Raw genomic sequence first — 56923 nt, 5'->3', positions numbered from 1 at the left:
GATTGCACGCCAAACAACAGGCCGGTTTGCCCGTTGACTTGTCGGATGCCGCTGAACACGGCGTAGCCGATTTGCAGCTCAACTCTCAAACGTTGGTAGAACGGGCCCTGGAGCATATGCCCGAGCAGTCGCCAGTTGGCCTCATCGACGAGAGATTGGCTCGGCACTGGACAAAAAAGCAGCAGCGCAGCGTCGCTGGATGCGGTGTTCACCGGGTGCCAGATCCGCTCCCCGTCAAGAACTTCAGGTGTGCATTGAATGTTGGCCGGCTGCCCTGGCAAGCGGGCGGCGGCGATTTTGATCGCCGCTTCACAGGCCGCAGGCAAACCCGCACCCAGCCCCTGCCAGTGAGCGGTGGACCACGACGCTGGTGTCTCCGAGGAGTCGGCTGAAACACCGACGCAGCAAGCCGGCAACGCCTTGAGAAGTTCGCGAATGGCGATCATTGGCGTGGGCGTCGGTGATGACAGATGTGCATCCGAGCTGCTCAGGCTGCGCGCCAACGCTTCGAGCACGGCCGGCATCGGTTCGTGAAGGCCGTGCATGTTCACCCGCCAATCGTTGCCAATGGTTTCGCAAGACAACTCGACACCCGCTTGACGGGCTTGCTCGCGCAACGGCTGCAACAGGCTTTCCAATCCGGCGGGTACGGCAGCGTCAAACCGCCAATGCAGGTACAGCGCGCCTTCGTCGGTGTCACCTGCCAGTGCGTTGCTGAAGGTCAGCGCCGATAACTCCCTCCGGCCCCGTAAGCGATCCTGGGCAAAGGTACGCAAGCCCCGATGGGCGCTGGTTTGGCCGCGGATCAAACCGGCGCGTTCTTCCTTGGCCGGCGCACGAAGAAAGGGGTTACCCGGTGGGAGTTGCCAACCGTGTTCAGACGCGGGCAGATGCAGCGATGCCAGCATGGCCTTGAGGGCTGCAATGCCTTGGTCCGACAGGTCTTCGCTGTCGTCGCGAGCCAATGTCAGGGCGCCTTGAACCTGCTGTTGACGCGCATTGAGCAAGGCAAGCTCTTCACGTAATGGATTCCAGTCGCTGTGTGCGAAAAAGCTCAGCCAGTCATACAACAAGGCTTCGATCTGCGTCGCCGGTTGGCGGTCGCTATCGAGGGTAACGTCGATATCCAGTACCGCCTGGTCCGCGTAGTGGTACAGCACAGACGCATGCAGCGCGCTGGCCAGTTGGCTAGCTTTCAGTTTGGCCAACAACCCGCCTGCCGCCGAAGCGTTGAGCCAGGTGCAGAGAAACTCCAGTGCTTGGCGGGGGGCGTTACAGGTGATGACCTGATGCAGGTGCTGGCTGGCGGTGTGTTGATAGCTGCGTGCCTGGCCGTGCATCAGGGGTGGTGGTGCGGTTTGCGGGTGCAGGGGGCCGGCAATCAGTTCGTCACCGAACTGCTGGGCAAGGGTTTGCAAATCTGCCAGCGATTGCGGACCGGCGAGGCTCAAGGTCATCTGCCCGCTTTGATAGAAGTGCCTATGGAATTCGCGCAAGGCTTGCTGAAAATCGTCGCTTTCCACCGTCAGGCTGTCGCGGTTGCCGGCATGGAATCCTCGCAGCGGGTGATCGACCGCTAAACCTTGCAACAACGCAACTTGGTGTTGTGCCCTGGCGTCCTCGGACCAGGCCACGAACTCCGCGTGCAGCACTTCGCGTTCACGTCGTTGATCGTCGAGCGTCAGGCGTGGATGAGTCACCATGTCTGCCAACCGCGCCAGCCCGTCAGCGAAGGCCGACACCGGCAGCTCAAAGAAATACTCGGTGGTTCGCTCGCGGGTACTGGCATTGACCTGCCCACCGAGGCGCTGCACGTAGGCCATCAATCCTTCCCCGGCCGGAAAACGCTCGGTACCGAGAAACAGCAAATGCTCAAGAAAGTGTGCCAGCCCCGGCCAGGCCAATGGCACATCGTGACTGCCGGCAGCCACGCGCAGAACGGCGGCGCAGCGCTTCAAGCGCGGCGCATGGCGCAGGGATACTCGCAGGCCATTGGCCAGGGTCAGATGAACGGGGTGAGGGTGAACCGGCGCAGGCATGGGCACTTCCGAGGCGTGAGAAGTGCCTATGCTAGCAAACCCGTGGGGTCAGGGCTTGTGCAGCGCGCCGTAGAGTTCGGGGCGTCGGTCTTGCAGGTAGTGGTTGGCGGCGCGTGCGCTGAGGATTGACTGGCGATCCAGGGTGCCGACGATCAAGGCTTCGTCCAGGCCGGCCTGGGCGATACGTTGGCCATCCGGTGCGGCAATGCTGCTTTGTCCACAGTAATGAATCTCGCCTTCGTGCCCGCAGTAATTGGCATAGGCCACAAAGCACTGGTTTTCAAACGCCCGCGAACGCACGGTGACGTCGGCGACAAAATCGAACGGCACCATGTTGGCGGTGGGCACCAGAATCAGTTCGGCGCCGGCCAGGGCCAGACGCCGGGTATTCTCCGGAAACTCCAGGTCGTAGCAAATCAGAAACCCCAGCTTCCAGCCGTTGAGTTCTACCACCGGAAAATCATCGTCGCCTGCGCTGAACATGGCGTGATCCAGATCGCCAAACAGGTGGGTCTTGCGATAGTTACACAGGCGCTGCCCCTCGGCGTCGATCAACTGGACGGCGTTGTAGATCTGCCCATCGTCAGCCCGCTCCGGATAGCCGTAGAGAATGGCCAGCCCGGCGTTTTGCGCGATCTCGGCAATGGCTTGGGCAGACTCCCCATCCCGCGCCTCGGCCAACGCGCCAACAGCTTCGGCGCCGATGTTATAGCCCGAGAGAAACATCTCTGGCAGCACCAGCACATCGGCGTCGGATGCCTCTTGCGCCAGTTGGCGCAGGCGCTGGATATTACCGGCCACATCCAGCGGCAGCGGCGGGCATTGGTACAGGGCGACACGCATGTTCAGCTCCTTACTCGGCCAGGGCGATTGGCCCAATTTCATCGAACACATCGCCGGGGCCCGGGTTCTCTGGGTGGGTGCTGCCACCGAAGTGAGTCATGATGCCCCACACCGCGTTGAGCGAGGTTTGTACGGCGCCTTCGACCCACGCGGGCGTCCACGATACGTCGTCACCGGCGATGAAAATCCCGCGTTGTTCGGCGGGCATGTCTTTCTGCATGAAGTGCGCGTACATCCGCTGGTTGTAGCGATAGTGGCCGGGCAGTGCACCTTTGAAAGCCCCGAGGAAGTGCGGGTCGGCTTCCCAGGAAACCGTGATCGGGTCGCCGATGATGCGTGCCTTGATATCGACGTTGGGGTAGATCTTGTTCAACGCGTCCAGGGCCAGCTTCACCCGCTTGTCGATAGGCTGGGGAAGCATTTTCAGGGCGTCGCTCATCCACGAGTAGGAAAGGCAAATCACCCCCGGCTTGTCGTCGCCATTATCGAACAGATAGGTGCCGCGGGTCAGGCGGTCGGTGAGGGTCATGCTCATCAGGTCGCGGCCGGTTTGCGGGTCTTTGTCTTTCCAGAATGGGCGGTCAACCATCACGAAGGTTTTCGACGACTGCATGTAGCGCGTGCGGTCCAGGGCCATCCACATTTTTTGCGAGAACAAGGTTTCGTCGCATTCAATCTGGGTGGTCAGCAGCCAGCTTTGGCAGGTGGTCAGCACCGCGGCGTACTCGCGGGTATCACCGTAGTTGTCAGTGACGGCGAAACGGCCATCGGCCGCATGAGCAATGCGTTTGACCCCTGCCCGTGGTGCGCCTCTATGCAGCAAGCTGAGGCTGGTGCCGGCCGGCCAATGGGCGCAGCGCTCCGGCACATGACGCCAGATGCCCATGGGCACTTGCGCTACGCCGCCAACGACCAGGTGTTGATGGTCGTCGCAGTTGGTCATCACCACGCGGAAGATTTCCAGCATGGAGTTGGGGAAGTCCGAGTCCCAGCCGCCGGTGCCGAAGCCGACCTGGCCAAACACCTCGCGATGATGGAACGACAACTTGGCAAAGGCCTTGGAGGTTGCGACGAAGTCGTAGAAGGTACGGTCATCCCACAGCGGCACGAGCTTGTTCCACAGTTCTTTGAGCCGCGGTACATCACGGTCGCGGATCGCCTGCTGGATATCGCCGAACTGCGAGCCGGCTTCCAGTGCATCGGCCCAGGCATCGGCCACTTCCTGAAACAGCGCAGGCAAGTCGGAGAGTTTTTGTGCGTAGTGGGTCTGGCCTTCCAGATCAATCACAGTGCTGCCGGACGCCGGGGTCAGCGGGTTGGGAAAGGGTTTGGTTTCCAGCCCCAACTTGTCTACGTAATGGTAGAACGCCGTCGACGACACCGGGAAGCGCATCCCGCCCAGCTCGGCGATGATGCCTTCGGCGCCTTCGAAGGCCTGGGAGCGCAAGCGGCCACCCATCTTCGAGGCTTCATACACCACTGGCTTGAGCCCCAGCTTCATCAGCTCGTAGGCCGCGACCAAACCAGCGATACCGGCGCCCACGATCGCCACTTCGGCCCCATGGTTGGCGGCGGGAATACTGCCCAGCCCGGCGGGGTGCTCGATCCAGTCATCAAAGGCAAAGGGGAAATCCGGGCCGAAAATGGTGATGGGTTTCTTGCCGTCTGCTGGGTGACGATTGGTCTTGCTGATAGTGCTGGACGGAATGCTCATGGCTGACCTTACTGACGGCTCGGCGGGATATGGCCCGTTGAGTATAGGAAAAGATGGCAGCCAGTTTAGGGAGCGTAGCGCTCGTTAATAAGACGCAATGTGTCGTCGGATTGCGCTGATTTTTGTCAATATGACGAAGTGGTTGATCAGATTGGCTGTCCGCGATCCAATTTGTTGCTGAGGATGATCGAGGTGGTGGTTTTCTCCACACCGTCGACACTGCCGATCTGATCGAGCAGTTGGTCCAGTTGCTCCGGCGAATCGGTGCGCAGCCATGCCACGTAATCGAACTCGCCGCTGACCGCACACAACTGCTGCACCTGCGCCATGGCACTCAGCCTGCGCAGCACCTCTTTGCCTGAGCGTGGTTGCACGGTAATCCCCACATAAGCCTGCAAACCCCCATCCGCGACGCGCTGGCCCAAGCGTACGCCGTAACCGGTGATCACCTGGGTTTTCTCCAGGCGTGCCAGGCGTGACGTGACTGTGGTGCGCGCAATCCCCAGTTGCCGGGCAAGCATGGCCACGCTTTCGCGGGCATTGAGCTGCAGGGCGGCGATCAGTTGGCGGTCGATTTCGTCTAGGGCGGGCAAGGGGGGACTCCGGTGCGGGGGGTAATCGGGATTTATGTTACAGGCATGTGTGGCCGAGATGGCAGGCACGGAAGTTTTGAGCGTGGGCCGTTAGGGAGCTTAACGCTCCAGTGCATAAAAACTGACAGAAGTTTGCTGGTGAGACGGTCTACCTCGTTGTCATCATATTTTGTCTGGGGCCCGTTCAAGGTTGGACGGTCTTTTCATTGGTATGTTTTGTGTGTGTAAAAAGCGCGCTGCCCATTGGCAGTGTGTAATATACACACTGCAAGGTGGGGCGATGAGAAGTAGAGAGGTAATTGATCTGCTGGTTGCGGATGGATGGTTTGAGGTGGCGACAAAGGGCAGTCATCACCAGTTCAAACATCCTATAAAGCGGGGGCGAGTGACCGTCCCTCATCCCAAGTCAGAGATTGCCAAAGGCACTTTGCATAGTATTTTTAAATCAGCAGGGCTTAAGTGATGAGCCAGGCTGACGGTGAAGGAGCCCAGTGGGCTTGTTCAGAGGAGGAATGATGAAATTTCCAGTGGTAGTACATAAAGATGCTGATTCGGATTACAGCGTAACAGTCCCTGATGTACCCGGTTGCTTCTCGGCGGGCTCTTCGTTTTCCGAAGCGTTGGATAATGTACGGGAGGCGCTGGCGCTGCACCTCGAGGGGCTGGTTGCCGACGAGGAAACCCTTCCGCAGGCGCAAGAGGTTGATGCTCATCTCGAAAATCCGGACTACGCCGGTGGTGTCTGGGCGATTGTTGATTTTGATCTCGCGCCTTACTTGGGTAAGTCGGTACGGTTCAATGCTTCTTTACCCGAGCAGCTTCTACACCGGATTGACGAACGCGTGCAAAAAGATCATCGCTACGCTTCCCGATCAGGTTTTTTGGCGACGGCGGCGCTGCGTGAATTGTCCGCTTGAGTGAAATGCCAGATGCACAAAAGCCGCGCAATGCGCGGCTTTCAAGTTGGTGGGCCCAGCAGGACTCGAACCTGCGACCAAGGGATTATGAGTCCCCTGCTCTAACCAACTGAGCTATAGGCCCTCAGTAGGTCGCGGATTATAACGATGGTTTGTTCACTGTGCCATCCGAAAAATCCTCCAGCTTCGTACGAAGGAAGCTCGCGGCAAAAAGCTCCGGCGGCAGGGGCAGGCTGACGATGTAGCCTTGCATCTGTTCACAGCCTTCGGCGGCGAGGAATGTTTGCTGTGCGGGGGTCTCTACGCCTTCGGCAATGATGGTGAATTGCATGCTGTGGCCCAGCGCGATGATGGCGCGCACGATGGCGACGTCGTGGGGATCGTCGGGCAGGCCTCGAACGAAGGATTGGTCGATCTTGAGGAAGTCCAGGGGCAGGCGCTTGAGGTAGCTGAGGGACGAGTAGCCAGTGCCGAAATCATCGATCGCCAGCTGGACGCCCAAGCGTTTGAGTTGATGCAGAACCCCCAGGGCTTCTTCGGCCTGGCTCATGATGAAGTTCTCGGTGATCTCCAATTGCAGGCAGCCAGGTTCAAGGCGGTAATCGCGCAGCAGTTGTTCGATGCGTGACAACAGGTTGGGGTGACGCAGCTGCGCGCCTGCGAGGTTGACCGACAGTGGCCCGAAATCGTCGAAAGCCTCTTGCCAGGCGTGCAACTGCCGACAGGCTTGTTCCAGCACCCAGTCGCCAATCTGCAGGATCGTGCCGTTCTCTTCGGCCAGGGCGATGAAGTGTTCGGGCGGGACGTCGCCCAAGGTCGGGTGATGCCAGCGGATCAGGGCTTCGGCGCCGATCAACTCCTGGGTCAACAGGCTGCGCTTGGGTTGGTAATAGAGGCTCAGTTCTTCACGTTCGATGGCACGGCGCAGCTCGTGCTCCAGCGCTACGCGTTCATTGGCTTGGGCCGTCAAGTCGCGGGTATAGCTTTCGACACGGTTGCGGCCCTTGGCCTTGGAGCGATACATCGCAGCATCGGCGTTCTTGACCAGAGTGGCGACGTCGGTGCCATCCTGTGGGTAAAGGCTGGTGCCAATACTGGCGCTGATAAAAAACTCATGGTCACCGGCCTGGAATGGGGGTGTAAAGCAGTCGAGCAGTTTGTTCGCCAGATACTGGGCATCGCCGGCCTGCTGCAAGCCGGGCAGCAAGATGATGAATTCATCCCCGCCCAGGCGGGCAACGGTGTCGACGTCGCGCAGTTGCTGCTTGAGGCGTACGGCGATGTCTTTGAGCAGCAGGTCGCCGACCGGGTGGCCGAGGCTGTCGTTGATGTGTTTGAAACGGTCCAGGTCAAGAAACAACACCGCGCCTTGCCTGCCGCTTTCCTGCTGGCCGTTAAGGGCGGCCTGCAGTCGATTTTCAAACAGGGTGCGGTTGGGCAGACCGGTCAGCGGATCGTGGTGGGCCTGATAGTCCAGGCGTGCCTGGGCCAGCTTGAGGCTGGAGATGTCGGCAAACACGGCAACGAAGTGCGTGATCAATTGGTCGCGGTTACGCACGGCGCTGATGGTCAGCCAGCTTGGGTACACCTCGCCGTTCTTGCGGCGGTTGGAAATCTCTCCCTGCCAGTGTCCATGGGCCGTCAATTGGTGCCACATCGCCGCATAGAATGCGCTGTCATGCAGGCCCGAGGCGAGCAGGCTCGGGGTATGGCCGAGTGCTTCGATTTCGCTGTAGCCGGTGATCTCACTGAAGGCGCGATTGACGGCACTGATGTTCTGTCGTGTGTCGGTGATCAAAACGCCTTCAGCGGTGCTCTCGAATACCGTGGCGGCCTGTTGCAGTTTTTCCTGCATCTGCTGGCGTTCGGTGATGTCCCGAGCGATGGTCAGCATGCAGTCTTCGTCACCGATGGGCAGCGGGCGACTGGAGACTTCGCAGAGGCGAAGCTGGCCGTCGGCGCGACGGATATGGCAGATGAAATCACGCACGAAGCCGTCGCGCTGCATCAATTCCAGCATGTGCTTGCGTTCGTTGAGGTCGACCCAGATGCCCAGGTCCAGGGTTGATTGGTCGAGGGAAGAGGCGCTGGTGAATCCGGTCAGATGGCTGAAACCTTCGTTCACCTCAATCAATAGGCCATCCCTTTGGCGACTCAGCAGCAAGCCGTCGGGGGACGCATGGAACGCCTTGGCGAACTTCTCTTCGGAGGTTTGCAGTTGCTGTTGGGTTTCCTTGAGCTGGGTGATATCGCGCACTACCACCACCAGAGCTTCGGTGGTGTCGAGTTGGAAAGGCTCAGCTGAGATCAGCCCCGTAAACGCTTGGCCGTTGCTGCGCAGAAAGGACATTTCCAGGTTGCGGATACTGGTGGTCTGTACCCGCTGCAACAAATCCGGCCCGACGCCCTGAATGTCCCATATATTCAGATCTGAGGCGGCTTTGCCCACGACCTCGTCGGCGGTCAGGCCAATCTGGTCCTCGAATGCCTTGTTGACCTCCAGCAGGCAGCCATCGGATAGCCTGGCGATCACCAGAATGTCGGGGCATTGTTGGAACACCGACGCAAACTTCTGCTCGGACAGTTGCAGGGCTTCCTCCGTGCGCTTGGCTTCGCTGATATCGATCATCAGGCCGCGCAGCACTGGCTCATGGCCGTGTTCGATCAGGCTGACAATATCGCGCACCCACAGGCAACGGCCGTCCGCCGTGATGACCCGGTAATCGACGCTGTGATCACGATTGGCACGGGTTTCCCGGTAGCAATACGCTTCGGTGCGCGTGAGGTCGGCGGGGTGAATGATGTTGCGCCAGAAACCCGGAATCAGCCAGTGGGCGCGCGGATAGCCGAGCAAGTCTTCGGCATGGGGCGACACATAGCTGTAGGTGAAATCGCTGATGCTCGCTTCCCAGGCGATGGCGGACAAGCTCTCTACCAGGCCGCGATAGTGGTATTCGCTGCTGCGCAGTTCTTGTTCAAGGGCGACCCTGCGGGAGATTTCCGAACTGAGCCGGCGATTGATCCGAATGACCACCGCCAGCACGGTACTGAGCAACAATACAGCGGGCAGGCCGTACGTCAGCAGGTCGACCCAGAAGGTGCGGTGATCGGTGAAGCTGCCGACCCAATGTTGCTGGATCGCATCGGTTTCGGCTGAGCTAAGGTCGGCGAGGACTTTGTCCAGGATGCCCACCAGCATTTTCTGTTCCTGCGGGACGCCCATTGCCAATTGGTAGCGATAGGGCGTTTCGCCACTGACGTACAAGCCATCGAGCTTGAGTTGGCGCAGGCTCCAGACGCTGGATGCCAAGTCGCCGACGACTGCATCCACTTCATCGGTGGCCAGGGCTTGCAGCGTCGAACTGACGTTGGGCATCGCCACCAGATTCAGGTCCGGGTGGTGAGTGCGCAGCAATTCATGGGGCGCATAGTTTTCCACCACGGCAATTTTCAGCCCGTACAAACCCTTTAGGTTGCGTGGTTTCGCGCCGCCTTCATGGGCAAGGATGACAATGGGAAAGTCGAGGTAGGGGCGTGTAAAGGCCAGGTAGCTTTGGCGCTCCGGAGTGGACATGATGCCGGGTAGCAAGTCGAGCTGGTTGCTCCGGGCTTGTTCAAGTACAGCGGTCCAGTTTGCCGGTTCGATCAGCTTGATCCTGACACCCAGTCGGTCCTGGATCAGGCGCACATAGTCGGCAGCCAGGCCCTGGTAACGACCATTCTCATCACGGTATTCAAAGGGGGGCCAGGACGCGTCCACCCCAAGGCGAAGCTCCTGATGGTCCGCCAACCAGCTACGCTCATCCTCCGTGAGAGTCAACGCGCCAGCCGTTGCGGTCCAGGTCAGCAGCGACAGTAGCAACACGGTCGGCAATCTGGGCATAACGGTCTCGTTATGGCACGGGGAATAGTTCGAGTGTAGACGGGCATTTCAGGGGAGGGGTGTTGCGGGGAATTTTATCTGTGCAAAACAAAACCCCCGGCCTGGGCCGGGGGTTCTGGTATCACTCGTCGAGGAAGGAGCGCAGATGCTCGCTTCGCGTCGGGTGGCGCAACTTGCGCAGTGCCTTGGCTTCGATCTGACGGATCCGCTCGCGGGTCACGTCAAATTGCTTACCGACTTCCTCAAGGGTGTGGTCGGTATTCATGTCGATGCCGAAACGCATGCGCAGTACCTTGGCTTCACGGGCGGTGAGGCCGGACAGTACGTCACGAGTCGCTTCTTTCAGGCTCTCAACGGTGGCGACATCGATTGGCGACTGCATGGTCGAGTCTTCGATGAAGTCACCCAGATGGGAGTCTTCGTCATCACCAATCGGCGTTTCCATGGAGATCGGCTCTTTAGCGATCTTCAATACCTTGCGGATTTTATCCTCAGGCATTTCCATGCGTTCGCCCAGCTCTTCCGGGGTCGGTTCGCGACCCATTTCCTGCAACATCTGCCGGGAAATACGGTTGAGCTTGTTGATGGTCTCGATCATGTGCACCGGAATACGGATGGTGCGGGCCTGGTCGGCGATCGAGCGAGTGATCGCCTGACGAATCCACCAGGTTGCATAAGTCGAGAACTTGTAGCCGCGACGGTATTCGAACTTGTCTACCGCTTTCATCAAGCCGATGTTGCCTTCCTGGATCAGATCCAGGAACTGCAGGCCACGGTTGGTGTACTTCTTGGCGATCGAGATCACCAGACGCAAGTTCGCTTCAACCATCTCTTTTTTCGCGCGGCGGGCCTTGGCCTCACCGATCGACATGCGACGGTTGATGTCCTTGATTTCAGCAATCGTCAGACCGGTTTCGGTCTCAAGCGCAGTCAGCTTCTGCTGGCAGCGGATGATATCGGGCTGCAGGCGGCCGATGGCTTCGGCGTATTTCGCCTTGCCCTTGGCCAGTGCGTCGGTCCAGCTTTCGTCAACTTCGTTGCCCGGGAACTGGCGCAGGAAGTCGGTACGCGGCATACGGGCATCACGCACGCACAGCTGCATGATCGCACGCTCTTGTGCACGCAGACGCTCAAGGGCGCTACGAACGCGCTCGACCAAACCTTCGAATTGCTTGGGCACCAGCTTGATCGGCATGAACAGCTCAGCCAGCGCCACCAGCTCGGCAATTGCCTGCTTGTTGGAGCGACCATGCTTCTTCAGGGCCTTGCGGGTGATTTCCATTTGATCGGAAACCGCACCGAAACGCTGGGCCGCGACGATTGGGTCCGGGCCGCTTTCGACTTCATCTTCGTCGTCGCTGCTGGCTTCGGCGTCGTCGTCTTCGGCGTCGTCATCCGCTTTCGCGGCTTTGGCGTCGACAGGCGGCGGTACTTCGGCGGCAGGCGGCGCAATGCCGTCGTCCGGGTCGATGTAACCGCTCAGGACGTCGGACAGGCGGCCACCTTCGGTGGTGACGCGGGTGTACTCGGAGAGAATGTGGTCAACCGTGCCTGGGAAGTGCGCAATTGCGCCCATCACTTCACGGATGCCCTCTTCGATACGCTTGGCGATTTCGATTTCGCCTTCGCGTGTCAGCAGCTCGACAGTACCCATTTCACGCATATACATGCGCACCGGGTCCGTCGTGCGGCCGATATCGGTCTCTACTGCAGCCAGCGCGGCAGCAGCTTCCTCAGCGGCGGCCTCGTCGGTATCAGCGTCGGCCAGCATAAGGGAATCCTTATCTGGCGCGACTTCGAATACGTTGATCCCCATGTCGTTAATCATGCGGATGATGTCTTCCACCTGCTCTGGATCTGAAATATCCTCAGGCAGGTGGTCGTTGACCTCCGCGTAAGTCAGGTAACCCTGCTCACGACCAAGTGTGATCAACTCTTTGATACGAGACTGCTGTTGCGCTTTTCCGGACATAACACCCTATCCACTGAAGGTCTTGGCGGGCAAAAAACAAGCCGAGGATTATACCCGAGCTATGACCTCACACGCCAGCTGAGGTCGGGTTTGATGCGTAAACATTCTGTTTTAAGAGGTCGCGCATCTGTTTTGCTATCTGAATCTGCTCTTCAGCCGACAATCCCGGCTGCCTTGCTCTCTTAATGAGCTCATCGAGGGTCTGAGTGTGTTGACCCGCAGATAACCTATTAATGGTGTCTAAAAACTGTTGTTCAAGGTTGTCGCCGTCAATTAGCCACTCCTTTTCCGCCAATGCTTTCAATAAACGGCCTTGTTCCGTGCCGTGCCAGCGAGCCATCAGCTGGATTGAGTTTAGCTTGGGATTTTTCTGCACCGCCTCGATCAGGGCAATCAGCACCTGGGCGTAGGTGTTGCTTTCGTTGGCAAAGTGGTCGGCGCTTTCAACCTTGCCGGCCAGTTGTGGGTGATGAATCAGCGTACGCAGCGCAATAAGCGTCGGGGCTTCCACTGCTACGGGTGTGCGTGGAGCGTAGGCTTCATCGCGATCACCGCGCTTGCCATTTTTGCTCCAGGGTTTCTTGTCCCATTTCTTGCCGCCGGCCCCGGGCTTTTTCGGCGTCCACTCCTGTTGGGGGGCAAAGGCCTCCTGAGGCTGGTGAAAGTCGGCATAGTCCGGCATGGCGTCGTAATCCATGCCTGGATCGTAGGCTGGCGGCGCATCTTGCGGTGCGCTATGCACCAGCTGGCTCACGGCTTCGCCACTCAAACCGGTAATTTCCAGCAGGCGCTGGCGCATCAGCGTGCGCAAATTGGCGCCTGGCACCTTGTCGATCAATGGCGCAGCGAGGGTGGCCATATGAGCCTTGCCTTCGAGCGAGCGCGGGTCGGCTTCTTCGGTCAATTGCTGGAAAAAATAATCCGCCAGCGGCTGCGCATGTTGATTGATGCGCGCACGGAACGCGTCGGTACCCTCCGAACGGACCAGGGTATCCGGGTCTTCGCCTTCGGGCAGGAACAGGAAGCGTGCGCGGCGCCCGTCCTGCAGGCTTGACAGTGTGGCCTCAAGCGCACGCCAGGCGGCGTTACGGCCGGCCTGGTCGCCGTCAAAGCAGAACAGCACGCTGGGCACAACGCGGAACAGGCGCTTCAAATGCTCTTCGCTGGTGGCGGTGCCCAGGGTTGCCACGGCGTTGCGCAGACCTTGCTGGGCCAGGGCGATCACGTCCATATAGCCTTCAACCACGATGATTTCGTCGAGGTTGCGGTTGTTCTTGCGCGCTTCGAACAGGCCGTAGAGTTCCTGGCCCTTGTGGAACACCGGGGTTTCCGGGGAGTTCAGGTACTTGGGCTTGTCGTCCCCGAGTACGCGGCCACCGAAAGCGATGATGCGGCCACGGCTGTCGCGGATCGGAAACATCACGCGGTCGCGGAAACGGTCATAACGCTTGCCGGTCTCGGCGTTTTCTATCAGCAGGCCGGCATCGATCATGGCCTTTTGCTGCAGGGTGTCGCTGCTCAGGTGTTTGTACAGGTTGTCCCAGCCGGGCGGGGCGAAGCCGAGGCCGAAGTCGCGGGCGATTTCACCGGTGAGGCCGCGGCCCTTGAGGTAGTCAACGGCGGCCTTGCGCTGCGGATGGCTTTTAAGCGCCTGGCGATAGAAGTCGGCGGCCGCGGTCAGCAGCGGATACAGCGGCGAATCGGTGGGTTGCCGGGGTTTGTGCGGGCGGCCACTTTCTTCCCGGGGGATTTCCATGCCCGCGGCTTTTGCCAGATCCTCGACGGCCTGGGGAAAGTCCAGGTTGTCGTGGTCCATCAGGAAGCCGAGGGCGTTACCGCCAGCGCCGCAACCGAAGCAATAATAGAATTGCTTGTCGGGACTGACACTGAATGACGGCGTTTTTTCTTTATGGAACGGGCAGCAGGCGGTGTAGTTTTTGCCGGCTTTTTTCAGCTGTACGCGTGAGCTGACAACATCGACGATGTCGGTGCGGTTCAGAAGGTCGTCAATAAAGCTCTGGGGAATCAGCCCGGCCATGGCGTTCTCGTCATCACTGCGTGTAAATGAGGGCCCGTGAAGTGTTCAAGCGCACGTATGGAGTGCTTGATCATCATCGTCTGCATGGGTCTTCAGGAAGTGTATCTGCCGAATATTCACTGAGGGTAGTTTCTGATCAGTGTTCGGCATGGAAATGTTGCCCGGGCGTCCGGTCTTGGCCAATGGTGGGCCTCGGAAACGCATCGATGGGCACAGCCGATACAGTTGATCGCCTGCTTGAAGAATAGGTGTGCTCGTCAGTAGCCTTGTTAGGCTCGTCAGAAGAGACGTGCACCGCTGGCAAAAGAGCCAGCCCTGACGTGTGAAGCAGTGTCTCGGTCGCATGTGCGGCGTCGACGGTGAAGCATCAAGCGATATCCGCAAATGCCAACAGCCCGGCTGAGGGCCGGGCTTGGCAGAAGCTTGCTACGAACGTCTGTGTATTAGTACAGACGAACGGCGCGGCGCTGTTCGCGCTGAACTTTCTTGGCGTGACGCTTAACAGCGGCTGCTGCTTTACGCTTACGCTCAGAAGTTGGCTTCTCATAAAATTCGCGGCTACGAACTTCAGCCAGAACACCGGCTTTTTCGCAGGAGCGCTTGAAACGACGCAGAGCTACGTCGAAGGGTTCGTTCTCTTTTACTTTGACGGCTGGCATCCAGAGCTACCTTCTTTCATTACCGGGAATCAACGTTCTCGTCGCAAAAAATTCGCGGCTGAGGTCGTCGGTTTTTAAGGGTTGCGGATGTTAACCCCTCATTGGCCGGAATGCAAAGCCTCTGATCGAAAACCGCTAGTCGGGAGGGGGAGTGGCGACTATTATGCGCGCCTTCGAATTCAGCCTCTACAAGGCGCAAACCCATGCTAGTACTGGGACTTGAAACCTCCTGCGACGAAACCGGAGTCGCACTATACGACAGTGAACGCGGGCTTTTGGCCGATGCACTGTTCAGTCAGATCGACCTGCACCGCGCCTATGGCGGCGTGGTTCCGGAGCTGGCCAGCCGTGATCATGTCAAACGCATGCTGCCGTTGATTCGCCAGGTGCTGGATGAGGCCGGCTGTGTGCCGACCGAGATCGACGCCATCGCCTACACGGCAGGCCCCGGATTGGTCGGAGCCCTTCTGGTTGGGGCTTCTTGCGCCCAGGCACTGGCCTTTGCCTGGGGTATTCCCGCCCTTGGCGTGCACCACATGGAAGGCCATTTGCTGGCGCCGATGTTGGAAAAAACACCTCCAGAGTTCCCGTTCGTCGCTTTGTTGGTGTCGGGTGGTCATACGCAGTTGGTTCAGGTCGATGGAATCGGCCAATACACGCTGTTGGGCGAGTCCCTGGATGATGCCGCCGGTGAAGCGTTCGACAAAACCGCGAAGATGATGGGGCTTAACTATCCTGGTGGTCCGGAAATCGCCCGTCTGGCCGAGAAAGGCGTCGCCGGGCGCTACGTTTTCCCGCGTCCGATGTGTGATCGGCCGGGGCTGATGTTCAGTTTCAGCGGTTTGAAAACGTCCGCGCTGAATACCTGGCAGCAGAGCGTCAGCGCCGGGGACGACGGTCAGCAAGCCCGTTGCGACATCGCACTGGCGTTCCAGCAGGCCGTGGTAGAGACTTTGACCATCAAGTGCAAGCGCGCCCTCAAGCAGGCAGGTATGAAGCGGCTGGTGATCGCAGGCGGCGTCAGCGCCAATAAGGCGTTGCGCAGTTCGCTTGAAAAAATGCTCGGCGACATGCAAGGCCATGTGTTCTACGCCCGCCCGGAATTCTGCACTGACAACGGCGCGATGATTGCCTACGCCGGCTGCCAGCGCTTGCAGGCCGGGCAGCATGAAAGCCTGGCGATCAGCGTGCAGGCGCGCTGGCCGATGGAGCAGTTGCCGCCGCTGTAGGGCTTACGTGAACCGGTTTCGCCCGGCGTATTTAAAAATGCCGTTCGCGCCCGGCAAACAGGTCGCGTAGATTGCCGCGGTGGCGCCAGACGATCAGCAGTGTCAGCACGCTCATCGGCAGTAACGCCTGCGGTGCCTGCCAGGCCAACAGCGGCAGGGTAAGCGGGGTGGCAATCAGCGCGGCCAACGAGCTGGTACGGGTCAGGTAGAACGTCAGCAGCCAGGCGAGCATGGCCAGCAATGCTGCCGGTGGGTAGATGCCCAGCAGCATCCCGGCCGCGGTGGCGACACCCTTGCCACCGCGAAAGCGGAAGTACAATGGGAACAGGTGACCGAGGACGGCGCATATGCCCACCCAGGCCTGCTGTTGCAAAGTAAGGCCGGCAAGACTGGCGATCAGCACGGGCAGCAGGCCCTTGCAAACGTCGCCCAGCAGGGTCAGGACGGCAAGTTTCTTGCCGGCCAGGCGCAACATATTGGTGGCGCCGGCATTGCCTGAACCACTCATTCGCGGATCGGGATTTCCCGTCAGGCGGCTGAGCAAAATGGCGAAGGACAGCGAGCCGAGCAGGTAGGCGAAAATCGCCAGTGACCAAAACATGCTAACTATTCCGGGCGAGGACGCCCTGATTCTAACGGGGCATCGCGCCCTTGTCGTGCTGCGGAGAAGAGTGCTTGGACAGAGTGTTTATCGAAGGCCTGGAAGTGGACACCGTGATCGGGGCCTACGACTGGGAGCGCGGCATCCGTCAATGCCTGCGCCTGGACCTGAGCTTTGCTTGGGATAATCGCCCGGCCGCCGCGGGTGATGACCTGACCCTGGCGCTGGACTACGCCAGTGTATCCGCGCGTATCCAGGCCTTTGCCGAGCATTCCCAGTATCAGTTGGTGGAAACCTTTGCCGAGCGCCTGGCCGAAGTGCTGATGAGCGAATTCCAGATTCCCTGGTTGCACCTCAAGTTGACCAAGCCAGGCGCGGTGCCCGCTGCCAAGGGCGTGGGCGTGGAGATCGAGCGCGGATGTCGTTGACTCAGGTTTACCTCGGGCTTGGCAGCAACATCGAGCGCGAGAGCCGTCTATGTGCCGGCCTGGATGCGCTGGCAGGGTTCCTGACGCAGATGCGCTGCTCGGCGGTGTTCGAGAGCCAGCCGGTGGGTATCAAGAGCGGGCCGTTTTTCAACCTGGTGGTGTCGGCCTATACCGATATGCCGTTGTTAGAGTTGGATCGCCGACTGAAATTCATCGAGGCCGATAATGGCCGGTATGCGCCTGATCGCAAAGGCTTGCCGCTGGATATCGACGTGTTGCTGTATGGCGATTTGGTGGGTGATTTCGATGGATTGATCCTGCCACGGGCAGAAATCCTTAAAAACGCTTTTGTATTGTGGCCGCTGTCGATGATGGCGCCGGACCGTGTTCACCCTGAGGCGGGCAAGACAATGGCCGAGCTGTGGCGCGATGCGCAGATCGACCAGGTGCTGGCGCCTGTCGGCTTTGAGTGGCAAGGCCGACAACTTACACCGGACAATCTCCTGTAGGAGCCGAGCTTGCCACAAAGACCGTGACTACGGTGAAGGCTGTGCCTTGTAGGCGTTCAGCGCGTTCAGCCGTTCGCGCTTGAGCGCTTCTCCCAGCTCGGGGCCTTTGAAACCTTTTTCCAGCAGTGGTGCGACCGGTACTTCGCGTGCAGCCTTCGCCGCGCCGCGCAAATAATCCGCCTGTGGATAACTGCGCTGCTCAAGACCCTTGCGGCCCCGGGCATCCATTTCGCAGGCCATCACAAATTCTTCGAAGCGTTGCGGCCGGCGGTACACGTCAAAGCTTTGCAGCAACTCCAGCAAAGTCGAGGCTTTCAGCTCCAGCGCTCGATGCCCATGGGTATGATATTGCCCCACCAGCAAGGCCAGTTCCTGGCAATCCCTCGGTACCTTGAAGCGTTCGTTCACCGCCTTGATCAGCTTCAAGCCACGGTGCTCATGGGCAATATGCTGCGGCAACTTATCCACAGGCGTCAGGCCCTTGCCCAAATCGTGCAGCAGGCAGGCCCAGCGTACGGTCAGCGGCTGTTTGTGCAATGCAGCTTGTTCCAGCACGCTCAAGGTGTGTACGCCAGTATCTATTTCCGGGTGATGGGCTTCGGGTTGCGGTACGCCGAACAGGGCATCTACCTCCGGTATCAGGGTTTTCAGCGCATCGCAGTCGCGTAGCACCTGGATGAAAACCTGTGGCTGATCCTCCATCAGTGCGCGGGAGATTTCCTTCCAGCTGCGCTCGGGGGTAAGGGCCTCCAGTTCGCCGGACTCACTGAGCTGGCGCATCAATTCCAGCGTCTCGGGTGCGACCTTGAAACCCAGGTGTGCATAACGTGCGGCAAAGCGGGCGACGCGCATTACTCGCAGAGGATCTTCGGCGAACGCGGGGGAAACATGACGCAAAATGCGCGCTTCAAGATCGCGTTGGCCGTGATAAGGGTCGGTCAGGGTTCCGTCATCGTCTTCTGCCATGGCATTGATGGTCAGGTCGCGACGAATCAGGTCTTCCTCCAGCGTGACATCGGGGCTCGCGTGAAACACAAAACCACCGTAGCCTCGGCCACTCTTGCGTTCGGTGCGGGCGAGGGCGTACTCATCGCCGTTTTTCGGATCGAGAAATACCGGGAAATCGGCCCCTACGGGCTTATAGCCTTTGGCGAGCATCTCTTCGGTGGTTGCACCTACGACGACACGGTCGATATCGGTGACCTTGATGCCCAGCAGGCGATCACGCACCGCACCGCCGACTTTGTAGATTTTCATGAAAAAGCCTCCATTAGCGGCACAGGATAACGCCTGTGCCTGAGCAATGGAGGCTTTGCTGTTTCAGAGATGAACGACGGCCATGTCCAAGCGGCCGTAGTCGTTGTCGTTATGATCGCTGCGCGGGGGCACATGATGGGTTTTCATCACCTGATCGCCTTGCAGGGTCTCCAGGTGGATGTCAAACCCCCACAGTCGGTGCAGGTGCTTGAGCACTTCCTCGGTGGAATCGCCCAACGGCTTACGGTCGTGTTGCTGATGACGCAGGGTGAGCGAACGGTCGCCGCGCACATCGATGCTGTAGATCTGCACGTTGGGCTCGCGGTTGCCCAGGTTGTATTGGGCGGCCAGGGTTTCGCGAATGATGCGGTAGCCGGGTTCATCATGGATGGCCGGGACCACAAGGTCGTCTTTCAGGTCGTCATCCAGAATGCTGAACAGCTTGAGGTCACGAATCACCTGAGGTGACAGGTACTGCAGGATGAAACTCTCGTCCTTGAAGCTGCTCATGGCGAACTTGATGGTCGACAACCAGTCGCTGCCAGCGATCTCCGGGAACCAGCGACGATCCTCCTCGGTGGGGTGTTCGCACATGCGACGGATATCGCGGTACATGGCAAAGCCCAGGGCATAGGGGTTGATGCCGTTGTAATACGGGCTGTCGAAGCCGGGTTGGAAGACTACGCTGGTGTGGGACGTGAGGAACTCCATCATGAAGCCGTCCGTGACCAGGCCCTCGTCGTACAGGTCGTTCATCAGCGTGTAGTGCCAGAATGTTGCCCAGCCTTCGTTCATCACCTGTGTTTGGCGCTGCGGATAAAAATACTGGGCGATCTTGCGCACGATACGCACAATCTCACGTTGCCAAGGCTCCAGCAGCGGGGCGTGTTTTTCCAGAAAATACAGGATGTTTTCCTGGGGTTCGGCGGGGAAGCGTGCATTGTCCTTGTCGTTGTTTTTGCCGGCGCGCTTGGGAATGGTGCGCCACAGGTCGTTGATCTGTTTCTGCAGGTGCTCCTCGCGTTCCTTCTGGCGCAGGCGCTCTTCCTCGGCTGAAATCGGATAGGGACGCTTGTAGCGGTCGACCCCGTAATTCATCAGTGCATGGCAGGAGTCCAACAGGTCTTCCACCGCATCAATGCCGTGTCGTTCTTCGCATTGCATGATGTACTGCTTGGCAAACACGAGGTAATCGATGATTGAGCTGGCGTCGGTCCAGGTTCGAAACAGGTAGTTGCCTTTGAAGAAACTGTTATGTCCATAGCAGGCATGAGCCACCACCAGCGCCTGCATGCAGATGGTGTTTTCTTCCATCAGATAGGCGATGCACGGGTCGGAGTTGATCACGATCTCGTAGGCCAGGCCCATCTGGCCTCGCGTATAGGACTTCTCGGTGCTGAGGAAGTGTTTGCCATAGGACCAGTGGTGATAACCCAGCGGCATGCCCACCGAGGCATAGGCATCCATCATTTGCTCAGCGGTGATCACTTCAATCTGGTTGGGGTAAGTGTCCAGGGCATAACCTGCCGCAATACGGCTGATCTCCCGGTCATAGGCCTGGATCAGTTCAAAGGTCCACTCGGAGCCAGTGGATAGGGGTTGGCGCTTGTTCTCTTTTTTGGCGGTCATGTCACTAACCTGCGCTGGAAGAGTTCACGGAAGACCGGATAGATATCGCCGGCCGAGACCAGTTGCTGTTGGGCGAACGTGTCGGCAAAGGCTTCGCCGATGCGCTCGTATTCGAACCACAGGGCCTGATGCTCACGGGGGGTGATTTCAACATAGGTGTAGTACTGCACGAACGGCATGATCTGGTTGATCAGAATGTCGCGGCAGATCGGCGAATCGTCGTTCCAATTGTCGCCATCCGAAGCTTGTGCAGCGTAGATGTTCCATTCGTTGGCAGGGTAGCGCTCGGCCATGATTTCCTGCATCAGCTTCAAGGCGCTGGATACGATGGTGCCGCCGGTTTCCCGCGAATAAAAAAACTCTTCTTCATCCACTTCCCGTGCGCTGGTGTGATGGCGAATGAAGACTACGTCAATCTTGTCGTAGTTCCGTTTCAGGAACAGGTACAGCAGGATGAAGAAACGCTTGGCGATGTCCTTGGTGGCCTGGGTCATGGAGCCGGAGACATCCATCAGGCAGAACATCACGGCCTTGGAGCTGGGGTTGGGTTGCTTGACCAGCAGGTTGTATTTCAAATCAAAGGTGTCGAGGAACGGCACGCGGTGAATGCGTGCGCTGAGTTTCTCGATTTCTGCCTCGATTTCCTGGATATCGCCGAAGTTGTCTGGTTCTTCACGCTTCAAACGCGCCAGCTCTTCCTTGGCCGCCTTCAGTTTTGCGCGGCTGCTGCCCGAGAGGGCGATGCGTCGTGCATGGGCTGAACGCAAAGTGCGGATGATGTTGATGCGCGAGGGGTTGCCCTCGTTGCTGATCCCGGCGCGTACGGTCTTGAACGTGTCGGTGCCGGTCAGGTTGCGCTTGACCAGGTTGGGCAACTCCAGGTCTTCGAACATGAATTCGAGAAATTCCTCCTGGGTGATCTGGAACACGAATTCGTCCATGCCTTCGCCGGAATTACCGGCCTTGCCCGGACCTTTGCCGCCACCGCCGCCTTGTGGGCGCTGGATGTGTTCGCCGGTGGTGAATTCCTTGTTGCCGGGGTGCACGACGGTCTGTTTGCCGCCGCGCCCGTGGTGAAGCACGGGCTCGTCAATGTCCCGGCCGGGAATGCTGATTTGCTCGCCATGCTCCATGTCGGTAATGGAGCGGCGGCTGACGGCTTCTTCTACGGCCTTTTTGATGTGGTCACGGTAACGCCGCAGGAAACGCTGGCGGTTTACCGTGCTCTTGTTCTTGCCATTAAGGCGTCGGTCGATCACATAGCTCATGGGGAGCCCTCCGGGCAGCTTCACGTTACAAGCTTCAAGCCGCGAGCTGGAAGCTTAGAGACAAGCGGTCAGCCGCCAGGCCGGATGCCTGGCAGCGTTGGCTTGTCGCTGCCTTACTGCGATTTACGCACCCGCAAGTACCACTCGGAGAGCAGTCGTACCTGTTTGTCGGTGTAGCCGCGCTCGACCATTCGTGTGACGAAGTCGTTGTGTTTTTGCTGATCCTCCTTGCTGGCCTTGGCATTGAAGCTGATGACCGGCAGCAGATCCTCGGTGTTGGAGAACATTTTCTTTTCGATGACCACCCGCAGCTTCTCGTAGCTGAGCCAGGTGGGATTCTTGCCATTGTTGTTGGCACGGGCGCGCAGTACGAAGTTGACGATTTCGTTGCGGAAATCCTTTGGGTTGCTGATGCCGGCCGGTTTCTCGATCTTCTCAAGCTCTTCGTTGAGCGCCACGCGATTGAGGATTTCGCCGGTTTCCGGATCGCGGTACTCCTGGTCCTGAATCCAGAAGTCGGCGTACAGCACATAGCGGTCGAAGATGTTCTGACCATACTCGCTGTAGGACTCAAGGTACGCGGTCTGGATTTCCTTGCCGATAAACTCGATGTAGCGCGGTGCCAGGTATTCCTTGAGGAAGCGCAGGTAGCGTTCGCGGGTTTCCGCCTGGAATTGCTCCTGTTCGATCTGCTGCTCCAATACATACAGCAGATGCACCGGGTTGGCGGCGATCTCGTGGGGGTCGAAGTTGAAGACCTTGGACAGGATCTTGAACGCAAAGCGTGTCGACAGGCCATTCATGCCCTCATCGACGCCCGCTGTATCGCGATACTCCTGGATCGACTTGGCCTTGGGGTCGGTGTCCTTGAGGTTCTCGCCGTCATACACCCGCATTTTCGAATAGATATTCGAATTCTCCGGCTCCTTGAGGCGCGACAGTACGGTGAACTGGGCGAGCATCTTCAACGTGTCGGGTGCGCAGTGGGCCTTGGCCAGGGAGCTGTTGAACAGCAGCTTGTCGTAAATCTTGATCTCATCGCTGACCCGCAGGCAGTACGGCACCTTGACGATATAGATCCGGTCGATGAAGGCTTCGTTGTTCTTGTTGTTACGGAAGGTGTGCCATTCCGATTCATTGGAGTGGGCCAGCAGGATCCCGGTGAACGGAATCGCGCCCAGGCCTTCGGTGCTGTTGTAGTTGCCTTCCTGGGTAGCGGTGAGCAGTGGGTGGAGCACCTTTATCGGCGCCTTGAACATCTCCACGAACTCCATCAAGCCCTGGTTGGCCCGGCACAGCGCGCCGGAGTAGCTGTAGGCGTCAGCGTCGTTCTGTGGGAATTCTTCGAGTTTGCGGATATCGACCTTGCCCACCAGTGCAGAAATATCCTGGTTGTTTTCGTCGCCCGGTTCGGTCTTGGCCACGCCGATCTGGTTGAGGATCGACGGGTAGAGTTTCACTACGCGGAATTGGCTGATATCACCGCCGAACTCGGCCAGGCGCTTGGTGGCCCAAGGCGACATGATGGTGTTGAGGTAGCGCCGCGGTATACCGAAGTCTTCTTCGAGAATCGCGCCATCTTCCGTGGCGTTGAACAGGCCCAGGGGCGACTCGAAGACCGGCGAGCCCTTGATCGCGTAGAAGGGCACCTTCTCGATCAACTGCTTTAGCTTTTCCGCCAGGGACGACTTGCCGCCGCCGACTGGCCCGAGCAGGTAAAGGATCTGTTTCTTCTCTTCCAGGCCTTGGGCGGCATGGCGGAAGTAGGAGACGATCTGGTCGATGCATTCTTCCATGCCATGGAAGTCTTCAAAGGCCGGATAGCGGCGGATCACCTTGTTGGAGAATATTCGCGACAGGCGCGAATTGTTGGCGGTTTCCACCAGCTCCGGCTCGCCGATCGCCAATAGCAGGCGTTCGGCGGCAGAGGCATAGGTGCTGCGGTCCTGCTTGCACAGCTCGAGATACTCTTGAAGCGTGAGTTCTTCCTGCTGCGTGGACGCGAAGCGTTGTTGGAAGTGGCTAAAGATACTCATGACGTCGTCACCTCGCTCGATACGTGGAGCCGACGCCGGATCAATCAGCGGATGCTGGCAGTCATTGACACGCGCCAATGGCTGTTTTCCCCCCAGAACACCCTGAAACGCTACCGATGACCCGTACGCCGGTGTACCGGCTCTCCCCTGATTCGGATGGCCTGCGCTTAAGGATAGTTCGGAATCCGGGAGGTCAAGGCGCGATGCGCAATTAGTTTGGCTGCGCCGTTCGTCAGAAACGGCGCAAGCCCAAGCGTCACGCGGGGTAGCGGGGTGTGAAAAAAATTATTGCGAATCGCCTTCGGAAATTTCCGAAGGGTAGGTCCCACGCCACAGCTCAAAGCCGCCGTCCAGGCTATAGACGTCGGAGAAGCCCTGGCTGACCAGGTAAGCGGCCGCGCTCTGGCTGGAATTGCCGTGGTAGCAGGCTACGATCAGCGGCGCATCGAGGTCGGCGGCGCGGATGAAGTCGGCGATGTTGACGTTGTCCAGATGCTTGGCGCCGGGGATATGAGCTGCCGCATAGGTAGGCTGGTCGCGGATATCGACGACCACCGCGCCTTGCTCGCGCAGCGCTTGGGCTTCTTGGGGAGGGATACGTTTGAATTCGGTCATGGCGGGCTCCTATGGTTTGGCGGCGGCCGGCTGGGTAATGGAAAGAGGGGGTTCACACTGGCAGCCGAAGCGCTCGCCGGTGTCGATGTTCATCAGGGTCATGGCGCCGCCCCATACGCAGCCGGTGTCGAGGGCGAACACGCCGGGTTCGTCGCATTTGCCTTCCAGGGCGGCCCAGTGACCAAAGATGATCTTCGTATCACGGGTCTTGCGCTCCTTATGGGCGAACCATGGCTTGTAGCCGGGTAGCGCGGTGTCGGCGCCTTCCTTGCTCTTGAGGTCCAGCTTGCCTTCAGCGGTGCAGAAGCGCATCCGCGTAAAGTAGTTGGTGATCACGCGCAGGCGGGTTACGCCCGTGAGGTCGTTGTCCCACTTCACCGGTTCGTTGCCGTACATGCCGTCCAGGTAGGTGGTGTACAGGGTGTCATCGGCCAGTGCACTTTGGACTTCAGCGGCGCATTTGAGGGCTTTTTTCAGCGTCCACTGAGGTGGGATGCCTGCATGCACCAAGGCCATGTTGCGGCCCTCATCGTAGTGCATGAGTTTTTGCCGGCGCAGCCAGTCGAGCAACTCGGCGCGGTCCGGCGCTTCGAGGATTTCGCGCAGGGTGTCGCCCTTTTTCAGGCGCTCGATGTTATTGCCGGCCGCGAGCAGGTGCAGGTCGTGGTTGCCGAGTACGCATACCAGCGAGTCACGCAGGCTATAGAGATAGCGCAGGGTCTCCAGGGAGTGGGGGCCTCGGTTGACGAGGTCGCCCACCAGCCACAGGCGATCGCTTGCGGGGTCAAAGGCTACGCGCTCGAGCAGGCACTTGAGAGGTTCCAGGCAACCTTGCAGGTCGCCGACCGCGTACGTCGCCATCAGTGCAGGGCTCCGGGCACCGCGAGGCGGAAGGGCTTGATCGTTGCGTCGAACAAATGACCGTCGGTAGCTTTCATCTGATACGAGCCCTGCATGGTGCCGACCTTGGAGGTCATCACCGTGCCGCTGCTGTAGGTGTGGCTGGCGCCGCTGTTGATCAAGGGTTGCTGGCCGACAACGCCTGCTCCACGCACTTCCTCGACCTGGCCGTCGCCATCGGTAATGACCCAGTGGCGCGACAGCAGCTTGGCCGGGACCAACCCGTTGTTTTTTACGGTGACGGTGTAGGCAAAGGCAAAGCGGTTCTGTTCGGGTTGCGATTGGTCCGCCAGGAAGCGGGTGACGACGCTGACGTCGATCTGATAGCGAGGATCGGACATGCAAGAGGCCTTAAAAGCAGGGGACAGCAGATGCGGGTCAGTCTAGGCCATGAGGTGGGCACTAGGCCAGATACGTGATCCAAATGTGGGAGGGGGCTTGCTCCCGATAGCGATGTGTCAGTTGAAAATGTATCCACTGATACTCCCCTATCGGGAGCAAGCCCCCTCCCACATTGGATCGCGTTGAGCCTTATCCTTCTGTCGGAGCTGGCTGAATCGCCAGTTGGTCAGCCAGGCGTACGAACGCGGCCAAGTCCAGCTGTTCGGGGCGCAGGCTGCCATCGACACCGGCAGCTTCGATTTCAGCGTTGCTCAGCAGGGCCTTGAGCGTGTTGCGCAGCGTCTTGCGGCGTTGGTTGAACGCTTCACGCACAACGCGCTCCAGCAGCTTGTGATCCTTGGCTGGGTGGGGCAGCACGGCATGCGGCACCAGGCGTACGATGGCTGAATCAACCTTCGGCGGCGGGTTGAACGCGCCCGGGCCGACGTTGAACAGGTGCTCCACGCGGCAATGATACTGGACCATGATCGACAAACGGCCCCAATCGCCACCGCCAGGGCCTGCGGCCAGGCGCTCCACCACTTCCTTCTGCAGCATGAAGTGCATGTCGCGGATGATCCCGGCGTTGTTCAGCAGGTGGAAAATCAGCGGTGTGGAGATGTTGTACGGCAGGTTGCCCACCACCCGCAGGCTATTGGGGGCGGCATTCAGGCTATTGAAGTCGAACTTCAGCGCATCACCCTGGTGCAGGTTGAAGTTGGGCTTGCCAGCGAACTGCTGGTTCAGGATCGGGATCAGGTCCTTGTCCAGTTCCACCACGTCCAGTTGCCCGCCGCTGGCAAGCAGGCCTTGGGTCAGCGCGCCCTGGCCCGGGCCGATTTCCAGCAGGCGGTCTTCTGGCTTGGCGTGGATGGAGCGCAGGATGCGGTCGATCACGCCCGCGTCGTGCAGGAAGTTCTGTCCGAAGCGCTTGCGCGCCCGGTGTTGGTAATGCTCAGTCATATACGGGTCTCGGCCATCTGATAGGCGGTTTCCAGGGCTACGTGCAGGCTGCCGGTATCGATCTTGCCGCTGCCCGCCAGGTCCAGGGCAGTGCCATGGTCGACGGAGGTGCGGATGATCGGCAGGCCCAGTGTCACGTTGACTGCAGCACCGAAGCCTTTGTACTTCAGCACGGGCAGCCCCTGGTCGTGGTACATCGCCAGCACTGCGTCGCAGTGCTCCAGATATTTGGGGGTAAACAGAGTGTCTGCAGGCAATGGGCCGCGCAGGTCCATGCCTTCTTGGCGCAGGCGCTCTAAGGTCGGTTCAATGATGTCGATTTCTTCATGGCCCAAGTGGCCGCCTTCACCGGCATGGGGGTTTAGCCCGCAGACCAGGATACGCGGTCGGGCAATGCCGAATTTGTGTTGCAGGTCGTCATGCAGGATGCGCGTGACGCGCTCTATGCGCTCGGCGGTGATGGCGTCGGCAATATCGCGCAGTGGCAGATGTGTGGTCACCAGCGCAACACGCAGGCCACGGGTCGCCAGCATCATCACGACCTGTTCGGTATGGGTCAGCTCGGCGAGGAATTCGGTATGGCCGGAAAACGCGATGCCGGATTCGTTGATCACGCCTTTATGCACGGGCGCGGTGATCATGCCGGCAAAGTCGCCGTCGATGCAGCCTTGCCCGGCGCGTGTCAGGGTTTCCAGCACAAAGGCTGCATTGGCCTTGTTCAGTTGCCCGGCGACCACCTTGGCCTGTAAAGGGGTGTCCCATACATACAGGCTGCCGGCCGGGGCGGGCAGGTCCGGCCAATTGCCCGGTGCCACTTCCAGCAAGTTGACAGCCACGCCCAACTGCGCGGCCCGCTCAAGGAGCAGGTCGCGGCTGGTAATGGCAATCAGGGGGTGTGGCTGAGGTTGCGAGGCGAGCAGCAGGCACAGGTCTGGACCAATGCCGGCCGGCTCGCCGGGTGTCACCGCGAAACGCTGGGGTTTCACTGGGTTGCCTGGTCGGTGCCTGTTTGCTCGGCGCCTGGCAGCTTGTTCTCTACGTAGGCTTCGTCACGGATCTGACGCAACCAGGTTTGCAGCTCTTCGTCGTATTTGCGGTTACGCAGCACGGTCAGGGCTTGCTGCTCGCGGGCCTGGTTGGTGTTGTCGGTGGCGCGACGGCCAAGGACTTCCAGGACATGCCAGCCGTATTGAGTCTTGAACGGCTTGGACAATACGCCTTGCGGTGTGTCGGCCATGACCTGTTGGAACTCGGGCACCAGGGCTTTCGGGTCGATCCAGTTCAAGTCGCCGCCGTTAAGGGCAGAACCAGGGTCTTCCGAGAAACTTTTGGCCAGGGTGGCGAAGTCTTCACCGCTTTCGATGCGGTCGTAGATCTTCTGCGCCAGTTCCTTGGTTTGTGCCTCGGTACGGATTTCGCTTGGTTTGACCAGGATGTGACGAACGTGTACTTCGTCTTTCAGCGAGGTCTCGCCGCCGCGCTTGCCCAGCAGCTTGAGGATAATGAAGCCACCTGGGGTACGTGCCGGTTGGGTGATGCCGCCGACTTCCATGGAGCTCAGCTCGCGATCGAACGGAGGCGGCAGCTGTGCGGCTTTACGCCAGCCCATGTCACCGCCGTCCAGTGCGTTATCGCTGCCGGAGACGGCAATGGCGGTCTGGGCAAAGTCAGCACCGGCTTTCAGGCGGTCGTACACCGCTTGGGTCTTGGCCGCAGCGGCATTCAGTTGCTCGGAGTTGGCGGCGTCAGGGGTAGGAATAAGAATATTGGCCAGGTGCAGTTCTTCGGAGAGCTGCATCTTGCCAAGGTCCGAGGCCAGGAAGTTCTTCACTTCCTGCTCCGATACCTGGACCCGTTCGGCCACACGGCGCTGGCGCACACGGCTGATGATCATCTCGCGCTTGATCTGGTCGCGGGCGTCCTCATAGGACAAGCCATCGTGAGCCAGGGCGGCGCGGAACTGATCAATGCTCATGTTGTTGCGTTGAGCAATGGTGCCGACGGCCTGGTTCAGCTCTTCGTCCGAAATCCGGATGCCGGAACGTTCGCCGATCTGCAACTGCAGGTTTTCGACGATCAGACGCTCCAGTACCTGGGGTTCCAGGACGCTGGTCGGCGGCACACCACCGCCACGCTTGGCGATGGTTTGCTGAACTTCCTTGACCCGTTGGTCCAGCTGGCTCTGCATGATCACGTCGTTGTCGACGATGGCCGCAACTTTATCCAGCTGTTGAACCGCGGCGTGTGCCGAAACAGTACCCAGGAACAGCGCGCCCAGCACTAGCGGGCGCAAACACTCAGAAAGCTTTGTCTTCACGTTCACGATAACCTTCAATGCCTTTTTCGAGGAAGCTCTCTACCTTGGCGCCAGTCAGGCCGCCGAGTCCTTTGAGGACGATCTGGAAGAAGAGCCCGTGGTCACCCTTTTCGTTCTGAGGGGCGAGCTGCGTGTATTCATCGTTGGAAACCCAGTAACGGTTGATGACGCGCAGTTTCCAGCAGCAGTTGTCATATTCGAAACCACCGAAGGCTTCCAAGGTGCGGTTGCGGGCATAGTCATACTGCCAGCGGGTGATCAGGTTCCACTGGGGAACGATCGGCCACATCATCGAGAAGTCGTGTTGCTGGATTTTGTAGTAATCCTTCACGAAGTCCTTCTCGCCTTCCTGGCCGAAGTCACCACCAAACTGCCATTTGCCGGTCAGCTGGTTGTAGACCACCTGGTCGTTGCGATAGCGGTAGCCGAGGTTGACGACCTTGTTCGGGTTGTCTTCCGGTTGGTAGTGGAACATTGCGCTGCCGGAGCGAGGGCTATGGGTCTCGGTATCCCAGTTGTAGTCGGCAGTAGCGCGCCAGTCGCGGTTGAAGCGGAACTCGTATTCCAATGCGATTGGAGAAACATTTGAGTGCGCATCATCCCGCGTCTTGGCGTCGACGCCTGGCAATTGGACTTCACGGTCCTTGAAGTACACCGCTTGGCCGATGGAGGCGCGTTGGCGCTCAAAGCCATTTTCCTCGATCCAGCGGCTGGTAAGGCCAAAGGACAGCTTGTTCTCGTCACCGATACGGTCGGAGCCGCTGAAGCGGTTATCCCGGAACAGGGAGGAATAGCTGAACGAATTCTCGCTGGTGTCGAAGACCGGGATCTCGGTTTGGTCTCTATTCGGCACGTACAGGTAGTACGCACGAGGCTCGAGGGTTTGATTGTAGTCTTTGCCGAACCAATTGGTTTTGCGGTCGAAGTACAGGCCGCTGTCGATGCTGGCGATAGGTACAGAGCGATCTTGTGAGCTGTTAAATGTCTGGCCAGCCTTGGCCATTTGATCTTTACCTGTACCATCAAGATCCAAATCGTATTTGGTATAGACGTACTTTAACTTCGGCGTGATAAAGCCGTAGCTCCAGTTCATCGGGTAAGAGACAGCTGGTGCAACGTTCAGTCGAGTACCGTTTGCACGGGTCAGACCTGTTACGTTTTCATCCAGGCGCTTTTCACCGAGAAGGCCTGTTACAGGGTCGAATGGACCGCCATCCTTGTCGAGCACTCTGCCACTACGCAAGTCACGATCAAACCTGACTGCTTCGGTCTCATAGGAGAAATTCAGCCCAGCCGGTTGAAACGGGAGGGTACCGTTAAATGTAATTTGCGGTAGTCGATCATACGGAGTGATCTGGGAAATCGTCGCCAGTTGGTACGACTGCAAGTTAACAGCGGCTTGATAGCTGTCGCCACGGTAGCTCACAGTGCCCTGCTGGTTCAGGAAGTCCTGACTCTCAACGCCTTCCTCATAGGACTTCAAGTCCTGGAAGTAGAACGGATCGCTGATCTTGGTGTAATCAACCAGTGTCGACAAGCGTGAATCCAGCCCACCTCTATGCTGCCAATTGAGCATATAGCGAGTTTTTTCGGAGTCGGTCTGCTTGCTTCGCTCATCGTTGTCATCGTTGAGATACGCCCCACCAAACTGCCCTTCACTCGACTTGGTCAGGTAGCGGAATTCGCCCTCCATCAACAAGCCGCGCTTGGTCATGTATTGCGGGTACAACGTGGCATCGTAGTTCGGTGCCAGGTTGAAGTAGTACGGCGTTACCAGCGTGAAGCCAGTCTCGCTGCCGGTGCTGAAGCTCGGCGGCAGGAAGCCGGATTGACGACGGTCGTCGATCGGGAAGTAGATGTACGGGGTATACAGGATCGGGATGTTCTTGACCCGCAACGTCGCGTTGGTGGCCGTACCGAAACCGGTGGCCGGGTTCAACGTGATGTTGTTGCCCTTGAGCTGCCAGGCGTTGCTGTCCGGCTCGCAGGTGGTGTACGTACCGTCCTTGAGGCGGATGATCGCGTTCTCGGCACGCTTGGCGTACAGGGCGTTACCGCGAATGCGCGACTTGTGCATCACGTATTCGGCGTTGTCGATCTGGGCGGCGCCGGTGTCGAGCTGGACCTGGGCATGGTCGCCCACGATCAGCGCGCCGTTGTCGCGCAGTCGCACCTTGCCGTTCAGCTCGCCACGGTTCTCGGCCTGGTACAGGCTGGCTTCGTCCGCTTCAAGCTGCATGCTGCCCTGGCGCATGACCACGTCACCGGCCAGGGTGGCGACCTGCTGTTCCTGCTCGTAGCGCGAGGCCTTGGCACCGATGAAGGTCGGCGCATCGCTCTTGTCCGTCTTGTCGTTCATGCCAGGACGAGTCGGCTCGATGTAGGCACCGCCGCAGTAAGGGCCGGTCTCGGCCAGCTGCGCAGCAGTCAGCTTGTCGCGAGGCACCCAGTCCAGGTGGCTGTAGTCGGCGCTGCGCGAGCGCAGGCCACGGCCCTTGGATTCGGTGACCAGCACGGTCTTGGGCTCGGCGTCGACGCTGCCGCCAGCCTTGCCTTGCGGCGTGCCGTTGGCCGAGCTGACGGCAGAACCGTCATGCACCGGGCGCGGTGGCAATGGGGCTGCGGCGGTCTTCGGCGCGCAATCCCAGGCACCCGAAGCAGAGACTGAGCAGTCATACTGTTCCGCGGCGACCACGAATGAGGTGGCGAAAGGTTGCAAGGCCAGCAGACTGCCGGTTACCAGCAACGGAAATTTTCTACGAAACGCGGGGGATTTCAATGCCATCTTATTAGTCCGGGCTTCCTGCGTGCCATCTGCCCGCGGTTTGGGCCGCACGCCTCTCGATGGTCTGAAAAAGATGCGTGATAATAAAGCATGCCCCGCTTGACGGCTAGCGCCGTCGGAGACCCTTGTAATGCCCGAGCAAGATCTACGTTTACAACAGCTGGAAGTCTGGCTGGATGAGCAGTTGCCGATCCTCTTCAACGCTCAGGACTGGGGTCCCGTACCCCCGGCCACATTGACCGCGGCCAGCAGCGACGCGAGTTTCAGGCGTTACTTCCGGTGGGAGGGCGGTGCCCATACGTTCGTCGTAATGGACGCGCCACCCCCCCAGGAAAACTGCAAACCTTTCGTCGATATCGCGCATTTACTGGCGAAATCAGGAATAAATGTGCCAAAAATTTATGCAGAAGACTTGCCTCGTGGCTTTCTTTTGCTCAATGACCTGGGTAGAAAAACCTATCTGGATGTGATTGACGCTGAAAATGCCGATCAATTATTTGCCGATGCCATCGATGCGCTGCTGGCTTTCCAGCAATTGCCGATGGACGCACCATTGCCCAGCTACGACGTGGCCTTGTTGCGTCGCGAGCTGGAGTTGTTCCCGGAATGGTATGTGCGCCGTCACCTGGGGATCGACTTCGACGCTGAGCAACAAGCCCTCTGGCAACGCGTCAGCGAAAAATTGATCGACAGTGCCCTGGCGCAGCCCAAGGTGCTGGTGCATCGCGACTATATGCCGCGCAACCTGATGATCAGTGAACCGAACCCTGGCGTACTGGATTTTCAAGATGCAGTCTACGGCCCGGTGACTTACGACATTACCTGCCTGTTCAAGGACGCTTTCCTCAGTTGGCCCCAAGCTCGTGTGCGTGAATGGCAGCACGGCTACTGGCAGCGCGCCGGGCGGTTGGGGATCCCGGTGCAGGACGACTTCGAAGACTTTCTGCGCGCCAGCGACCTGATGGGCGTGCAGCGTCATCTCAAGGTCATCGGTATTTTTTCGCGTATTTGCCACCGTGACGGCAAACCGCGCTACCTGGCCGACGTGCCGCGTTTCTTTGCTTATATAGACGCGGTGCTCGCCGACCGACCCGAGTTGAGCGACCTGGGCGAACTGCTCGCCAGCCTGCGCCAGCCCGCCGAGGCCATTGTATGAAGGCGATGATCCTTGCGGCGGGCAAGGGCGAGCGCATGCGTCCGCTCACCCTGCATACGCCCAAGCCGCTGGTGCAAGCCGGCGGCAAGCGGTTGATCGAGTATCACCTTGAAGCTTTGGCGAAGGCCGGCTTTACCGAGATCGTGATCAACCATGCCTGGCTTGGCCAGCAGATTGAAAACTACTTGGGTGACGGCGCCCAGTTCGGGCTGCGCATCCGCTACTCGCCGGAGGGGGAGCCGCTGGAAACGGGGGGCGGGATATTCCAGGCGTTGCCGCTGCTGGGGGATGACCCCTTCCTGGTGGTCAATGGCGATATCTGGACTGACTACGATTTTACCCGCCTCGGGCAGCCGATCCAGGGCCTGGCGCACTTGGTGATGGTCGACAACCCTGAGCACCACCCGTCAGGCGGGGATTTCTACCTGGATAAAGGTCTGCTTCATGATGCCACGCCCGGTGCCGATAACCTGACCTTCAGTGGCATTTCAGTGCTCGACCCCAAATTGTTCGCGGGTTGCAGCGCCGGTGCCTTCAAGTTGGCGCCGCTGTTGCGTGCGGCCATGGCTAAAGGTCTGGTAACGGGGGAGCACATGACGGGACGCTGGGTGGATGTCGGGACGCTGAAGCGTCTGGCGCAAGTCGAAACCTTGCTGACAGCGGAGCAGTAGGATGTTGTGGCCAGGGACGCTGATCGGCGCCGGGGCTGGCTTTGCCATTGCCAGTATTCCGGGGGCCTTGTTGGGTGCATTGCTGGGGCAGGCGCTGGATCGTCGCCTGCAACTGCACAGTTGGGCGCAGTTGCGCGAACGCCTGGGCGGGCGCCCGGCGTTGCGCAACGACGAACTGTTGTTTGTGCTGTTGGGGCGGTTGGCCAAGAGTAACGGCCGGGTTGTGGATGGGCATATCCAGCAGGCGCGTCAGGAGATGCGCGCCTTGGATATGTCCGAGCCGGCCCAGCGTCGCGCTATCAGCGCCTTCAACCGGGGCAAGTCTGGCAGCGACCGTGTGCGTAGCTACCTGCGTGTGCTCAAGGCGCAACCCCATGCGGCGGAAGGCGTGCTACGTGCCTGTTGGCGCATGGCCTGGGCGGACGGGCGGGCGGATGACGCCGAGCGCGACCTGATCGACCTGTGGGGCAAATGGCTGGGCTGGACGCCGCAACAACTCCAGGCACTGGCAACCGATTACGCGCCGCAGCGCAAGCCGCTGGCCAATCGTGGTGGAGCCTATCAGGAGGCGTTGCGGGTTCTGGGTGTGACGGCGACCACTGAGCCCTCGGTGATCAAACGCGCCTACCGTCGCCTCCTCAGCCGCCACCACCCGGACAAGATCGCCGGCACGGGCGCCAGCCCTGCACAAGTGCGTGAAGCCACCGAACGCACCCGGGAGCTGCATAACGCTTATGCGTTGATTCGCGAGCGTCGGGATTTTCGCTGAGGCTGTCGGCCTGAGAGGCCCCTCCCACATTGTTTCTGCAACAGGTTCGAAGACATGATCAGTCTGCGCCGCCCTGCGGGCTGAGCCATCCGCGAACCCGCCGATACAACTGTTCCTGCTCTGCTGCGCTATTGCCGGGCAACGCCGTGAGCGATACCTGCTTGTAACCGTCATTCTTCGAGCGCTTGGCCGCCTGGATACGCTCCTGCGCGTTTTTGCGTTCCTGGGGTGTGTCTTGATAAAACACATCCGCCGTGGGCACCTTCAAGCTCGGCGCCAGTTGTTGCAGGTCCGGTTGGCGAGCCGCCGGCGTCTTCCCGGCCACCATGATCAGCTTCTGCACCTGGGATGGCTGTTTCTCGCTCAGGTAACGTGCGGCCCACCAGGCACCGGTGCCGTGGCCGAGCAGCACCACACTGCGGGCGCTTTGGGTCTGGGCGAAGGCGACGGCGGCGTCGATGCGGTCGAAGATGCGCTTGGCGTCGGTCTTGTCCTGTTCATCCGCATCCGGCACCACCGCCGGATCAGTACCTTCGGCCTCGGCGCTGGCGGCCTGTTCGACAGGTTTGGCAGCCGTGCTGCCGTCCTTGCTGCTGGTGTCGACCGCAGCTTTTGGCGGTTCGATGACCCGTGGCGGCAAGGTGTCTACATTTACGTCCGGCAGTGACAGGCTCAAGGTGCCCCAGGCCGCATCCGGTAACTTGCGCCGCAAGGGGGCGATTGCTTGCGGCCAGTCGGCGTTCTCCCCGGCGCCCGGTACGATAATCACCACACCTTCGGCCTCTGCGCCGTTGGCGGGTTTCCAAAGGGCCAGGAACGAATCGCTACCGGCTTGCAGCTGTTGTTGTTCCGGTTGCGGAATCTGGCGCTCCAGAGCGCTGGCTTGCGACTGGCTGCGCTCGGGCAGAGGTTGGCGCTCAGCAGGTTTTTCGGCAGCGGGCGCGGGCGCGTCGGCGGCGTGAGCAGGCAGGGCGCTGGCACATAGTAGCGACAGGCACAACGTTGGCAGTGCCGAACGGTGGAGAAAAAGCATCGTTAATTTCCGGCCATAAGTGATGTGAGCAGCCTAATGGGTTGGTCAGTATTTGTCAGTGATGTGGGGCGTGGTTTTCTGCCAGCAGGTTATCGGCGATGACCATTCAACCAGTGAATGGCAGACAACACGCGATGGGCAGCTATTCTTGTGCCAGCCCATCATTCATAAGAGGCCGCGCACATGAGTACTTCCTCATTCAAGATCGCCCATAAACTGCTGACCGGCGCGGGCGCCATCGAGCAATTGGCCGCGGAACTGACCCGGCTGGATGTGGATAACCCGCTGATCGTCACCGATGCGGCCCTGGTCAAGTCTGGCACTGTGGCCCTGGCCCTCGAACAGCTGGGCGATCGTGCTTACGAAATCTTCGATCGCGTACTGCCCGACCCGGAAATCGCCATCGTTGAAGACTGCATGCGTGCGTACCGCGAAGGCGGGCATGACGGCCTCATTGGTGTGGGCGGCGGCAGTGCCATCGATATCGCCAAGAGCGTGGCGGCGTATGCCGGCTACCACGGTGCGCTGGCGGATTTGTTCGGGGTCGACCAGGTGCCGCGCAAGGGCCCGCCGCTGATCGCCATCCCGACCACGGCGGGCACCGGTTCGGAGGTGACCAATGTGGCGATCCTCTCCGACAAGGCCGCACAGCTGAAAAAAGGCATCGTCAGCGACTACCTGCTGCCGGATGTCGCGCTGATCAGCCCACAAATGACTCTGACCTGCCCGCGCAGTGTCACCGCGGCCAGTGGTGTGGACGCCTTGGTGCATGCCATTGAGTCCTATCTGTCACTGAACGCCTCGCCGATCACCGACGCCCTGGCCATCGGCGCCATCAAGCTGATTGCCAACGCGCTGCCCAAGGCTTACGCCAACCCGGCCAACCTGCAGGCCCGTGATGACATGGCGACCGCCAGCCTCATGGCCGGCATGGCATTCGGGAATGCCGGAGTCGGTGCCGTGCATGCGCTGGCTTACCCGCTGGGCGGGCGTTTCAATATTGCCCATGGTGTGAGCAATGCGCTGTTGCTGCCGTACGTCATGCATTGGAACAAGTTGGCCTGCGTCGAACGTATGCAGGATATTGCCCAAGCCATGGGCGTGAATGTGACGGGCTTGAGTGTCAGCGAGGCTGCCGACCGCGCGGTGGAGGCTATGACGCGACTGTGCGCCGCTGTCGAGATTCCCGCCGGGCTGCGCAGTTTCGGGGTGCCCGAAGACGCCATTGCGGCCATGGCCACGGAAGCTGCGGGTATCGAGCGCCTGATGCGCAATAACCCGCGTCAGCTCAGTGCGGCCGATATCGAGAAAATCTACCGGGCGGCTTACTAACCGTTGAGTTAGGTCACGGTGCGCGCAGCAAAGCATGAGGTATACAATGCGCGCCATCGTGATTTAGCTCAAAAAAGGTGCGTCATGCAGCCCTTCGTCATTGCTCCATCGATTCTCTCCGCCGACTTCGCCCGCCTGGGTGAGGAAGTGGACAAGGTGTTGGCCGCGGGTGCCGACTTCGTGCACTTCGATGTCATGGACAACCACTACGTACCCAACCTGACCATAGGCCCGATGGTCTGCGCAGCGCTGCGCAAATACGGCATCACCGCGCCGATCGACGCCCACCTGATGGTCAGCCCCGTGGACCGCATCGTCGGTGACTTCATCGAGGCCGGCGCGACCTACATTACCTTCCACCCGGAAGCCACGCTGCACGTCGACCGCACCCTGCAACTGATCCGCGAAGGCGGCTGCAAGGCGGGCCTGGTGTTCAACCCGGCCACTCCGCTGAACGTGCTTGAGTACGTGATGGACAAGGTCGACATGGTGCTGCTGATGAGCGTCAACCCAGGTTTCGGCGGGCAGAAATTCATCCCGGGCACCCTGAACAAGCTGCGTGAAGCGCGAGCGCTGATCGACGCCTCAGGGCGCGATATCCGCCTGGAGATCGACGGCGGGGTCAACGTCAACAATATTCGTGAAATCGCTGCCGCCGGCGCCGATACCTTCGTGGCAGGCTCGGCGATCTTCAACGCACCGGACTACCAGGCCGTCATCGACACGATGCGTGCCGAACTGGCGCTGACGCGTCCATGAGCGGCTTCGAGCAGCTGTTCCCCGGCAAGCTGCCACGGCTGGTGATGTTCGATCTGGACGGTACGCTGATCGACTCGGTGCCTGACCTGGCAGCGGCGGTGGACCAGATGCTGCTCAAACTGGGGCGCAAGCCGGCGGGGGTCGAGTCGGTGCGCGAGTGGGTCGGCAACGGCGCGCCGATGCTGGTGCGCCGAGCCCTGGCCAACAATATCGACGCTTCGGGTGTCGATGAGGTGGAAGCCGAGCACGCTCTGGAACTGTTCAATGTCGCGTACGAAAACGGCCACGAACTCACCGTGGTCTACCCCGGCGTGCGTGACACTCTCAAATGGCTGAGCAAGCAGGGCGTGGAAATGGCCTTGATCACCAACAAGCCGGAGCGCTTTGTCGCGCCGCTGTTGGACCAGATGAAAATCGGCCGTTATTTTCGCTGGATCATCGGTGGCGATACCTTGCCGCAGAAAAAGCCTGACCCGGCTGCACTGTTCTTTGTGATGAAAATGGCGAATATCCCGGCGTCCCAGTCATTGTTTGTCGGCGATTCGCGCAGTGATGTACTGGCGGCAAAAGCTGCAGGCGTGCAGTGCGTAGCCTTGAGCTACGGCTACAACCACGGGCGCCCGATTGCCGAAGAGTCGCCGGCGCTGGTGATTGATGATCTGCGCCTGCTAATCCCCGGTTGCCTGGGAGCGGGCGCTGAGATAACGTTGCCCGACATTGATCCGTCCCCTTCTGGAAACGCCATCGTGGTGGTCACTCGCAAACTCTGGATGAAAGTCATCAAGGCCCTGGCCCGCTGGCGTTGGCGCGCCTGACTGATTCTCGCCGCGCTGCGGCACGTTTGCCTACCTGACCGTTTGACCCTCAAGCCACGAGGCTCCCCCATGATCCGTGAAGAATTCCTGCGTTTGGCCGCTGCCGGCTATAACCGTATTCCCCTGGCCTGCGAAACCCTGGCCGACTTCGACACGCCGTTGTCGATTTATCTGAAGCTTGCCGATGCGCCCAACTCTTACCTGCTCGAATCGGTACAGGGCGGCGAGAAATGGGGCCGTTACTCGATCATCGGCCTGCCATGCCGCACAGTGCTGCGCGTGCACGACCATCATGTCAGCATCACCCACGATGGCGTAGAGATTGAAAGCCATGACGTTGAAGACCCGCTGGCCTTCGTCGAAGCTTTCAAGGCGCGCTACAACGTACCGACCATTGCCGGCCTGCCGCGTTTCAATGGTGGCCTGGTGGGGTATTTCGGCTATGACTGCGTGCGCTATGTCGAAAAGCGTCTTGGGAAATGTCCGAACCCAGACCCATTGGGTGTGCCGGACATTTTGCTGATGGTCTCCGACGCAGTAGTGGTGTTCGACAACCTTGCCGGCAAGATGCATGCGATTGTCCTTGCCGACCCTGCTCAAGCGGATGCCTTCGAGCAAGGCCAGGCCAGTCTGCAGGCGCTGCTGGAAAAACTCCGCCAGCCGATCACCCCGCGTCGCGGCCTTGACCTGAGCCGCCCACCTGCGGCCGACCCGGTGTTTCGCTCCAGCTTTACGCAGGATGACTACGAGCGCGCAGTCGATACCATCAAGCAATACATCCTCGCCGGTGACTGCATGCAAGTGGTGCCGTCGCAACGCATGTCCATCGACTTCAAGGCCGCGCCGATCGACCTGTACCGTGCGCTGCGGTGCTTCAACCCGACGCCGTATATGTACTTCTTCAACTTTGGCGACTTCCACGTGGTGGGCAGCTCGCCGGAAGTGCTGGTGCGTGTCGAAGATAACCTGATCACCGTACGCCCGATTGCCGGCACACGCCCACGTGGCGCAACCGAAGAGGCAGACCTGGCGCTGGAAGAAGACCTGCTCAGCGATGACAAGGAAATCGCCGAGCACCTGATGCTGATCGACCTGGGGCGCAATGACACCGGGCGTGTTTCAGAAATCGGTTCGGTGAAGTTGACCGAGAAGATGGTCATCGAGCGCTACTCCAACGTGATGCACATCGTGTCCAACGTGACTGGCGAACTGAAGGCCGGGCTGACGGCGATGGATGCACTGCGCGCGATTTTGCCGGCGGGCACCTTGTCGGGCGCACCGAAAATCCGTGCGATGGAAATCATCGACGAACTGGAGCCGGTCAAGCGTGGCGTGTATGGCGGTGCCGTCGGTTACTTCGCCTGGAACGGCAATATGGACACTGCGATCGCGATCCGCACCGCGGTGATCAAGGATGGCGAACTGCATGTACAGGCCGGTGGCGGGATTGTGGCGGACTCGGTGCCGGCCCTTGAGTGGGAAGAAACCTTGAACAAGCGCCGGGCGATGTTTCGTGCTGTGGCGCTGGCAGAGCAAACCCCACAAGACTAAAGCTGGAATAAAAAGTGTGGGAGCAGGCAAGCCAGCTCCCACATTTGTTTTGCGTGGTATTTAGAAATCCAGACTCACCCCCACATTGACCCCTTGCTGGGTCAGGTTGTCATCCTTCCTCACGTTATATGCCGCCCGCAACGCCAGCTCCTGAGTCAGTTTGTGGCTGACCCCAAGGCTCAAACGGTCAGAGTTGCTGCGAGGCGTGTAGCCGTCCAGCTTGAAGTCGATCCCCTGAACACTGTTGAGCGAAATGTTCACCTTCTGGGTGTCATTTTCGAACTCATGCTCGTGGGCCACTTCGCCAAATACCTGGGTTTGCGGGGTGATGCGGTAGCTACCTTGCAGGCCGACGCCCAGGCGCCTGGAGTCGCGTTGTTGGTCATCAAAGGTCAGTGCGGTGGAGCGACTGTTTTTCTCCGAGTAGCCATTCACTTCGACGCGTGCGTAATCGGCGCTGACGAAGGGTGACAGGTGCCAATCGCTACCCGGTGCAGCAAGGTCGTAACCCAAGCGAGCGCTCAAGGCCCAGAGCCAACCGTCGGTGTCGCCTTTCTCGGACGCTTCGTTGACGCCCAGGGCGAACTTGCGTTTGAGGCTGTCGAAGTCCAGCTTGCCACCCGTTAACGCGGCGTCGGCCCACCATTGATTGTGCTGATATTGCGCGAATGCCGTGCCCATGTAGCTGTTGAGCTTGTAGTCCGAGTCGCTGGCCCCGGCTTCGAGTGTCTGCCGGTACAGGCCGGCTGCAACGCCCACACGCCAATTGTCATCAAGCCGGTAGCTGCCACCGATATTCAGGTTATAGCCGCTGCCGTCACCACTGGCTGAACTGCTCTGATCATCGAAGTCCAGGCGCTGACCGCCGCCGGCCACGATTGCGCGCCATTGGCCGACGGCTTGCCAGTGGCCGTTGTCTGCTTGCCATTGGTTGCGTAGTTCGTCCTGATGGGCGCGCAACGTGCCTTGGGCCATTTCCGGCAGCAAGGTCAGCTCCCAGGGCGCTGCGAGCAGCGAGTAAGCATAGTCGGCGATCAGCTGTTGCCCGGCTACGGTGGGGTGGACCGAGTCGTTATAGACCAGCTTGGTCGGGTCCGGGTTGGTACCGCCGATGCCATAGACCGGGTTGGCGGTGCAGCTGTTGCCGCTGAAGCAGGTGGCGGTCAGGTTTTGCCCGGTTGCGAGGCCGAAGCGCGCAGGATCGGCGAAGGCTTCGTTCAATAGCAGCGGGATGTTCAGTGGAATAACCTGGGCATCGATTTGCGACAGGCGCTGTACCAGCGATTGGTTGAAAATATTGCTCAGGGCAGAGGTCGCGGCCTGCTGTGGGGTGCCGTTGATGGCGGGCGTCAGCCCCAGGTCGGGCAGCATCCACACCATGATGTAACGCGCACCGGCTTGCTGCAGCACTTGGGCACTGTCGGCCAGTCTCCCGCCTGCGGCGACTGCTTGCGCGGGGCTGAGCACGCGGCCTTGAAGGAAGTCATTGCCACCACCGGAAAGGAAGTAGAGCGCGTTCGGGTCGGCTCGTCCGCCGTTAGCCGGTAGATAGCCCTGGCGACTGCGCAACACTGTGCCACCGCCAGGATTTCCGGGTGGGATCGCGGCGTTGGAGACCGAGGTAATAGAGTCCAGGATGTTATCGGTGCGGTAGCCACCGACCGCCCAGTTGCTTCCATCTGGCAAGCCTTGGGCCGCCCGAACCGGTGAGGTGGAGGCATTCAAGTCGTTGGGGGCCACACCCAGTTTGGTGCCCAACAGGGTTGATGAAACCAGGCCGTACTCACCCTGGAAGTTTGGACCTGTCCGGTTGGTAAAACGTAGTGTCGAGCCATTCGAACCATCGGGGAACTGGCCTGCATCGGCCAGGCTGTCGCCGAAAACCACCATGGCTGAATAAGGTGACGGGGCGGCAAAGGCTTGGGTGCAGGCCAGTGCCAAGAGGCAGCCGGCAAGGGGTGTGAAAAACGCTGGTTTGAGCATGAGAATTCCATTTGGTTGTTTTTATGCAGGAAACGAAACACTAGCAAAACTTCCGGCATTTTCTGTAGGGATATGCGGAATGCGCCTACGCAGGCCCCCGTATTTGCTGCTCCATATTGCACCGCTGGCGAGGCTACGTTACTGTGCCTGAACGTATGAATGAGACCCTCCCCGTGTTGATCATCAGCAAACTCTTGATGCGAGTAGTCAAGGCACACGCCCGTTGGCGTTGGCGCGCCTGACATTTTTCTCTGCCGGCCTGGCCGGACCTGTACCGATCTGCCTTCTTCACCCTGTGTCTGACGCCCCTTGCCGGCCAACCCCGGCAACCGGAACGTGCGTTTGGCAGCGGGTTACCCTTCTGGAAGGCGGTCATTTGAAATCAGTGAATTCAAGAGGTTTGAACCCACATGTTGCTGATGATTGATAACTACGATTCCTTTACCTACAACGTTGTGCAGTACCTGGGCGAGCTGGGCGCGGACGTCAAGGTGGTGCGCAATGATGAACTCACCGTTGCGCAAATCGCCGCCCTGAACCCTGAGCGCATTGTGGTTTCGCCTGGCCCTTGCACGCCGACCGAGGCGGGTATCTCGCTGGAAGCCATCCAGTATTTCGCCGGCAAGCTGCCGATCCTGGGCGTGTGCCTGGGTCACCAGTCCATTGGTCAGGCGTTTGGCGGCGATGTGGTGCGTGCGCGTCAGGTGATGCATGGCAAGACCAGCCCGGTGTTTCATAAGGACCTTGGTGTATTCCAAGGCCTGAACATGCCGGTGACGGTGACCCGTTACCACTCGCTGGTGGTCAAGCGTGACACCTTGCCTGAATGCTTGGAACTGACCGCCTGGACCCAGTTGGAAGACGGTTCGGTCGACGAGATCATGGGCCTGCGTCACAAGACACTGAACATCGAAGGGGTGCAGTTTCACCCTGAATCAATCCTGACCGAGCAGGGCTACGAGCTGTTCGCCAACTTTCTCAAGCAGAGCGGCGGCACGCGCTAAGGACTTTTCATGGATATCAAGACTGCCCTGAGCCGTATCGTCGGCCATCTGGACCTGAGCACCGCTGAAATGAGCGATGTGATGCGCGAAATCATGACCGGTCAATGCACTGACGCGCAGATCGGCGCCTTTATGATGGCAATGCGCATGAAGAGCGAGAGCATCGACGAAATCGTCGGCGCGGTCTCGGTGATGCGCGAGCTGGCGGACAAGGTTGAGCTCAAGACCCTCGACGGCGTCGTCGATGTGGTCGGCACCGGCGGTGACGGTGCGAATATTTTCAACGTATCGACAGCGTCATCCTTCGTGGTGGCCGCCGCTGGTTGCACCGTTGCCAAGCACGGTAACCGCGCGGTGTCCGGCAAGAGCGGCAGTGCCGACTTGCTGGAAGCGGCCGGCATCTATCTGAACCTCACGCCTGTGCAAGTCGCGCGCTGTATCGACAGCGTTGGCATCGGCTTCATGTTTGCCCAATCTCATCACGGCGCCATGAAACACGCGGCCGGCCCGCGCAAGGACCTTGGCCTGCGTACCCTGTTCAACATGCTTGGCCCGCTTACGAATCCGGCCGGTGTGAAGCATCAGGTGGTGGGAGTGTTCAGCCAGGCGTTGTGCCGGCCGCTGGCCGAAGTCTTGCAACGCTTGGGCAGCAAGCATGTGCTGGTAGTGCATTCCAAAGACGGCCTGGACGAGTTCAGCCTGGCGGCGCCGACCTTTGTTGCAGAGCTGAAAAACGACGAGGTCATCGAATACTGGGTCGAGCCTGAAGACTTGGGCATGAAAAGCCAGAGTTTGCACGGTCTGGCAGTGGAGAGCCCGGCAGCTTCGCTGGAACTGATTCGCGATGCCCTGGGGCGTCGCAAAACCGAAAACGGTCAGAAAGCTGCGGAAATGATCGTTCTGAATGCTGGCGCGGCACTTTACGCAGCCGACCATGCCTATAGTCTTAAGGAAGGTGTCGCGTTGGCCCACGATGCGCTGCACACCGGTCTGGCTCGAGAGAAGCTCGAAGAGCTGGGTGCATTCACTGCCGTATTCAAGATGGAGAATGAGGGATGAGTGTGCCAACCGTTCTGGAAAAGATCCTGGCCCGCAAGGCCGAGGAAGTGGCCGAACGCCGCGCCCGTGTGAGCCTGGCTGAGCTTGAGGCGCAGGCTAAAACTGCTGATGCGCCGCGTGGCTTTGCCAATGCTCTGATCGCCCAGGCCAAGCTCAAGCAACCGGCAGTGATCGCCGAGGTCAAGAAAGCCTCGCCGAGCAAAGGCGTGATCCGCGAAAACTTCGTACCAGCTGAAATCGCCGTCAGCTATGAGAAGGGCGGGGCGACTTGTCTGTCTGTGTTGACCGATATCGACTACTTCCAGGGTTGCGACCTATTCCTGCAACAAGCTCGCGCGGCGTGCAAGTTGCCGGTGATCCGCAAGGATTTCATGGTTGACCCGTACCAGATCGTCGAAGCCCGTGCTCTGGGCGCCGACTGCGTATTGCTGATCGTCTCGGCGCTGGATGACGTGAAGATGGCGGAGTTGGCGGCGGTGGCCAAAAGTGTCGGCCTGGATGTGTTGGTTGAGGTGCATGACGGCGATGAGCTGGAGCGCGCATTGAAAACCCTCGACACCCCGCTGGTGGGGGTCAACAACCGTAACCTGCATACCTTTGAAGTCAGCCTGGAAAATACCCTGGATCTGTTGCCGCGTATTCCTCGCGACCGCCTGGTGATTACCGAGAGTGGCATCGTCAACCGTGCCGATGTGGAACTGATGGAAATCAGCGGCGTTTACTCATTCCTGGTGGGCGAGACATTTATGCGCGCCGAGAACCCGGGAGCAGAACTGCAGCGCCTGTTCTTTCCGGAGCGCGGTACGACGATCAGCAGTTCGACATAGGATTGATGTGAAATACGCTCGAAACTGTGGGAGCTGGCTTGCCTGCGATAGCGGCGGGTCAGCCAACCTCTGTGTAGCTGACACACCGCTATCGCAGGCAAGCCAGCTCCCATATTGGGTTTTGTGTTTATTCAGATAGGTAAGTGTTCGATGCTCCAGCCCGTGATCATGACTGTCGAAGCAGGCCTTGCCGCCGAGCAAGCCCTATTGGCAGCCGTTTGCGAGCATGAGCAGGAATTCGGGCTGCTGTTCTGGCAGCCCAGCGACCAAGCGCTGGTCATGCCGCGCCGTTTGAGCCGGCTGCCTGCCTTCGCGGCGGCGAGCCAAGTCTCGGCCGGTGCGGGTTGGCCGGTATTGCTGCGTGAAACCGGCGGTGAGCCTGTGCCGCAGTCCGGCGCCACGGTCAATATCGCCCTGGTCTATGCCCCGCCCCGTAGCGAAGGCGACCAAGGGCGCATCGAGACGGGTTATCAGCGCTTGTGCCAACCGATCTGTGATCTATTGATTGAATTGGGCGGCGATGCATCTGTCGGCGAAATTGACGGTGCCTTTTGCGACGGTCGTTACAACGTCAATCTCAATGGCCGCAAAATGGTGGGCACGGCCCAGCGTTGGCGACAAAGCGGTGGCCGCCCGGTCGGGTTGGTGCATGGGGCGATGTTGCTGGAGAACGATCGTGAGGAGTTGATTGCGGCGGTTAACCGCTTCAATCAAGCCTGTGGCTTGGAGCAGCGGGTTCGCGCCGAGAGCCATATCGCGCTGCACGAAGCCTTTCCCGCACCGGATGCGATCGATCGGCTCGATACCTTGTACCGTCAGATGCTGGCCAGCTTCCTGCCGGTTTAACGGGTGCCGAATACCACCATCGTCTTGCCTTTGACGTGTACCAGGTTGCGCTCTTCCAAGTCCTTGAGCACGCGGCCGACCATCTCCCTCGAACAACCGACAATGCGCCCGATCTCCTGGCGGGTGATCTTGATTTGCATGCCGTCGGGATGGGTCATGGCATCGGGTTGCTTGCACAACTCCAATAGGCAACGCGCCACACGACCGGTCACATCGAAGAACGCCAGGTCGCCGACTTTGCGCGTAGTGTCGCGCAGGCGCTGGGCGATCTGGCCGCTCAGGGCGTACAAGATATCCGGATCTTGCTGGGCCAATTCGCGAAATTTCGCATAGCTGATCTCGGCCACTTCGCACTCGACTTTGGTTCGGACCCAGGCGCTACGCTCCTGTTCTTTGCCTGCTTGTTCAAACAACCCCAGCTCTCCGAAGAAATCGCCGGTGTTGAGGTAGGCAATGATCATTTCGCGACCGTCTTCATCTTCGATCAGGATGGTGACTGAGCCCTTGATAATGAAGAACAGGGTTTCCGAGCGCTCGCCGGCGCAGATGATGTTGTGCTTGGCCGGATGACGCCGACGCTGACAATGCATCAACAGCTTGTCGAGGTTCTTGATCTTGGGTGTGGGAGTAAGAGCAACCATGGTTGTATCCCGAAAAGACTGCACGGTGTAAGTGGCGTTGTTTTTATCCAGCGGCATCGGCATTGATGCCGGCTGTAAGAATCATGGCAATGCGCCATTGATTTGGCGCCAGCTTACCAGACACATTCTGCCTCGATTAGCCAATTTAGCGGCAAACGCAGTCATTTATCGATTTTATCCGGGGCGCTGCTGTTTCAAGGGCCTGTGCTAAGCTGGCGCCCCTTTTTTAGCAGTGGAGTCTGGGCGATGAAGGCACGCATCCAATGGGCGGGCGAAGCCATGTTCCTCGGTGAGTCGGGCAGTGGCCATGTGGTGGTCATGGACGGTCCGCCGGAAGCCGGTGGCCGTAACCTGGGTGTACGCCCGATGGAAATGTTGCTGCTGGGTGTTGGCGGTTGCAGCAATTTTGATGTGGTCAGCATCTTGAAGAAGTCCCGCCAGGCAGTGGAAAGCTGCGAAGCCTTCCTGGAAGCCGAGCGCGCCACTGAAGACCCCAAGGTATTTACCAGGATCCATATGCATTTCGTGGTCAAGGGCCGGGCGTTGAAGGAAGCCCAGGTCAAGCGTGCAATCGAGCTGTCGGCCGAGAAGTATTGCTCGGCGTCGATCATGCTGGGTGCCGCGGGTGTGGCCATCACTCACGATTATGAAATCATCGAGTTGGGCTGATTGCGGTAATTGGCAAAAGAAAGGGCGCTTCGAGCGCCCTTTTTTGGGTTTAGATCCTGTAGGTACTTTTGGTCATGACCTTGGCTAAAACGCTCATGCCGAAGCGCACCGGTGCTGGAAAGCGGAAGCCGCCCGCGTCCAGCGCGCTATCTGCATGGTGTTCTTCATCGATGCGCATCTGCTCAAGGATGGCGCGGGACTTTTCATCTTCGGCCGGCAGTTGCTCAAGATGCTCATCCAGATGCTTGCACACCTGATGTTCTGTCGCGGCGACAAATCCGAGGCTGACTTTGTCGCTGATCAAACCAGCGGCGGCGCCGATACCAAATGACAAACCGTAAAACAGCGGGTTCAGCACGCTGGGGTGGCTGCCCAATTGGCGGATACGTTGTTCGCACCAGGCCAGGTGGTCGATCTCTTCCTCGGCCGCATGCTCCATCGCTGCACGTACCTGCGGCAATTTGGCAGTTAACGCCTGGCCTTGATACAGCGCCTGGGCACACACTTCGCCGGTGTGGTTGATGCGCATCAGGCCGGCGACATGGCGGGTGTCCGTTTCGCTCATCTGGGCATCGGGCTGTACGATGGCCGGTGACGGGCGGTACGGTTGGCCACTGAATGGCAACAGCGTGCGCATGGCCATATCGGCTTGCAGCAGCAGACGGTCAATCGGCGAGTAGTGACGTTGGGTAGTCATGCTGACCTCCGGGAAGAATCTCGGCGGCCAGTTTACCGCAAGAGAGGACGAAGCGTTTGCGCTGAGTCAATTTGACCCTGGGCACTCAACCCGGCGGCCAGTTCATCTGACGTTGACCCAGCACGTGCATATGGATGTGGTAGACAGTCTGCCCACCGTCTTCATTGCAGTTCATCACCACACGAAAGCCTTTTTCGCAGCCCTGTTCCACGGCCAGGCGCTGGGCGGTGAACAAAATATGGCCGGCCAGGGCTTTGTCTTCCTCGGTCAAGTCATTGAGGGTACGAATCGGCTTTTTCGGAATAACCAGAAAATGCACCGGCGCCTGTGGGGCGATATCGTGGAAGGCGAGGACTTGATCATCTTCATAGATAATCTTGGCGGGTATTTCTCGGTTGATGATCTTGGTGAACAGAGTATCCACAGCTGTTTCTCCAGGGTGAAAGTCTAGGTAAGTGTAATCAGGCGGTTAGCGTGGGCAATAGGCTTTATTGATGGCGCCGGCAATCTTGCGGGTCAGCCAGCGTGGACTGAAACGTGGGCTGAATGCCAGCCAGCGGTTGCGGCGCCCGGGAATGATGATGGCTTTGTTCTTTTCCAGCGCGCGTACGGTGTAGAGCGCGACTTCCTCCGGGCTCATTAGCTGCTGGCTGCGGTCGAGTTTTGCGGTGTCCATCTGCGCAGTGCCGAAGAACGCGGTGCGCGTAGGGCCGGGGCACAGCACTGAAACCTTGATGCCGCAGGTCTTCAGTTCTTCGCGCAAGCCCTCAGAGAAGTGCAATACATAAGCTTTGCTGGCGTAGTAGCTGCTCATCCACGGGCCTGGCTGAAAGGCGGCGATCGAAGCGACATTGAGTATCTGCCCGCCGCCTTGCAGCGCCATGGAGTTGCCGAGGGCATGGCACATACGGGTTAGCGCCAGGATGTTGACTTCGATCAGGTCTTGCTCGGTCATCCAGTCTTGGGCCAAAAATGGCCCGCTGGTGCCGATGCCTGCGCAGTTGACCAGCAGGTCGATCTGCCGCTCGCCTTCTTCGAGTTCCAGCAAAAAACCGGACAAACGCAGCGGCTCGCCCAAGTCGCAGGCACGAAACAACACCTCGACACCGAAGCGTTGGGTCAGTTCGATGGCAATGCTTTCCAACTGATCACGTTGACGGGCCACGAGAATCAGGCTGCGGCCGCGTCGAGCCAGCGCTTCGGCCAAAGCCAGGCCGATGCCGCTGGAGGCGCCGGTGATCAGAGCGTAACGGGTCATGCCTTTCTCCATCGCAACGTCGCCTGCCTGTGACAGTGGCGTCACAGGCAGGCGGGCGTTTCTTCACTGTTGCGTAGAGTCTACAGGTTCGGCTGCGTCGTCAGCACTTTGCTCTGCGGCCTCATCAGTGATGACGCTTTGATCGGCGCCTTCATCGGAGGTCATTGAGCTGCTTTCGTAGCTGCTGTCCATGTTGGCTTCAAGTTGATCCAGGTAGCCGTTCATGCCCAGGGTCAGGCCGATGATGAGCATCAATGGAATAAACGCCAGCCACAGCGAGGCCAGGATTTTCACCGCAGTAGAATTCGGTGGTGGCGGTGCGCCGTATTGGTTGGCACCCGCGTTCCCCGGCAATACCAGCAACAGGATAGGGAACACGCTATTGACCACTGGAACCAGGTTCAGCAAGTACAGCCAGCCAGACCAGCCCATATCGTGCAAGCGTTGCACACCGATTTGCACGCTCACGACTACCAGAGCAACAAACAGTGCGAAACCCAGTAGCGAGCCGAGGATGATGGCTATGGTTGGCGAGGCTGTCGCCACTGCGAAGCCGACGGTACTGATGATGCCTGCGGCTACCAGCAACGCGACGGTCAGCGCCAGTGTCCAGGCCAGATAACGCAGGCGCCCGATGCGCCCGTGGATGGTGAAGACCTTGAGTGTGGCGAACTCCGGCAAGTCATCGCCAACCGCTGCGCGTGGCGGGGCATAAGGCGAAGCTTCGGAGCGGGAAAAGTCGGAGCCAGGGGAGCTCGTCTCGTGGGTTTCAGCGAGGCTGAACGCCACGGGCTGTTCGGCTTCGATGCGTGCGTCGACCCCGGCGTTTTTCAATGCCGTCAGGTAGGTTTCGGCATCGGGGCGGGAAAGATCGCGTTTGAGCGCGACCGGGCGGCCGGTAAAGAGTTTTTCGATCGCCTCGACATCGCTCTTGAACAGCTCGGCGAGGTTCAGCTTGGCGGTGGTGCTTTCGACACCCGGAAGCAAGGCTCCGTCAAACACAATCTTGAAACGGTTGTCGCTCATGCGGGCATCCTTGTCACTTAATCAGGGAGGGTGTGCAGGCCCGTCCAATCGGCGGGCCGTGCAGTAGGTCAGCGTGGCCAGCGCAGTTGCGCGGCATGCTCGCGTGCTTTGCGGTATTCGGCATCCAGGCGGGCGACGAGTTCATCGACGCTGGGTAAATCATCGATTTCACCGACGCCCTGGCCCGCTGACCATACAGTTTTCCACGCTTTGGCCTCATCACTCAATGGTTTGAGCTTGGAACCGAAATTGACTTCACCTTTGCCTTGCAGCGCGGCGAGGTCGAAACCGGCATTTTCCAGGCTCTGGCGCATAAAGCTCGCAGGTACGCCGGAGACTGCCGGAGTGTGCACGATGTCGGCGGCGCGCGATGTGAGCAGCATCTCTTTATAGGCATCTGGCGCGTGGCTTTCGGTAGTACCGATAAAGCGCGTGCCGAAATACGCCAAGTCGGCGCCCAGCAACTGGGCGGCGAGAATTTCGTGGCCGTGGTTGAGGCAACCGGCCAGCAGCAGGGTTTTATCAAAGAACTGGCGAATCTCGGCGATCAGAGCGAAGGGGCTCCAGGTGCCAGCGTGGCCACCGGCACCCGCGGCTACGGCAATCAGGCCATCGACGCCCGCCTCAGCGGCTTTCTCGGCATGTCGCCGGGTGGTGACGTCATGAAACACCAGGCCGCCGTAGCTGTGGACGGCATCGACCAGTTCCTTTACCGCGCCGAGGCTGGTGATGACGATGGGTACCTTGTGCTCTACGCAGATTGCCAGGTCTGCTTCCAACCGTGGGTTGCTGTTGTGCACGATCAGGTTCACAGCATAGGGAGCAGGGTTGTCCAACTGGGCCAAGCCCGCTTCGATTTCTTCCAGCCAGGCCCTGAAACCACTGCTTTCACGCTGGTTGAGCGCCGGGAAGCTGCCAACCACGCCATTACGACAGCAGGCCAGGACCAGTTGCGGATTGGAAATCAGAAACATCGGCGCCACCACGACGGGTAGGCGCAGATGTTGTTCCAGTAAAGCGGGCAGCGACATTGGAAGTTCCCCCGAGTAATTGAAACTAGAACGGTTTGACCACGACCAAAATTACGATAGCCAGCAATATCAGAACCGGTACTTCATTGAACCAGCGATAAAAGACATGGCTGCGGGTGTTTTCGCCACGGGCGAAGCGTTTTACCTGCGCTCCACACATATGGTGGTAGCCGATCAGCAGAACGACCAGGGTCAGTTTGGCGTGCATCCACGCGCCTGACTGGAAAATGCCGGGGTTGAGCGTCAGCATCCAGATACCGAAGACCAGTGTGGCAATCATCGCCGGTCCCATGATGCCGCGGTACAGTTTGCGCTCCATAACGCTGAAGCGCTCCTTGCTGACGCTGTCTTCACTTTGGGCGTGGTAGACGAACAGGCGCGGCAGGTAGAACAGCCCGGCAAACCAGCAGACGATGCTGACGATGTGGAAGGCTTTGACCCATAGATAGAGCATTTTGGTTATTCCCAGGTTCACGGTAGCGAAGATAGTAGTGGCTCATGCGCCCGTACGTCACGTTGACGGTTGTCGCAGGACGATACGGCCCCTATTATCGACGGCTTTCCAGTGGGTTCGTTGAGGGCAGGTTTATGGTCAAGGTCGGTATCGTCGGCGGCACGGGTTACACCGGTGTCGAATTGCTGCGTCTGTTGGCTCAGCATCCGCAAGCTGAGGTGGCGGTCATCACTTCCCGATCCGAAGCTGGGCTGGCCGTGGCCGATATGTACCCGAACCTGCGAGGCCACTATGACGGCCTGGCGTTCAGCGTGCCGGACATCAAGACCCTGGGCGCGTGCGACGTGGTGTTCTTCGCCACGCCTCACGGTGTCGCCCATGCACTGGCCGGTGAGTTGCTGGCGGCCGGCACCAAGGTTATCGACTTGTCGGCCGACTTCCGCCTGCAGGACGCCGATGAGTGGGCCAAGTGGTACGGTCAGCCTCATGGAGCGCCGCAGTTGTTGGAGGAGGCGGTGTACGGCTTGCCGGAAGTCAATCGTGAGCAGATCAAGCAAGCACGCCTGATTGCGGTACCAGGTTGCTATCCGACGGCGACACAGTTGGGGTTCCTGCCATTGCTGGAAGCTGGCTTGGCGGATGCGTCGCGCCTGATCGCCGACTGCAAATCGGGCGTCAGCGGCGCTGGTCGTGGTGCGGCGGTGGGGTCTTTGTACTCCGAAACGTCGGAAAGCATGAAAGCCTATGCGGTAAAAGGCCATCGCCACTTGCCTGAAATCCGCCAGGGGTTGCGTCGCGCCGCGGGCAAGGATGTGGGGCTGACCTTTGTGCCGCACCTGACGCCAATGATCCGTGGGATTCACTCCACGCTTTATGCAACCGTCACTGATCGCTCGGTCGACTTGCAGGCGCTGTTTGAAAAGCGTTATGCCAATGAGCCGTTCGTCGACGTGATGCCGGCGGGCAGCCACCCGGAGACTCGTAGTGTGCGTGGTGCCAATGTGTGCCGTATCGCCGTGCATCGTCCGCAGGATGGCGACCTGGTTGTGGTGCTGTCGGTGATCGACAACCTGGTCAAAGGCGCGTCGGGCCAGGCGGTGCAGAACATGAACATCCTGTTCGGTCTGGATGAGAAGTTGGGCCTGGCCCACGCGGGAATGTTGCCTTAACGCAGTCTGGTGGTTACGCAAAAGGCCCGGTGATCGGGCCTTTCGTGTTTTTATGGCGGCTGCACAGATTGATATACCGTAACAATAGTTGACCGCTTTTCTAGGAGAAGCGGATAATGCCGGTCATTACGCATATGGCGGCGCTACGCCGGGAGATTATCAGCATGAGCGTTGAATCCTTCACCCCCACGGCTTTGCAATTCACCCACGGTGCTGCGCACAAGGTGAAGAGCCTGGTCGATGAAGAGGGTAATGATCGCTTGAAGCTGCGCGTATTTGTTACGGGCGGCGGTTGTTCAGGGTTTCAGTACGGTTTTACCTTCGATGAAGATGTGGCCGATGACGACACCATCGTCGAGCGCGAGGGCGTCAGCCTGGTCGTGGATCCGATGAGCTTCCAATACCTGGCTGGTGCCGAGGTGGATTATCAGGAAGGTCTGGAAGGTTCGCGTTTCGTGATCAAGAACCCTAATGCCACCACTACCTGTGGCTGCGGATCTTCGTTCTCGATCTGATCGGTAGCGGATACAGAAACGCCGCTTGGCTTTTATGGGCCAAGCGGCGTTTTGCTGTCTGAAGCTAGTTTAGGCCGGGTAGATGGCGCCGAGCACCCGTAACCCACGGGCGCCGGTTACGCTAGGGCGGTTGGCGGCGATGCCTTCCAGGCAGCAGTGCGCCAGCCAGGCGAAGGCCATGGCTTCGACCCAGTCCGGGTCTACCCCGTAAGTGGCTGTGCTACTGACGTGAGTAGAAGGCAATAGCGCGGTCAGCCGATTCATCAGCATCGTGTTGTGCGCGCCGCCGCCGCAGATGAGCAACGTCTCAGTGCTCGTCTGTGCGCTTTGCAGAGATTCGACGATGGTGAGGGCCGTCAGCTCCAGCAGAGTGGCCTGCACGTCTTCGGGCTCAAAGACGGGCAACGGGCTCAGGTGCTGTTGCAGCCAGGCCAGATTGAACACTTCGCGACCTGTGCTTTTGGGGCCTTTGGTCAAGAAGAACGGGTCGCTGAGCAATGCGTTGAGTAGTTGAGGCTGAACCTTGCCGCTGGCGGCCCATTGCCCGTCGCGGTCGAAGTGTTCACCGCGCTGGTGGTGAATCCACGCATCCAGAAGAACATTCCCGGGACCGCAGTCGAAACCCGCTACAGGCTTGTTCGCCTCGATAAGGCTGAGGTTGCTGAACCCGCCGATATTCAACACTGCGCGATTGCCAGTGTGCTCGCCAAACAGAGCTTCATGAAACGCTGGAACCAGAGGGGCTCCCTGGCCTCCGGCGGCAACATCACGGCTGCGGAAGTCGCTGACTACGCTGATCCCTGTCAGCTCGGTGAGCAGGGCAGGGTTGCCGATCTGCACGGTAAAGCTTCGAGCGGGTTCATGGCGGATCGTTTGCCCATGGCTGCCAATTGCGCGGATGTCCTGAGGCTTGAAGCGGTTTTGCTCCAGCAAGGCCCGGATGCCTTGCGCGGCGAGTGTTACCCACTGTTGCTGGGCGATTGCCGAGCGGGCGATTTCATCCGGGCCGCTGGCGCACAGGCTCAGAAGTTCAGCCCGCAAGGTGTCTGGCATCGGGATGTAGTGCGTGGCGATCAGCTTGATCGCCGCACCTTGCTCGATAAGGGCGATATCCAGTCCATCAAGGCTGGTTCCGGACATCACACCGATATAGAGCGGCATACCTTAACGCTTCGCCGAAGCCAGCAAGGTGGAGCGCTCTTGATCCATCCGTGCCATCAACGGCTGGCTCTGTTGCATGAAGCGTGCGCGTTCGGCCTTGGCGATCGGATCGGCCATTGGCAGTTTTTGACCCAGGGGGTCGACGTGTACGCCGTTGACCTGGAACTCATAATGCAAGTGCGGTCCGGTGGACAGGCCGGTGGTGCCGATGTAGCCGATCACTTGACCTTGCTTCACGTTGCCGCCGGTTTTGACGCCCTTGGCGAACCCTTGCATGTGGCCGTATAGCGTACGGTAAGTGTTGCCGTGCTGGATGATCACCGTATTGCCGTAACCACCCCGGCGCCCCGCCAGCAGTACCTTGCCGTCGCCCGCCGCCTTGATGGGTGTGCCACGCGGAGCGGCATAGTCCACACCCTTGTGTGCGCGAATTTTGTTCAGAATTGGATGCTTGCGGCCCATGGAGAAACGCGAGCTAATACGGGCGAAGTCCACGGGCGTACGGATGAAGGCCTTGCGCATGCTATTGCCGTCGGCCGTGTAATAGCTGCTATTGCCTTGTTTGTTTGTGTAGCGAACGGCTGTGTAGGTTTTGCCGCGGTTGGTGAAGCGCGCAGAAAGAATATTGCCAGTGCCCACCACTTTGCCGTTGGCCACTTTCTGTTCGTAGATCACATCGAATTCGTCGCCCTGGCGGATGTCCTGAGCGAAGTCGATGTCATAGCCAAATACGCTGGCCATGTCCATGGTCATGCTGTGGGACAAGCCGGCTCGGGCAGCCGATTGTGACAAGGAGCTGTTGATCACCCCGTGTACGTAGGCGGAACGCATAACCGGCTTGGTGGTGATGCGGTTGAAGGCGAAGCCTTTGGCACCTTTGCTCAGGCTGATGCTTTCCAGGTCGCTGAGGCTGGTGTGCAGGTTGTTCAACTGGCCGTCTGGCGTCAGTTCAAATTCAAGCTTCTGGCCGCGTTTGAGCTGGGTGAATTGCTTGGCTTGCTTATCGCTGGCCAGCACTTCATTCACAGCGGTGGCAGGCAGCCCAACCTTTTCGAACAGGGTGGATAGCGTGTCGCCTTTGCCCACGATGACTTCGCGATGCTGGGGATTCTTTGCGGCAGCTGCCGCAGGTGCTTCCTGGGCGGCTTGCTGGGTGTCTTCGGGAGCGCTTTCGATCTGTGCGAAAGGTGATTCAGTTGCAGTGTTTGTGGCTTGTTGGGCGTCGGAAGCGTCTTGATCTTGTGTCAGTTGTTCAACTGGGCTTTCCAGATCAAGGCTCAGGGATGTTCGTTTGGCTTCTACGTCACTGGAAGGGAATACCAGCAGTGCCAGGCTGAGAAGGGCGGCGATACCACTTGCGGCGAGCAGGTGGGTCTTCGGGTAAAGCGGCGGCGCTTTAGACGGTTCAGTGGTCATAGGTAATTTGACTTTGAAGATGAAATGGAAAAGATGAATGACATGATGAAGATGAAATAACTGTATAAAATATAACCAAATCATCTGTGGCGCAAGCTCGCGAATGCTGGGCTCGCTGAACGGTGTCCGTGCGCAGGGCAAAACTTGTAATTAGTCCCTGATCTTGTATGGTTGGTTCCCTTTTGAATCTGAGCCTTGCGGGTCTGTTATGAAGTCGGTTGAAGAGCAGCTAGCGCTGATAAAACGTGGTGCGGAAGAACTGTTGGTTGAAGCTGAGCTGATCGAAAAGCTTAAGCGTGGCCAGCCCCTGCGTATCAAGGCTGGCTTTGATCCGACTGCGCCGGATCTGCACCTTGGTCATACCGTGCTTATTAATAAGCTGCGTCAGTTCCAGGAGCTGGGCCATCAAGTCATCTTTCTTATCGGTGACTTCACGGGAATGATCGGTGATCCCAGCGGCAAGAGTGCTACGCGCCCGCCGCTGACTCGTGAGCAGGTTCTCGATAATGCCGAGACCTACAAGACCCAAGTGTTCAAGATCCTTGATCCGACCAAGACCGAGGTGGCATTCAACTCCACCTGGATGGACAAGATGGGGCCGGCAGACTTTATTCGCCTGACCTCCCAGTACACCGTGGCACGTATGCTCGAGCGCGATGACTTCGACAAGCGCTACTCCACCAATCAGCCGATCGCGATTCATGAGTTCCTCTACCCATTGGTCCAGGGGTATGACTCGGTGGCTCTGCGTGCGGATGTTGAGTTGGGCGGTACCGATCAGAAGTTCAACCTGCTGATGGGGCGTGAGTTGCAGCGCGCATACGGTCAGGAGGCTCAGTGCATTCTGACTATGCCGTTGCTGGAAGGATTGGATGGCGTCAAGAAGATGTCCAAGTCCCTGGGTAACTATGTCGGTATCCAGGAGGCGCCGGGCGTAATGTACGGCAAGCTGGTTTCCATCCCTGATGCGTTGATGTGGCGTTACTTCGAACTGTTGAGTTTCCGCTCGATGGACGAAATCAATGCATTGCGTGCGGACGTAGAGGCAGGCGCCAATCCGCGTGATGTGAAGATCAAGCTGGCTGAGGAGATTGTCGCGCGCTTCCATGGCGAAGAGGCTGCTGCCAGTGCGCATCGTGCAGCTGGTAACCGTATGAAGGATGGTGAGCTGCCGGACGATCTGCCGGAGATTGAACTGACCGCTGCCGAGGCTATGCCGATTGCGGCTGTCCTTAATAAGGCGGGCTTGGTGAAGAACTCGGCGGTCGCTCGTGATCTCTTGGGGGCGGGTGGTGTACGTATAGATGGTGAAGTGGTTGATCGCACATTTATGTATGAGCTGGGCGCCACTCACGTTTGTCAGGCGGGTAAGAAGGCGTTTGCGCGAATTACGCTCAAATCCGAATAAGTCTGAAATTAGATGTTGACGGCGAATTATATCTGTCTATAATTTGCCCCACTTCCGGCGCAGTCGAAACGGAAAACTCCTTGGTAAACAATGAGTT

The 56923-nt window shown here is 59.3% G+C and carries 51 protein-coding genes and 1 tRNA gene (1 of these 52 cut by a window edge); 20 read left to right on the top strand and 32 right to left on the bottom strand.

The annotated features are described in order from the left end of the window. The 4 genes from pqqF to E4P00_RS08915 all read right to left on the bottom strand — a co-directional run. Positions 1-2039, bottom strand: partial view of a pyrroloquinoline quinone biosynthesis protein PqqF gene (pqqF, locus tag E4P00_RS08930; protein WP_248131211.1) — the 5' portion only. 337 nt of this gene lie to the left of the window's left edge; 2039 of the gene's 2376 nt are visible here — the first part of the coding sequence; the start codon lies at positions 2037-2039; its stop codon lies beyond the left edge, outside the window. Between the two features lie 48 nt (positions 2040-2087). Continuing rightward, on the bottom strand, positions 2088-2882 hold the full coding sequence (locus E4P00_RS08925) for a carbon-nitrogen hydrolase family protein (protein ID WP_032879127.1): 795 nt from the start codon (positions 2880-2882) through the stop codon (positions 2088-2090). A 10-nt stretch (positions 2883-2892) separates the two neighbouring features. Continuing rightward, positions 2893-4575: an NAD(P)/FAD-dependent oxidoreductase gene (locus E4P00_RS08920; protein ID WP_032881195.1), complete on the bottom strand. Its 1683-nt coding sequence runs from the start codon at positions 4573-4575 to the stop codon at positions 2893-2895. A 167-nt stretch (positions 4576-4742) separates the two neighbouring features. Then, on the bottom strand, positions 4743-5189 hold the full coding sequence (locus E4P00_RS08915; RefSeq protein WP_003194755.1) for an Lrp/AsnC family transcriptional regulator: 447 nt from the start codon (positions 5187-5189) through the stop codon (positions 4743-4745). Positions 5190-5469: 280 nt separating this feature from the next. On the opposite strand from E4P00_RS08915, the gene E4P00_RS08910 reads away from it, so the two are divergent. Both E4P00_RS08910 and E4P00_RS08905 read left to right on the top strand, forming a co-directional pair. Then, positions 5470-5652: a type II toxin-antitoxin system HicA family toxin gene (locus E4P00_RS08910; protein ID WP_082629601.1), complete on the top strand. Its 183-nt coding sequence runs from the start codon at positions 5470-5472 to the stop codon at positions 5650-5652. Between the two features lie 52 nt (positions 5653-5704). After that, complete coding sequence (locus E4P00_RS08905; protein ID WP_216090387.1) at positions 5705-6106, top strand: type II toxin-antitoxin system HicB family antitoxin; 402 nt, start codon at positions 5705-5707, stop codon at positions 6104-6106. Positions 6107-6153: 47 nt separating this feature from the next. Here the strand turns inward: E4P00_RS08905 and E4P00_RS08900 are convergent. The 5 genes from E4P00_RS08900 to rpsU form a co-directional block, all read right to left on the bottom strand. Beyond that, positions 6154-6230, bottom strand: a tRNA-Ile gene (locus E4P00_RS08900). A 15-nt stretch (positions 6231-6245) separates the two neighbouring features. After that, positions 6246-9989, bottom strand: coding sequence for a bifunctional diguanylate cyclase/phosphodiesterase (locus tag E4P00_RS08895; RefSeq protein WP_216090386.1), 3744 nt, complete (start codon positions 9987-9989; stop codon positions 6246-6248). A gap of 121 nt (positions 9990-10110) precedes the next feature. Beyond that, positions 10111-11961 carry an RNA polymerase sigma factor RpoD gene (gene rpoD, locus E4P00_RS08890; protein WP_005792068.1) on the bottom strand — a complete coding sequence of 617 codons (1851 nt, stop codon included), beginning with the start codon at positions 11959-11961 and terminating at the stop codon, positions 10111-10113. Between the two features lie 67 nt (positions 11962-12028). Further along, positions 12029-13999, bottom strand: coding sequence for a DNA primase (gene dnaG, locus E4P00_RS08885; RefSeq protein ID WP_005792066.1), 1971 nt, complete (start codon positions 13997-13999; stop codon positions 12029-12031). A gap of 443 nt (positions 14000-14442) precedes the next feature. Continuing rightward, positions 14443-14658 carry a 30S ribosomal protein S21 gene (rpsU, locus tag E4P00_RS08880; RefSeq protein WP_002551877.1) on the bottom strand — a complete coding sequence of 72 codons (216 nt, stop codon included), beginning with the start codon at positions 14656-14658 and terminating at the stop codon, positions 14443-14445. A gap of 203 nt (positions 14659-14861) precedes the next feature. Here rpsU and tsaD point away from each other — a divergent pair, with 203 nt between their 5' ends. Continuing rightward, on the top strand, positions 14862-15887 hold the full coding sequence (gene tsaD / locus E4P00_RS08875) for a tRNA (adenosine(37)-N6)-threonylcarbamoyltransferase complex transferase subunit TsaD (protein WP_005792063.1): 1026 nt from the start codon (positions 14862-14864) through the stop codon (positions 15885-15887). A gap of 31 nt (positions 15888-15918) precedes the next feature. Here tsaD and plsY read toward each other — a convergent pair whose 3' ends face one another. Then, entirely contained in the window at positions 15919-16488 is a 570-nt protein-coding gene (plsY, locus tag E4P00_RS08870) for a glycerol-3-phosphate 1-O-acyltransferase PlsY (protein ID WP_005792062.1), read from the bottom strand. 74 nt (positions 16489-16562) lie between these two features. Between plsY and folB the strand changes: the two genes are divergently transcribed. Both folB and folK read left to right on the top strand, forming a co-directional pair. After that, positions 16563-16916, top strand: coding sequence for a dihydroneopterin aldolase (folB, locus tag E4P00_RS08865; protein WP_032879173.1), 354 nt, complete (start codon positions 16563-16565; stop codon positions 16914-16916). Further along, the gene (gene folK / locus E4P00_RS08860) at positions 16907-17425 is read left to right on the top strand and encodes a 2-amino-4-hydroxy-6-hydroxymethyldihydropteridine diphosphokinase (protein WP_248131210.1); all 519 of its coding nucleotides are present in this window, start codon (positions 16907-16909) and stop codon (positions 17423-17425) included. The genes folB and folK overlap by 10 nt, the downstream gene beginning before the upstream one ends. 27 nt (positions 17426-17452) lie before the next feature. On the opposite strand, the gene E4P00_RS08855 is transcribed toward folK, so the two are convergent. The 11 genes from E4P00_RS08855 to E4P00_RS08805 form a co-directional block, all read right to left on the bottom strand. Then, positions 17453-18682, bottom strand: coding sequence for a multifunctional CCA addition/repair protein (locus E4P00_RS08855; RefSeq protein ID WP_248131208.1), 1230 nt, complete (start codon positions 18680-18682; stop codon positions 17453-17455). Positions 18683-18745: 63 nt separating this feature from the next. Beyond that, the gene (locus tag E4P00_RS08850; protein WP_005792056.1) at positions 18746-20311 is read right to left on the bottom strand and encodes a SpoVR family protein; all 1566 of its coding nucleotides are present in this window, start codon (positions 20309-20311) and stop codon (positions 18746-18748) included. Then, entirely contained in the window at positions 20308-21579 is a 1272-nt protein-coding gene (locus tag E4P00_RS08845) for a YeaH/YhbH family protein (RefSeq protein ID WP_032879178.1), read from the bottom strand. Before E4P00_RS08845 ends, E4P00_RS08850 begins: the two co-directional genes overlap by 4 nt. A 113-nt stretch (positions 21580-21692) precedes the next feature. Continuing rightward, the gene (locus tag E4P00_RS08840; RefSeq protein ID WP_003194732.1) at positions 21693-23615 is read right to left on the bottom strand and encodes a PrkA family serine protein kinase; all 1923 of its coding nucleotides are present in this window, start codon (positions 23613-23615) and stop codon (positions 21693-21695) included. A gap of 285 nt (positions 23616-23900) precedes the next feature. Next, complete coding sequence (gene glpE / locus E4P00_RS08835) at positions 23901-24230, bottom strand: thiosulfate sulfurtransferase GlpE (protein ID WP_032879179.1); 330 nt, start codon at positions 24228-24230, stop codon at positions 23901-23903. A 9-nt stretch (positions 24231-24239) separates the two neighbouring features. After that, on the bottom strand, positions 24240-25091 hold the full coding sequence (locus E4P00_RS08830) for a symmetrical bis(5'-nucleosyl)-tetraphosphatase (protein WP_078822480.1): 852 nt from the start codon (positions 25089-25091) through the stop codon (positions 24240-24242). Beyond that, positions 25091-25471, bottom strand: a complete 381-nt coding sequence (gene apaG / locus E4P00_RS08825) for a Co2+/Mg2+ efflux protein ApaG (RefSeq protein ID WP_032879182.1) — start codon at positions 25469-25471, stop codon at positions 25091-25093. Before apaG ends, E4P00_RS08830 begins: the two co-directional genes overlap by 1 nt. 190 nt (positions 25472-25661) lie before the next feature. Next, a complete protein-coding gene (rsmA, locus tag E4P00_RS08820; protein WP_005792048.1) occupies positions 25662-26474 on the bottom strand; it encodes a 16S rRNA (adenine(1518)-N(6)/adenine(1519)-N(6))-dimethyltransferase RsmA in 813 nt (270 codons plus the stop codon). Next, a complete protein-coding gene (gene pdxA / locus E4P00_RS08815) occupies positions 26471-27460 on the bottom strand; it encodes a 4-hydroxythreonine-4-phosphate dehydrogenase PdxA (RefSeq protein ID WP_078822479.1) in 990 nt (329 codons plus the stop codon). The genes rsmA and pdxA overlap by 4 nt, the downstream gene beginning before the upstream one ends. Further along, positions 27457-28791, bottom strand: coding sequence for a peptidylprolyl isomerase (locus tag E4P00_RS08810; RefSeq protein ID WP_143508490.1), 1335 nt, complete (start codon positions 28789-28791; stop codon positions 27457-27459). The genes pdxA and E4P00_RS08810 overlap by 4 nt, the downstream gene beginning before the upstream one ends. After that, positions 28772-31576 carry an LPS-assembly protein LptD gene (locus E4P00_RS08805; protein ID WP_248131206.1) on the bottom strand — a complete coding sequence of 935 codons (2805 nt, stop codon included), beginning with the start codon at positions 31574-31576 and terminating at the stop codon, positions 28772-28774. The genes E4P00_RS08810 and E4P00_RS08805 overlap by 20 nt, the downstream gene beginning before the upstream one ends. Positions 31577-31706: 130 nt before the next feature. Between E4P00_RS08805 and E4P00_RS08800 the strand changes: the two genes are divergently transcribed. From E4P00_RS08800 to E4P00_RS08790, 3 genes are read left to right on the top strand one after another with little or no spacing between them, the layout of a single operon-like run. Beyond that, positions 31707-32732: a phosphotransferase gene (locus E4P00_RS08800; protein WP_216090384.1), complete on the top strand. Its 1026-nt coding sequence runs from the start codon at positions 31707-31709 to the stop codon at positions 32730-32732. After that, positions 32729-33403 (top strand): N-acetylmuramate alpha-1-phosphate uridylyltransferase MurU, encoded by a 675-nt coding sequence (gene murU, locus E4P00_RS08795; RefSeq protein ID WP_248131204.1) that lies wholly within the window; start codon positions 32729-32731, stop codon positions 33401-33403. Before E4P00_RS08800 ends, murU begins: the two co-directional genes overlap by 4 nt. A 1-nt stretch (position 33404) precedes the next feature. Then, positions 33405-34172 carry a TerB family tellurite resistance protein gene (locus E4P00_RS08790; RefSeq protein WP_078822474.1) on the top strand — a complete coding sequence of 256 codons (768 nt, stop codon included), beginning with the start codon at positions 33405-33407 and terminating at the stop codon, positions 34170-34172. A 58-nt stretch (positions 34173-34230) separates the two neighbouring features. Here the strand turns inward: E4P00_RS08790 and E4P00_RS08785 are convergent, their stop codons facing one another. Then, on the bottom strand, positions 34231-35205 hold the full coding sequence (locus E4P00_RS08785; RefSeq protein ID WP_032879192.1) for an alpha/beta hydrolase family protein: 975 nt from the start codon (positions 35203-35205) through the stop codon (positions 34231-34233). A gap of 183 nt (positions 35206-35388) precedes the next feature. Here E4P00_RS08785 and E4P00_RS08780 point away from each other — a divergent pair, with 183 nt between their 5' ends. The 4 genes from E4P00_RS08780 (at position 35389) to trpE (ending at position 39662) form a co-directional block, all read left to right on the top strand. Next, positions 35389-36537 carry an iron-containing alcohol dehydrogenase gene (locus E4P00_RS08780; RefSeq protein ID WP_078822473.1) on the top strand — a complete coding sequence of 383 codons (1149 nt, stop codon included), beginning with the start codon at positions 35389-35391 and terminating at the stop codon, positions 36535-36537. 84 nt (positions 36538-36621) lie between these two features. Continuing rightward, positions 36622-37296, top strand: coding sequence for a ribulose-phosphate 3-epimerase (rpe, locus tag E4P00_RS08775; RefSeq protein ID WP_078822472.1), 675 nt, complete (start codon positions 36622-36624; stop codon positions 37294-37296). Beyond that, positions 37293-38111, top strand: a complete 819-nt coding sequence (locus E4P00_RS08770; protein WP_148854051.1) for a phosphoglycolate phosphatase — start codon at positions 37293-37295, stop codon at positions 38109-38111. Before rpe ends, E4P00_RS08770 begins: the two co-directional genes overlap by 4 nt. Positions 38112-38180: 69 nt before the next feature. After that, complete coding sequence (gene trpE, locus E4P00_RS08765; RefSeq protein WP_005792028.1) at positions 38181-39662, top strand: anthranilate synthase component I; 1482 nt, start codon at positions 38181-38183, stop codon at positions 39660-39662. Between the two features lie 60 nt (positions 39663-39722). Here trpE and estP read toward each other — a convergent pair whose 3' ends face one another. Then, positions 39723-41645, bottom strand: coding sequence for an esterase EstP (gene estP / locus E4P00_RS08760; protein ID WP_032879196.1), 1923 nt, complete (start codon positions 41643-41645; stop codon positions 39723-39725). A 410-nt stretch (positions 41646-42055) separates the two neighbouring features. Between estP and E4P00_RS08755 the strand changes: the two genes are divergently transcribed. From E4P00_RS08755 to E4P00_RS08740, 4 genes are all read left to right on the top strand, one after another. Further along, entirely contained in the window at positions 42056-42649 is a 594-nt protein-coding gene (locus E4P00_RS08755) for an aminodeoxychorismate/anthranilate synthase component II (protein ID WP_032879198.1), read from the top strand. Positions 42650-42658: 9 nt separating this feature from the next. Continuing rightward, a complete protein-coding gene (gene trpD, locus E4P00_RS08750) occupies positions 42659-43708 on the top strand; it encodes an anthranilate phosphoribosyltransferase (RefSeq protein WP_032879199.1) in 1050 nt (349 codons plus the stop codon). Further along, positions 43705-44535, top strand: coding sequence for an indole-3-glycerol phosphate synthase TrpC (gene trpC, locus E4P00_RS08745; protein WP_248131202.1), 831 nt, complete (start codon positions 43705-43707; stop codon positions 44533-44535). The genes trpD and trpC overlap by 4 nt, the downstream gene beginning before the upstream one ends. 150 nt (positions 44536-44685) lie before the next feature. Then, complete coding sequence (locus tag E4P00_RS08740) at positions 44686-45381, top strand: lipoate--protein ligase family protein (protein ID WP_248131200.1); 696 nt, start codon at positions 44686-44688, stop codon at positions 45379-45381. On the opposite strand, the gene crp is transcribed toward E4P00_RS08740, so the two are convergent. Continuing rightward, positions 45378-46022, bottom strand: a complete 645-nt coding sequence (gene crp / locus E4P00_RS08735; protein ID WP_103735280.1) for a cAMP-activated global transcriptional regulator CRP — start codon at positions 46020-46022, stop codon at positions 45378-45380. The genes E4P00_RS08740 and crp overlap by 4 nt on opposite strands. A 246-nt stretch (positions 46023-46268) precedes the next feature. Between crp and E4P00_RS08730 the strand changes: the two genes are divergently transcribed. Then, complete coding sequence (locus E4P00_RS08730) at positions 46269-46691, top strand: OsmC family protein (RefSeq protein WP_003210947.1); 423 nt, start codon at positions 46269-46271, stop codon at positions 46689-46691. Between the two features lie 49 nt (positions 46692-46740). Here the strand turns inward: E4P00_RS08730 and coq7 are convergent, their stop codons facing one another. The 6 genes from coq7 to hemJ all read right to left on the bottom strand — a co-directional run bounded on the left by coq7 (position 46741) and on the right by hemJ (position 51157). Continuing rightward, positions 46741-47388: a 2-polyprenyl-3-methyl-6-methoxy-1,4-benzoquinone monooxygenase gene (coq7, locus tag E4P00_RS08725; protein WP_005792017.1), complete on the bottom strand. Its 648-nt coding sequence runs from the start codon at positions 47386-47388 to the stop codon at positions 46741-46743. Positions 47389-47473: 85 nt separating this feature from the next. Then, positions 47474-47812 (bottom strand): histidine triad nucleotide-binding protein, encoded by a 339-nt coding sequence (locus E4P00_RS08720; RefSeq protein WP_005792015.1) that lies wholly within the window; start codon positions 47810-47812, stop codon positions 47474-47476. A gap of 45 nt (positions 47813-47857) precedes the next feature. After that, positions 47858-48646 carry an SDR family oxidoreductase gene (locus E4P00_RS08715; protein WP_032879204.1) on the bottom strand — a complete coding sequence of 263 codons (789 nt, stop codon included), beginning with the start codon at positions 48644-48646 and terminating at the stop codon, positions 47858-47860. 63 nt (positions 48647-48709) lie between these two features. Beyond that, entirely contained in the window at positions 48710-49672 is a 963-nt protein-coding gene (locus tag E4P00_RS08710) for a DUF805 domain-containing protein (RefSeq protein WP_032879205.1), read from the bottom strand. 68 nt (positions 49673-49740) lie between these two features. Continuing rightward, on the bottom strand, positions 49741-50703 hold the full coding sequence (locus E4P00_RS08705; RefSeq protein WP_005792009.1) for a nitronate monooxygenase family protein: 963 nt from the start codon (positions 50701-50703) through the stop codon (positions 49741-49743). 25 nt (positions 50704-50728) lie between these two features. Further along, positions 50729-51157, bottom strand: a complete 429-nt coding sequence (gene hemJ / locus E4P00_RS08700) for a protoporphyrinogen oxidase HemJ (protein ID WP_032879206.1) — start codon at positions 51155-51157, stop codon at positions 50729-50731. 134 nt (positions 51158-51291) lie between these two features. Between hemJ and argC the strand changes: the two genes are divergently transcribed. Next, positions 51292-52326: an N-acetyl-gamma-glutamyl-phosphate reductase gene (gene argC / locus E4P00_RS08695; RefSeq protein WP_103735227.1), complete on the top strand. Its 1035-nt coding sequence runs from the start codon at positions 51292-51294 to the stop codon at positions 52324-52326. Positions 52327-52490: 164 nt separating this feature from the next. Next, positions 52491-52841 carry an iron-sulfur cluster insertion protein ErpA gene (gene erpA / locus E4P00_RS08690; protein ID WP_003176443.1) on the top strand — a complete coding sequence of 117 codons (351 nt, stop codon included), beginning with the start codon at positions 52491-52493 and terminating at the stop codon, positions 52839-52841. A 69-nt stretch (positions 52842-52910) separates the two neighbouring features. On the opposite strand, the gene E4P00_RS08685 is transcribed toward erpA, so the two are convergent. Both E4P00_RS08685 and E4P00_RS08680 read right to left on the bottom strand, forming a co-directional pair. Further along, positions 52911-54002, bottom strand: coding sequence for an anhydro-N-acetylmuramic acid kinase (locus E4P00_RS08685; protein ID WP_032879209.1), 1092 nt, complete (start codon positions 54000-54002; stop codon positions 52911-52913). A gap of 3 nt (positions 54003-54005) precedes the next feature. Next, positions 54006-55418 carry a peptidoglycan DD-metalloendopeptidase family protein gene (locus tag E4P00_RS08680; protein WP_005792000.1) on the bottom strand — a complete coding sequence of 471 codons (1413 nt, stop codon included), beginning with the start codon at positions 55416-55418 and terminating at the stop codon, positions 54006-54008. Between the two features lie 208 nt (positions 55419-55626). On the opposite strand from E4P00_RS08680, the gene tyrS reads away from it, so the two are divergent. After that, positions 55627-56826, top strand: a complete 1200-nt coding sequence (gene tyrS, locus E4P00_RS08675) for a tyrosine--tRNA ligase (protein ID WP_248131198.1) — start codon at positions 55627-55629, stop codon at positions 56824-56826. Positions 56827-56923 lie beyond the last annotated feature (97 nt).

It is taken from the genome of Pseudomonas sp. B329 (assembly GCF_023127835.1).
Classification (GTDB): domain Bacteria; phylum Pseudomonadota; class Gammaproteobacteria; order Pseudomonadales; family Pseudomonadaceae; genus Aquipseudomonas; species Aquipseudomonas synxantha_A.
This window is presented reverse-complemented; position numbering and strand designations above follow the sequence as displayed.

Coding starts and splice junctions, on each gene's coding strand:
- E4P00_RS08925 (WP_032879127.1), bottom strand. CDS start 2,882: ATGCGTGTCGCCCTGTACCAATGCCCGCCGCTGCCGCTGGATGTGGCC.
- E4P00_RS08910 (WP_082629601.1), top strand. CDS start 5,470: ATGAGAAGTAGAGAGGTAATTGATCTGCTGGTTGCGGATGGATGGTTT.
- E4P00_RS08905 (WP_216090387.1), top strand. CDS start 5,705: ATGAAATTTCCAGTGGTAGTACATAAAGATGCTGATTCGGATTACAGC.
- E4P00_RS08895 (WP_216090386.1), bottom strand. CDS start 9,989: ATGCCCAGATTGCCGACCGTGTTGCTACTGTCGCTGCTGACCTGGACC.
- rpoD (WP_005792068.1), bottom strand. CDS start 11,961: ATGTCCGGAAAAGCGCAACAGCAGTCTCGTATCAAAGAGTTGATCACA.
- dnaG (WP_005792066.1), bottom strand. CDS start 13,999: ATGGCCGGGCTGATTCCCCAGAGCTTTATTGACGACCTTCTGAACCGC.
- rpsU (WP_002551877.1), bottom strand. CDS start 14,658: ATGCCAGCCGTCAAAGTAAAAGAGAACGAACCCTTCGACGTAGCTCTG.
- tsaD (WP_005792063.1), top strand. CDS start 14,862: ATGCTAGTACTGGGACTTGAAACCTCCTGCGACGAAACCGGAGTCGCA.
- plsY (WP_005792062.1), bottom strand. CDS start 16,488: ATGTTTTGGTCACTGGCGATTTTCGCCTACCTGCTCGGCTCGCTGTCC.
- folK (WP_248131210.1), top strand. CDS start 16,907: ATGTCGTTGACTCAGGTTTACCTCGGGCTTGGCAGCAACATCGAGCGC.
- E4P00_RS08855 (WP_248131208.1), bottom strand. CDS start 18,682: ATGAAAATCTACAAAGTCGGCGGTGCGGTGCGTGATCGCCTGCTGGGC.
- E4P00_RS08850 (WP_005792056.1), bottom strand. CDS start 20,311: ATGACCGCCAAAAAAGAGAACAAGCGCCAACCCCTATCCACTGGCTCC.
- E4P00_RS08845 (WP_032879178.1), bottom strand. CDS start 21,579: ATGAGCTATGTGATCGACCGACGCCTTAATGGCAAGAACAAGAGCACG.
- E4P00_RS08840 (WP_003194732.1), bottom strand. CDS start 23,615: ATGAGTATCTTTAGCCACTTCCAACAACGCTTCGCGTCCACGCAGCAG.
- glpE (WP_032879179.1), bottom strand. CDS start 24,230: ATGACCGAATTCAAACGTATCCCTCCCCAAGAAGCCCAAGCGCTGCGC.
- E4P00_RS08830 (WP_078822480.1), bottom strand. CDS start 25,091: ATGGCGACGTACGCGGTCGGCGACCTGCAAGGTTGCCTGGAACCTCTC.
- apaG (WP_032879182.1), bottom strand. CDS start 25,471: ATGTCCGATCCTCGCTATCAGATCGACGTCAGCGTCGTCACCCGCTTC.
- rsmA (WP_005792048.1), bottom strand. CDS start 26,474: ATGACTGAGCATTACCAACACCGGGCGCGCAAGCGCTTCGGACAGAAC.
- E4P00_RS08805 (WP_248131206.1), bottom strand. CDS start 31,576: ATGGCATTGAAATCCCCCGCGTTTCGTAGAAAATTTCCGTTGCTGGTA.
- E4P00_RS08800 (WP_216090384.1), top strand. CDS start 31,707: ATGCCCGAGCAAGATCTACGTTTACAACAGCTGGAAGTCTGGCTGGAT.
- murU (WP_248131204.1), top strand. CDS start 32,729: ATGAAGGCGATGATCCTTGCGGCGGGCAAGGGCGAGCGCATGCGTCCG.
- E4P00_RS08790 (WP_078822474.1), top strand. CDS start 33,405: ATGTTGTGGCCAGGGACGCTGATCGGCGCCGGGGCTGGCTTTGCCATT.
- E4P00_RS08785 (WP_032879192.1), bottom strand. CDS start 35,205: ATGCTTTTTCTCCACCGTTCGGCACTGCCAACGTTGTGCCTGTCGCTA.
- E4P00_RS08780 (WP_078822473.1), top strand. CDS start 35,389: ATGAGTACTTCCTCATTCAAGATCGCCCATAAACTGCTGACCGGCGCG.
- rpe (WP_078822472.1), top strand. CDS start 36,622: ATGCAGCCCTTCGTCATTGCTCCATCGATTCTCTCCGCCGACTTCGCC.
- E4P00_RS08770 (WP_148854051.1), top strand. CDS start 37,293: ATGAGCGGCTTCGAGCAGCTGTTCCCCGGCAAGCTGCCACGGCTGGTG.
- trpE (WP_005792028.1), top strand. CDS start 38,181: ATGATCCGTGAAGAATTCCTGCGTTTGGCCGCTGCCGGCTATAACCGT.
- estP (WP_032879196.1), bottom strand. CDS start 41,645: ATGCTCAAACCAGCGTTTTTCACACCCCTTGCCGGCTGCCTCTTGGCA.
- E4P00_RS08755 (WP_032879198.1), top strand. CDS start 42,056: ATGTTGCTGATGATTGATAACTACGATTCCTTTACCTACAACGTTGTG.
- trpD (WP_032879199.1), top strand. CDS start 42,659: ATGGATATCAAGACTGCCCTGAGCCGTATCGTCGGCCATCTGGACCTG.
- trpC (WP_248131202.1), top strand. CDS start 43,705: ATGAGTGTGCCAACCGTTCTGGAAAAGATCCTGGCCCGCAAGGCCGAG.
- E4P00_RS08740 (WP_248131200.1), top strand. CDS start 44,686: ATGCTCCAGCCCGTGATCATGACTGTCGAAGCAGGCCTTGCCGCCGAG.
- crp (WP_103735280.1), bottom strand. CDS start 46,022: ATGGTTGCTCTTACTCCCACACCCAAGATCAAGAACCTCGACAAGCTG.
- E4P00_RS08730 (WP_003210947.1), top strand. CDS start 46,269: ATGAAGGCACGCATCCAATGGGCGGGCGAAGCCATGTTCCTCGGTGAG.
- coq7 (WP_005792017.1), bottom strand. CDS start 47,388: ATGACTACCCAACGTCACTACTCGCCGATTGACCGTCTGCTGCTGCAA.
- E4P00_RS08715 (WP_032879204.1), bottom strand. CDS start 48,646: ATGACCCGTTACGCTCTGATCACCGGCGCCTCCAGCGGCATCGGCCTG.
- E4P00_RS08710 (WP_032879205.1), bottom strand. CDS start 49,672: ATGAGCGACAACCGTTTCAAGATTGTGTTTGACGGAGCCTTGCTTCCG.
- E4P00_RS08705 (WP_005792009.1), bottom strand. CDS start 50,703: ATGTCGCTGCCCGCTTTACTGGAACAACATCTGCGCCTACCCGTCGTG.
- hemJ (WP_032879206.1), bottom strand. CDS start 51,157: ATGCTCTATCTATGGGTCAAAGCCTTCCACATCGTCAGCATCGTCTGC.
- argC (WP_103735227.1), top strand. CDS start 51,292: ATGGTCAAGGTCGGTATCGTCGGCGGCACGGGTTACACCGGTGTCGAA.
- erpA (WP_003176443.1), top strand. CDS start 52,491: ATGAGCGTTGAATCCTTCACCCCCACGGCTTTGCAATTCACCCACGGT.
- E4P00_RS08685 (WP_032879209.1), bottom strand. CDS start 54,002: ATGCCGCTCTATATCGGTGTGATGTCCGGAACCAGCCTTGATGGACTG.
- E4P00_RS08680 (WP_005792000.1), bottom strand. CDS start 55,418: ATGACCACTGAACCGTCTAAAGCGCCGCCGCTTTACCCGAAGACCCAC.
- tyrS (WP_248131198.1), top strand. CDS start 55,627: ATGAAGTCGGTTGAAGAGCAGCTAGCGCTGATAAAACGTGGTGCGGAA.